The following is a 57,088-nucleotide window of genomic DNA, read 5'->3' on the forward strand; positions in this document are numbered from 1 at the left end:
CTCCCGCCTACCTCGAGTCCAGCAACCCCGACAACATTCCGTATTACCAACGGTTCGGTTTCGAGGTGACCGGGGAGATCACCCTGCCCGAGGGCGGCCCGCCGTTGTGGCCGATGTGGCGCGCATCGCGATGACGTCGCGGGCGGGTTTAACCGCCCCGACGGCCGGGCAGCCCGTTGGCATGACCAATCCAGCCGACTTCGCAGATGACGGTGGCCCCGGCGACACACTGAGCGGCTCGGAGTCGCTCGACTCCGACGAGGTGCGCAACAGCGACGGCGACGAGGTCGTGGACCCGCCTGAAGGCTGGAGTGGGGCAACCAAGTTCGGCATCACAGCGCGCGAGGAACGGGAGGGCGAGTCATTGGACGCCCGGCTCAGCGAAGAAGAGCCCGACGTGATCGCCGATATCGAGCCGGACGACACTGCCCCGGATCGTGCGCACCGCGGCCAGGTCAGCGGCACGCCCGAAGACGGTGACTCGCTGTACCCCGTTGTGGACTGACGATCCCGGCGCCGAGGGCGTGTCGTAACCGCTTCACGTTAAGCCGAATCGACATCTGCGGCGATCTCGACTGAACGTTTGCTGAGTGCCGGAAAATATTGAATTCAAGTTGGTGAAAACTGCGCATCACGTGTCCCCCGTTGTGATAATCGGGCCAGCGGTGCTGCGGACCATGGCGGTCCCCCGGAGGGGAGGGGATCGGCCATGGTCCGTTGACTTTTCCTACTCCGCTGCGCGCAGCACCACCATCGAGCGCGACTCGACTCGCACCGGTGTGGACGCTTTCACCACCGCCGCTTCGTCGACCTCGCCGGCCCCCGCCGACGTGTCGACGACAGGTTGCCAAGCCTTACCAAACTCGGCCGGCGGCAGGACGAATTCGATCGGTTCGTGGTGGGCGTTGAAGCACAGCACGAACGAGTCGTCGGACACCCGCTGCCCGCGGGCATCCAGATCCGGTATGCCGTGGCCGTTGAGGTACACAGCCACCGACTTGCCGAAGCCCGAGTCCCAGTCCTCGTCGTTCATCTCCGAACCGTCCGGGCGGAACCAGGAGATGTCCGGCAGGCCTTCGCTTCCCCGGCGCCGCACCGGTCGGCCGTTGAAGAACCGCCGCCTGCGAAACACCGGATGGGCGGCACGAAGTGCCGACACCGAGGCCGTGAACTCCAGCAGCTCGTCGTCGGCCGAATCCCAGTCGATCCAGGTGATTTCGTTGTCCTGGCAGTAGCCGTTGTTGTTGCCGCCCTGGGTCCGGCCCAGCTCGTCGCCGTGACAGATCATCGGAACGCCCTGGGACAAGATCGTTGTGGCAATCAGGTTGCGCTGCTGTCGATTCCGCAGGTCATTGATCTCCGGATCGTCGGTCGGCCCCTCCGCGCCGCAATTCCACGACTTGTTGTTGCTCTCGCCGTCGTTGTTGTCCTCGCCGTTGGCCTCGTTGTGTTTCTCGTTGTAGGACAACAGGTCTCGCAACGTGAAGCCGTCGTGGGCGGTGACGAAGTTGATCGACGCGACCGGCCTGCGGGCGGTGTGCTCGTAGAGGTCGGCTGAGCCGGTCAGCCGGGAGGCGAATTCACCGAGGCTGGCGTCTTCGCCGCGCCAGAAGTCGCGGACGGTGTCGCGGTACTTGCCGTTCCACTCCGTCCACTGCGGAGGAAAGTTGCCCACCTGGTAGCCGCCGGGCCCGACGTCCCACGGCTCGGCGATCAGCTTCACCTGGCTGACGGTTGGATCTTGTTGCACGAGTTCGAAGAACGCGCTCAGGCGGTCGACGTCGTAGAACTCGCGGGCCAGGGTTGAGGCGAGGTCGAATCGGAAGCCGTCAACGTGCATCTCGGTCACCCAGTACCGCAGCGAGTCCATGATCAGCTGCAGCGAGTGCGGATGCCCGACGTTGAGGCTGTTGCCGGTGCCGGTGTAGTCCATGTAGTAGCGCTTGTCGTCATCGACGAGCCGGTAGTAGGCGGCGTTGTCGATGCCGCGGAAGGACAGCGTCGGCCCCATGTGGTTGCCCTCTGCGGTGTGGTTGTAGACCACGTCGAGGATCACTTCGATGCCGGCTTCGTGCAGCGCCCGAACCATCGCCTTGAATTCCTGCACCTGACCGCCCGGCGTCGAGCTGGCCGAGTACTTGCTGTCCGGGGCGAAGAACCCAATTGTGTTGTAGCCCCAGTAGTTCGACAAGCCTTTGTCGATCAGGGTGGAGTCGTTGGCGAAATGGTGCACCGGCATCAACTCGATGGCCGTGGCGCCGATTCCCTTCAGGTGGTCGATGATCGCCGGGTGCGAGATCGCCGAGTACGTCCCGCGAATGGCGTCCGGGATGTCGGGATGGGTTTGCGTCAGGCCCTTGACGTGCGCCTCGTAGATGACGCTATCGGCATACTCCCGCTGCGGGGGACGGTCGACACCCCAGTCGAAGTACGGGTTGATGACGACCGATTTGGGCATGCTCGCGGCCGAGTCGTCGTCGTTGCGGCTGTCGGGTTCGCCGAAGTTGTAGCCGAATAGCGACTGATTCCACTCGAAATGGCCGTCGATCGCTTTGGCGTACGGGTCCAGCAGCAGCTTGTTGGGATTGCAGCGGTGCCCTTCGGCGGGATCATGCGGGCCGTGCACGCGGTAGCCGTAGCGCTGGCCCGGTTCGATGCCCGGCAAAAACCCATGCCAGACGAATCCGTCGACCTCGGGAAGGGCGACACGTGTCTCGGCACCGTCTTCCTCGAACAGGCACAGCTCCACCCGCTCGGCCACTTCGGAGAACACCGCGAAGTTGGTGCCGTAGCCGTCGTAGGAGGCGCCCAGCGGGTAGGCCTTACCAGGCCATACCTCAGTTGCGGCGTTGGTCACGTGGGACTCCCTAGATAGGCGGGGTGGACTGTGGCGGGTACCCCGGAATGGGTCGCGCCAAATCAGTCAGAACAGGTTTGTGACAGGGGTGACAATTGACGTCACGGAACAGCTTCGTGACCGGGCCGGCCGCTGGTCCGGCGTCGCTCCTTCATCTCGGCTTCGAACACGTGGCGATGCCCGCCCATCAGCTGATCACGCACGCCGCGCTCGCGTTCGCGCAGGACCGACCAGTAGTCGTCGTCGAATTCCTCGACGATCTGGAAGGTCCAGCGGCCGTGGAGCACATTGCGGCCGACCATCTCCTCGGATAGGCGGTCCGCGATGTCGGCGTGACCCGCATCGCGCAGTTTGTCGCAGGCCTCGCCGAGCAGCAGGTCGGCGTGGCCCATCAGCTGGTGAAAGGAGTACAGGTGGCCGCGGGCGCGCTCCACGTACTCCAGCGCCTCGGAAAGCGATCCGACCGCTTCCACCGTGTCGTCGTCCACGCCCTCGGGCCGACGGCTCAGCAATTCGTCGCCGCTCATGTACCGACCTGCCTCTCATGGTCCCGGACGTAACGCAGATAGACGTAGTTCTCGAGCGTCACCGCATGGCCCAGCGTGAGGCGGGCAGGGACCGCGAGCGCCGGAGCGCCCGGCCGGGCGGTGGTGGCACTCGCGACCAGCGTGGGTGAGACCGTCAGGCACATCTCGTCGACGAGGTCTCCCGCGACCAGCTCGTCGAGCAGGGTGGGGCCGCCCTCGCACAAGATCCGGCGCATTCCGCGGGCTTGCAGGGTACGCAGCGCGGACTCCAGGTTGACCGCGCTGTCACCGGCGATCAGCAGGTCGGCGTGCTCGGCCAGCCGCGGGCGTTCGCGGACGGCGACCGCGGTGGTGATCAGGATGGGCCGTTGGGCAGGCTCGGCGAACAGCGATGCCGGGACGCGGCCGGTGTGGGTGACCACGGCGATCGGCGGGATGACGTCGGTGCCCCAGCGCTCTCGGCGTTCGGCGACCTGCGCGGCGGTCAATCGCACCGGGCCGTATCCTTCGGCGCGCACGGTGCCCGCGCCGACGAGCACGACATCGGCGTAACCGCGCAACGCGAGCAGCAGGCCCTGGTCGTTGACGTCCGAGAGCGGACCCGCCACACCGTCGAACGCCGCAGCGCCGTCGAGCGACATGATCATGTTCGCGCGCAGCCCGTCGGGCGGATCGCGGTAGAGCGCTACCAGTTCTTCCGGTGCGGTGGCCCGTTTCGGCTGTTGCACCGCCTGAGTCATGGGCAGTCTCTACCCGGCGGTGGATGGGGCAAAACCCACCTCAGAGCAGGGCCGCGATGGGAGAACTGTCGAGGCTGTCGAGCAACTCTTGGGCGTCGTCGAATATGGCTGCGGCTCCGGCCTTTTCGAGTTCACCTCTGCCGACGCCACCGGACAGCACCGCGATGCACGGCACTCCCGCACGGGCACTGGCCTCGACGTCCCAGACGGTGTCGCCGACGAACACCGCCTGTTGCGCCGGTACCCCGGCCTTGTCCAGCGCGACGTGGACGATGTCCGGGCGGGGCTTGGCCTCCTCGACATCTTCGGACGAGGTGATGGCGGACACGAGGTCGTCGCACCCCAGCGTTTTGCGCAACATGGCCAGCTCGTTCTCCGGCGCAGAGGTCGCCAGCACCACCTGCAGGCCCAGGGCGGCAACCCGCTGCAGCAGTTCGCGCGCCCCGGGCAACGCGGTCAGCAGATCGGCGCAGGCCTCGTAGTGGCGGGTGTGAGAGTCCTTGAGACGCTTCTGCGCGTCGTCGTCGGCGCCGTTGGACAGCTCGTCGACCAAGGTGGACCCGTCCATGCCGATCGAGCGGTGGACATGCCAGGCCTGGACCGGAAGCCCGACCTCATGGAACGCCTGCTGCCAGGCATGGACGTGAAGGTAGTTCGAGTCGACGAGGGTGCCGTCGATGTCGAAGAGCACTGCGGGCTTGACCATGGGCGTGGTGTACCCGGTTTCAGAGCTGGTGCTCAGACCTCGGGCACGTCGTCGGCCTGCGGGTCTTGGTCATCCTCGTCGACGACCTGCGCCGGCTCCCAGGCGTTGACACCGACCGTGATCATCCGCAGCTGCTTGACTGCCGTGCGTTTGATCTCGTCGAGCGCGGCCGCGTCGTGGGCGTCCTCGATGGCCTCGGCGATGATGATCATCGAGTTCACGAACAGACTGGCCAGGATGTTGAGGTCCTCGGTGCTCCACTCGTTGAGCCCGGGGAACCGCGCAAGGTCGGTGGCCAGTTCCGAGGTGATCAGCCGGATCTCGGTGCGGATCGCGTAGCGCAGCACCGTCACACCGCTGGAGCGTTCGCGCCCGATGAACCGCCAGTGCTCGCGCTGTTCGGCCACCCCGGCGATCAGGATGTCCACCGTCGACTCGATGACACGGTTCGGGTCCAGCTTGCCCGCGCGGGCGCTGCGCAACATCTCGCGCAGGGTGCGGAACGACTCGTCGATGAGCACCAGGCCGAGGGCGTCCATCGACTCGAAGTGACGGTAGAACGCGGCAGGCACGATCCCGGCCTCACGGGTGACCTCACGCAGGCTCAGGCCGCTGAAGCTGCGCTCGTCGAGGAGCTTCAGCGCGGCCGCGATGATGGCCCGGCGGGTGGCCTCTTTGCGCTCTTCCCGCGATGGTGTCTCGCGGGAGCGTGACTTCCCTGAACGCTCACGACGTGAGCTGGGCGTACGACTGTTCACTGGTGTGAACCCTACCACAGACTGGTCCGATTCCTTGACGACGTGCGCTTTCACGACCAAGAGTGTACACATGTTCACTCAAACTTTGACCGAGAAGGTGCTTCGCTCGCCGCTGGTCGATCTGCTCACCGGCCCGCATGGTGTGGACCGGTACACCGAGCTGGTGGACCCGACTTGGACTACCGACGCCCGGGCCAGGGTGGTCGACGTACGCCGCTCCACGCCGCGCAGCGTCACCCTGATTCTCGACCCCAACTCGGCTGTCACCGGCTACCGCGCCGGCCAGCACCTGAACCTGGCGGTGGAGATCGACGGCCGTCGCCACACCCGCTGCTACTCACCGGCCGGCGCCGAGGGTTCCCCGCTGATCGAATTGACGATCGGATCCCACGACGGCGGCCTGGTGTCCAACTACCTTTACCGGCATGCCCGCCCCGGCATGGTGGTCGACCTGTCCGACCCCGCCGGCGACTTCGTGCTCCCCGAGGTCAGGCCCCGCCGCATCCTGTTCGTCTCCGGCGGCAGCGGCATCACCCCGGTGATGTCCATGTTGCGGACCCTTCAGGCCGAGGGCTTCGACGGCGAGATCGCCTTCGTCCACTACGCCCGCACGCCGGCTGAGGCCTGCTACCGAGCCGAACTGGCCGCGACCGGTGTCCGGGTTCTGCACGGCTACACCCGCGCGCCGGGCGGCGAGCTCGACGGCCGCTTCGGCCCCGAGCACCTCCGGGCCGCGATGCCCGATGCCGACGCCGTCTACGTGTGCGGGCCGCCCGCACTGGTCGAGGCGGTGCGCGAACACTGCCCGGGCGCGTTGTCGGAAAGCTTCGTCCCGGTGCCCTTCGTCGTGCCCGACGCGCCGACGGGCGGCCGAATCAGCTTCCGGGACAGCGGTATCGACGCCCAAGACGACGGGCGTCCCCTCCTGGACCAGGCCGAGGACGCCGGACTGAACCCGACCAGCGGATGCCGAATGGGCATCTGCCACACCTGCACTCGCCGCAAGCATCGCGGCGCCGTGCGCAACCTGACCACCGGAGCGGTCTCCACCGCCGACGAGGAGGACGTGCAGATCTGCGTGTCGGTGCCTGTCGGTGACGTTGAGATCGCGCTCTGAGCAGAAAGGGACGACCATGAACACCCAACACATCACACTGACCCGCGAGCAGGCCGACGACTTCGGCCGTGAACTCGACGCCATCAGGGAACGGGTGATCGCCGACCTGGGGCAGACCGACGTCGACTACATCCGCCGGGTCATCAAGGCCCAGCGCGCCATGGAGATCGGCGGCCGCGCGCTGCTGTTCGCCGGCATCTTCCCGCCGGCCTGGGTGGCCGGCACCGCGCTGCTCGGGATCTCGAAGATCTTGGACAACATGGAAATCGGCCACAACGTGATGCATGGGCAGTATGAGTGGACCGGCGATCCGGCCCTGCGCGGCCGCACCTTCGAGTGGGATACCGCGTGCCCGGCCGACCAGTGGCGGCACTCGCACAACTACTCCCACCACACCTTCACCAACATCGTCGGCATGGACCGGGACATCGGTTACGGCATCCTGCGGATGAGCCCGGATCAGCGCTGGCGCCCCTACTACCTGGGCAACCCGGTGTACGCCTTCCTGCTGATGGTGCTGTTCCAATACGGCGTCGCGCTGCACGAGCTGGAGACCGAACGCATTCGCAGCGGCGAGATATCCCTTGCCGACAAGCGCGACGTGCTGCGCGAGATCTGGCACAAGACCCGTCGCCAGCTCCTCAAGGACTACGTGGCGTTCCCGCTGCTGGCCGGACCGATGGCACCGTTCGTGTTCACCGGCAACCTCACCGCGAACCTCATCCGCAACGTGTGGTCGTACGCGATCATCTTCTGCGGTCACTTCCCGGACGGCACACAGGAGTTCACGGTTGAAGAGACCCGCAACGAGTCACGCGGACAGTGGTACTTCCGGCAGGTCCTCGGCTCGGCCAACCTGACCGGCGGCAAGCTGTTCCACCTGCTATCGGGCAACCTGTCCCACCAGATCGAGCACCACCTGTTCCCGGATGTGCCTGCGCGCCGGTACGCCGAGATGGCCCCGCACGTCCGCGAGGTGTGCGAGCGCTACGGCATCCCCTACAACGCGGGACCGCTGCCCAAGCAGTTCGCCACGGTGGTGCGCAAGATCGTCAAGCTGGCACTGCCCACCCGTCAGCGCAGCGAGGATGCCACGCTGGTCGAGGCGGCCTGATCACTTGGGCCGGGACAGGTCGTAGACGTCGTCGTCGCCGACCCGGGTGACCGGGAATGTCGCGCTCACCCAGTCGGTGATGCCGGTGTGGTTTCGGTTGATGCCCGGCCACCCGCCGGGCCGGCCGCGCCAGTCCCGCTGGACGATGTAGTAGGCCACCTTCCCCGCAGCCACATCCGCCTTGAACTGGCCCAGACTCGGGGCTGGATCACTGCCGAGGAACCCGCCGATGGCCATCACCGCTGTGCCCGTGGACAATTCGAGTCCTGCAGCGGCCGACGAGCCGGAGATCGCGGCCGACCACTGCGTGGTGGTCGCGCGAAGCAGCGCGTCCAGCTTCGGATTGTCCTGAGTCTGATTGAAGGCGCGTAGGAAGGCAGGCTCGGGACGCGACGGACCGACGGTCGGCCCGCCACCGTGATGCGGTGCGCTGAGCGTGGCGACCGCGTAGGCGGTCGGCCCGGCCAAGACGGCCACCGCACCGACTGTCGCCGCGGCCATCGTGACCCGGCGCCGCCGCGGCGCCGACACGGCGAGTGCGGCGGCGGCCAGCAGGGTGACGAGCAGGACCGTCCACCGCAGGGCGGGCAACCAGTCCTCGTTTCGGCCGAGCACCCACCAGCTCCAGATCCCCGTCACCGCGATCAGTCCAGTCAATCCGGCCCGACCGAACCAGGTCTGTCTGCGGGTCCACATCTGTTGCGCACCAATGGCAGCCGTGCCGGCCACCGCGGGCGCCAGCGACAGGCAGTAGTACGGGTGCACCATGCCTTTCATATAGCTGAGCACCACACCGTCGATCACCAGCCAGCTGCCGAACAAAAGGACGCCGGCCCGCACCGGGTCGGTGCGCGGTGCGCGACCGCGGGCGACCAGCACCAGAACCAGACTGAGCAGCGCTGCCGGGATCAACCAGCCGATCTCGAAGCCGAACTCGCCCGCGAACAGCCGGCCCAGACCTTCCTTCTGATTGCCCATGCCGCCGAAGCCACCCAGGTGTCGGAGCTCGTCGCCGGCCGAATTGCCGAGCGGATCGCCGGGACCGAAATTCATGTGATTGCGGCCGAGCACGCGCGCGAATCCGTTGTAGCCCAGCACCAGATTCATGAAGTTGTCATCGGTCGACCCGGCGATGTACGGCCGCGACGACGACGGCCACACCAGGGTCAGGATCACGAACCAGCCCGCCGACACCACGAAAGCGGCAGCGGCGCCCAGCAGGTGCAGCAGCCGGCTGCGCAGCGGCGTCGGTGCCGCGATCAGGTAGGCCAGCCCCACCGCGGGGGCGATCATCAGGCCTTCGAGCATCTTGGCCAGGAACGCGAACCCGAGCGCGACACCCGCCCACGCCAGCCACTTGCCGTTGCCTCGTTCGAGTGCGCGCACCGTGCAGTACGCCGAGGCCATCATCAGCAGCACCATCGCGGCGTCGGGGTTGTTGAACCGGAACATCAGCGCGGCGACCGGGGTCAGCGCCAACGCGGCGCCGGCCAGCAACCCGGCCTTCGGGCCGCAGATGCGAGCGATCGCGGAGTAGAGCAGCCAGACGGTGGCCACCGCCATCAACGCTTCGGGTATCAGCATGCTGGCACTGCTGAAGCCGAACAGCTGACCGGACAGGCCCATCACCCACTGCGACACCGGGGGCTTGTCGACGGTGATGAAGTTGGCCGAGTCGAGCGATCCGAACAGCAGCGCCTCCCAGTTCTTGGAGCCGGCCTGAGCGGCGCCGGCGTAGAACTGGTTGCCCATTCCGTTGACGGTGATGTTCCACAGGTACATGACCGTGGTCGCGACGAGCAGCACCACCAGCCCGATGCGGTCCCGTCGCGACGGGGTGCTCACCGCTGGGGCGACGTCGGCGGAATCCTCCGGAGCTTTGGCCGGAAACGTCGTTGTCACATGGACTATTGACCCATCTGCGGCTGACCGTTGGCTGATAGGAGGCTGGGAGCGCCGTAGCCGATCCGGCATCTGACTGTTATCGGCCGCTGCTCGCCCCGACCCGACGGCTGTGTCAGCGTCGACGCTGTGACCGCGATAGACGCGAGAAAGACCGATAACCGACTGGCCGCACGGTGTGCGGCGGTGGCGTCGATCGGTGCCGCGGTCATCCACTTCGCCGTCGCGCCCATGCACTGGAAGGACTGGGTGCCCGCCGGGGTGTTCTTCGCGTCGATCGCGTTCTTCCAGTTGGCGTGGGGATTTCTCGCCTGGTCACGACCGACGCGACTGCTGTTGGCGACCGGAATCGCCGCCAATGTCGGCTCCGCCGCCCTGTGGGTGGTATCCAGGACGGCTGGTGCACCATTCGGCCCCAACGCAGGTGCGGCGGAGGCTGTGGAAGCAGCAGGGATCTGTGTTCTTCTCCTGCAGTGCTATGTGGTCATGGGTGCCGCCTGGGTGTTGGTTCGACGATATCGGGCGCATGCGTTTTCGGGTGTCGGGCGGACGCTGGTGCTTGTGGGCGCCAACACCGTGATGGCGCTCGCTGTCACCGCCGGACTGGCTTCCGGTCTCCATGGCCATCAGCGTCACCACGGCACGCCCGTCGACGCCGAGGCCGGACGTGGTGCGGCACACGGGGCACCAGTGGAGCCGGGCAGACCGGTGACGGACATGAAGCTGAATACGGGCGGCGAGCACCCTCCGTCGAGCTCTGACAAGCACCAGCACGATCACCACGACTGACGGCACCTCGCACAGCAGGTGCGGTTGTGCGCCCTGGCGGTCCGGGTTCTTTATCGAATCTTCACAGAACCACTACGCCGCACCCGTCGGAGTCTGGCGAAGCTGGGCGGGGATCGAGCGATCCGACGCGACGAAAGGGATGTGGTGTGAGTAAAGCGAGGACTGTGGTGACCGGGGTGGCAGCGTTGGCTGCGGTTGCCGCCATCGGCGCGTGTAGCAACTCGGGCACCAAGGATGTGGCGGCGTCGTCGGCGCCGTCCACTGTCCAGAGTTCGACCGCGGCGCCGGCAGCCGCGCACAATCAGGCCGACATGATGTTCGCCCGCATGATGATTCCGCATCATCGGCAGGCGATCGAGATGAGCGACATGATCCTCGCCAAGCAGGGCATCGACGCGCGGGTGGTGGACCTGGCCAAGCAGATCAAAGCGGCGCAGGGCCCGGAGATCGACACGATGCAGGGCTGGCTGAATCAGTGGGGAATGCCCGGCACGACCAGCAGCGCGCCCTCAGACCACGGCGGCATGCACGGATCGGATACCGACACGGCGTCACCGACCACCTCGACCATGCCGATGCCGGGTATGCCCGGAATGGATGACATGCCGGGGATGGACGGAATGATGTCACCGGCCGATATGCAGGCACTGCAGAACGCCCAGGGCGTCGCCGCCAGCAAGCTGTACCTGACCCAAATGATCAAGCATCACCAGGGCGCAATCACCATGGCGCAAAACGAGATCAAGAACGGCCAATTCGCCGACGCCATCGCCCTCGCCAAGTCGATCGCCACCAGCCAGCAAAAGGAGATCGACACCATGAACCAGATCCTGAGCTCCCTGTAGTTGCGCCGGACGGTCACGCGTATTCGCGTTGACTGCCGCGCCGGGCTCCGGCCACCGGCAGGCTGGGCACCGTCACCGTGAAGGTGGTGCCTGCCCCGGGGCCGGGGCTGGTCGCGGTGATGGTGCCGCCGTGCGCCTCTGTCAACGCCTTGGCGATGGCGAGGCCGAGGCCGGAGCCGCCCCGGTCGCGATTACGTGCCGAGTCGGCACGGTAGAACCGCTCGAAAACGTGCGGAAGGTGTTCTGCCGCAACACCTTCGCCGTCATCGCTCACCGTAAAGACGACATCGTTGCCTGTGGTCTCCACGGTGAGTCGGACATGGCCGCCGGGCGCAGTGTGACGTAATGCGTTGTCCAGCAGATTGTTCAATACCTGGACCAGGCGTTGACGGTCGGCCCAGAATCGGGTGCCCCCGCTCACCTGAAGGGTCAGCGCGACGCTCTTCGCAGCGAAGCGATCGGCCAGGGCGGCACTGACGGAGCGGGCGACCTCGTCGGCCTCGACCCATCCAGGGGTGATCGTGGCGTGAGCTTCTTCGGCCTGGGCCAGTGCGGCGGCGTCGGCCGAGAAGCGCACCAGGCGGCCGGTCTGCTCCCGCAGCATCGCGATGGTCGGCTGGTCCAGGACTCTCACGCCGTCCTCAACTGCTTCCAGATAGGCCTCCAGCACGGCCACCGGTGTGCGGATCTCGTGAGCGAGATCGCCGAAAAGCTGGCGCCGACTCGATTCCACAGCTTGCAGACGATCCGCCATCTTGTTGAAAGCGGTTGCCATCTCATCGAATTCAAGGCCGAGCCGAGGTGGCGCTACCCGAATGTCGTAGCGACCCTCGGCCACCGCCGACGCGGCTGCCGAAACCTCCGCGACGGAATGCTGCAACCGCCGGCTCAGGTAGGCGGTGGCGATCAGCGCGGTGAGGGCGGCCACCGTGATCGCGACCCCGATGGAGAGCGCGGTGGCGTGCTGGTAGGCCTGCTCGGCGTGGTACTGCTCGTTGGAATCGTGGGCGACGCCGGCCATGTGCAGGTGCTCACGGAACAACGGCGGCCCCACCACAGAGGCGACGACCCACGTGGTCACCCCGCCGGCGAGGAGGACGAGTGTTTGCGCCAGCAGCAGTCGCCGGCGCATGCCGAATCCGCTGAACACGGTCCCCGGCACGCGCGGCGATGCCTGTGAGGAGAGCTTCATGCCTTCATCGTGCCGCGCCGGCGCCGCGGGATCGGGTCTTGAGCGAATCTTCACACAACCAACACCGAATCCGCTGTGGGGGCCCCGCAGTCTGGGAGAGGAACCGTCGAGAAGACAGGATTGGTGATGAATCGAGAGGCGCTCACCCGGCGCGGCTTTCTGGCGGCAGGAGTCCTCGGAGGCGCGGCGTTGGTGGCCTGCGGTCGGTCGACCAATCCCCAGGCCACCGGCGGCTCCCCGTCGCCGGGCGCGATCGCCGCGGCGGAGGCGGCCCGGCCGCACACCGGCAGAACGGTCACCGCGAACCTGACCCCAGGCCCCACCGACATCGACCTCGGCGGCACCGTGGCACGCACGCTGGCGTACAACGGACAGGTCCCGGGCCCGCTGATCAGGGCCAACGTCGGCGACGACATTGCGGTCACCGTCGACAACCGACTCGATCACCCGACCTCGGTGCACTGGCACGGGATCGCCTTGCGCAACGACATGGACGGTGCCAGCCCGGCCAGTCCGAACATCGCACCCGCCAGCGGCTTCACCTATCGCTTCAGCTCCCCTCATCCCGGAACGTACTGGGCGCACCCGCATACCGGGCTGGACACCGACTTCGGCTTGTACATACCCGTCATCGTGGACGATCCGGCGGAGCCGGGACGCTACGACGCCGAGTGGATCGTGATGCTCGACGACTGGACATCCGGCGTCGGAACCAGCCCTGAGCAGATCTTCACGGGGCTGCAGTCAATGGGCATGGGGCAGATGCAGATGCCGGGGATGGGCGGCATGGGACACATGTCGGGCACGGGCGGTATGGGATCGATGCCTGGCGTTCCGGGCGTTGGCGGTGTGGGAACCAGCGACCTGCTCGGCGGTGACGCCGGTGACGTCAGCTACCCCTACTACACCCTCAACGGCCGCATCCCCTCGGCTGCCACGACATTCACCGCGAAACCCGGGAACCGCATTCGCATCCGGATCATCAACGCCGCCGCCGACACCGCGTTCCGGGTCGCCCTGGCCGGGCATCGCATGACCGTCACCCACACCGACGGATTCCCTGTTCGGCCGGAAGATGTCGACGCGCTCCTGGTGGGTATGGGCGAACGGTACGACGTCATCGTGACCGCGGGTGACGGAGTGTTTCCTCTCGTTGCCTCCGCCGAAGGTAAGAACGCTGTCGCACGCGCACTGTTGTCGACCGGTGGCGGGAGCGCTCCAGACGCAGCGTTGCGGCCCCCGCAACTCACCGGTCGGGTCGGAACGGTCGACACCTTCACTGCAGCGCCGGAAGTCCTGCTGCCGGCCGGTAGTGACCACACGTTGCAGGTTCGGCTATCGGGCATGATGATGCGCTACGACTGGATGATCAACGGCCGGCCCTACGACCAGACGGTTCCGCTGACGGTCCGGCAGGGCCAGAACGCGACGCTGACGTTCGTCAACGACTCCATGATGTGGCATCCGATGCACCTGCACGGCCACACCTTTCAGGTACTCAAACCTGATGGCAGCGCGGGACCGCGAAAGGACACCGTGATCGTCAAACCGATGCAGACGGTGGTGGTGCGAATGGTCGCGGACAATCCCGGCGAATGGATGTTGCACTGTCACAACGCGTATCACATGGCAGCCGGGATGATGACGACCTTGAACTACGCCCGGTAAGGGGTGAGGAAGGGGAAATCCGATGATGTTCTGGTATGACCACGACATGAGCGGGTGGGGCTACGCGGGCATGGCGATCGGGATGGTGGTGTTCTGGGTCCTGATCATCGCCGGGATCGTCGCGTTGATCCGGTTCACCAGCAGGGCGCCGCAAGGTCCGGCCCTGCCTCAGTTCCCGCTCTCAAGCGAGTCGCCCGAACGGCTGCTGGCGGCGCGGTTCGCGCGGGGTGAGATCGACGAAGCCGAATACCGCCAGAGATTGGCCGCACTGCGTGCAAGCCCGCATCAGTGAACGTCGCACGGCCACTGATACCAGACCCGATGTCACAGAACACGCTGCTGCGGAAACTATTTGGTGCCGAACAGCCGATCGCCCGCGTCGCCGAGACCCGGCACGATGTAGCCCTGCTCGTCGAGTCCACGGTCCACCGCCGCGGTGTAGATCGGTACCTCCGGATGCGCGTCGTGCAGGACGGCGATCCCTTCGGGGCAGGTGAGCAGGCAGACGAATTTGATGGACCGGGGCCGGAACTCCTTGAGGCGGTCCACCGCTGCCACCGCTGAGTTGCCGGTGGCCAGCATCGGGTCGACCACGACCACTTCGCGCTCGTGCAGGTCGCTGGGCATCTTGAAGTAATACTCAACGGCAACGCGGGTTTTCGGATCGCGGTACAACCCGATGTGTCCGATTCGCGCGCCGGGCACGACGGTCAGCATCCCGTCCAGGATGCCGGTGCCGGCCCGCAGGATGGCGACGAATACCAGCTTCTTGCCGTCGATGACGGTGCCGGTGGTGGTCTCCAGTGGGGTCTCCACCGCGATCTCGTGGGTCGGGGTGTCACGCAGTACCTCGTAGGCCAGCAGCGTGGCCATCTCGTTGGCCAGCCTGCGGAAAGTGTTGGTGGACGTGACCTTGCGCCGCATCAAGGTCAGCTTGTGCTGCACTAGCGGATGGTCGATGACGTGGACGTCGCGCATCAGAACACTGTGCCATCGCTGACGATGGACAGCGGCGGGAGGCCACCGCGCAGCCGCCGGGCCAGTGCCCGGCCCGCCGCCCAGGTACCGCCCTCCAAGACTCGGGCCAGCGGCATCTGGTCGGCGTCGACGCCGAGCCGCCGGCGCACCAGGGGAGCTAGCTCGTCGAGCAGAGTGACGGTCAGCGCGCGCCATTCGACCACCAATTCGTCTGTGACGCTGACACTTCGAGCGGAATCAGCGCGATCGCGCAAGCGGAGAACTCCGGTGTCCAGCAGTAGTCCGCCGTTGCGGTATTCGGGCAGCCCGGTCAGCTCGTCGAGATCGGTGACGGTGATCCCGGCCCAGCCGAACGGCTCCAGCAACGAGTACGTGAGCCACTGCGAGAGTTTGTGAAACGGCATCCAGCCCGCCGTCAGGCCAGGACCGGCCAGCGCGGAGTGGCGCCAGCAATCCCCAAGCGGTTGGTCACCGATCCTGCTGCCGCCCGGCCAGATTGGTGCCAGCGAGTTCAGGACCGTGGACAGCAGCTCGGACGCGCGCGCCGAGCTCCCGCCCACGGCGTCGACCAATCCGCCCGGGCGGCCCTCGGGGCCGAACACCTCCGGGTCCGCGGCGGTGACCGCACCCAGCCGGTGCAGGATCGCCACCCGGCCGTCGAGTCCGACGAGCGGGTTCGTGTCGTCGACCTGGAACGCGTCGGCCAGCTGCTGCTCGGTGAGCTCCGCCAACGCGGCGGCGTCGACCCGCAGCGGGTCGCCTGGGTCGGAGGAGAACAGCCCGGACGCGAAGGCGTGAAAGCTCGCCACCCCCAAGCCTTCCGAGCGGCTCAGCTGCAGCCCCGTCCCCGGTTCGGCATAGGACCAGGACGGGCCGGCGCCGGCGTCGAGCAGCACGCTGACCACGGTGAGGTCGACCAACGCCGTGGCGTCGGCACCGCTGAGTAGCTCGGCCCTGCGATCGACACCGCCGGCCTCGAAATGGCGCCACCGGCTGTGGAAAGGGACCTGCAGATCCGGATAGTGGTGTCGGGTGACGTCGGCGACCAGTTCGGCGGCCGAGTCCAGTGCATCGTCGTGCACGGTGAACCAGCGCGAGCCGTCGGCGCGAGCCCGCTCGGTCAACAATCCGGCCCGCTGACGCACGGCGCGAGTACTGCGCAATGCCGCGGTGGCGCCCGACGGGCTGTCGAGGTCGACCTCGATGGCGGCGGCCATCAGTGCTCCAGCCCGCGACCCTTGGCCTTCTTCAATTCGGCGGCATCGGGGACCGGGCCGGGCGTGAAATAACCCGCGGCCATCTTGGCGTCGATCTCCACCCGGGCGTCGGCCGGGATCAGCTCGTCGGGGATGTTGACCCGCTCGCCGACCTCGATCCCGGAGCCCACGATCGCGTCGTACTTCATGTTGCTCATCGACACCAGGCGGTGGATCTTCTGGATGCCCAGCCAGTGCAGCACATCGGGCATCAACTCCTGGAACCGCATATCTTGAACTCCCGCAACGCATTCGGTGCGGGCAAAGTATGCCTCGGCGGTGTCGCCGCCTTGCTGGCGCTTGCGGGCGTTGTAGACCAGGAACTTGGTCACCTCGCCGAGCGCGCGGCCTTCCTTGCGGGAGTAGGCGACCAGCCCGACGCCGCCGCGCTGTGCGCCGAGGATGCACTCCTCGATCGCGTGCGTCAGATACGGCCGGCAGGTACAGATGTCGGAGCCGAACACATCGGAGCCATTGCATTCGTCGTGGACCCGGGCCGTCAGCTCCACCGACGGGTCGGCGAGATCGTGGGGGTTGCCGAAGATGTAGAGGGTCTGGCCGCCGATGGGGGGAAGGAAGACCTCGAGGTCGCTGCGCGTGACCAGCTCGGGATACATGCCCCCGGTCTCTTCGAACAGGACCCGGCGAAGATGCGCCTCGCTGCACTCGAAACGCTCGGCGACACCGGGCAGATACCAGACCGGCTCGATCGCGGCCTTGGTCACCAGCGCAGCGCCGCCGGGCAGCAAGAATCGGCCGTCGGGGACCAGCCGCCCCTTGTCGATGGCGTCGGCGATCTCCGGAAGTATCACGTGAGCTTTGGTCACCGCGATGGTCGGGCGGATGTCGTGGCCCGCGGCCAGTTCGGCGGCGAACGCATCGGCCACCATCGCCCCCCACGGGTCCAGGCTGACGATCGCCTCGGGACGGCTCCACTGCGGATACGGGCCGATGCTGTCGGTGGGCGCGGTGTTGGTCAGGTCCGCCCGATGCTCACGCGACAGCGCACCGGCCGCCACCGCCAGCGCGCGATACACGCTGTAGGAACCGCTATGGGTACCAACGACGTTGCGGTGTCTGCGGGTGCTGGTGGTGCCGATCAGCGGACCGCGCTCGCCGGGGGTGGCCGCGCCCCACGTGATCGGCAGGGCGTCGTCGGCGCCATGATGCGATGTCAGCCGGATGTGACCGGGCTGGCCCCTCGGCGCGGCCGGCGACGGCGCTTCGGCGGACATGTGCGCTCCTTCCGCAAGACGCCAGCCTAGCCACCATCCCCACTTTCTGCCGAACGTCACGCCGGGCGTCCAGAGGTTGGCGCCGCTCACATCCCGAAACGGGTGCGCCGCACTGCCGCGACGGCGTCCGGCGGTCCGAGGATGTCGACGCGTGCCGCGTCCTGGCGGCCGAACAGGTACAGCAGGAGCTCGCCGGGTGGGCCGCTGAGCTCAACGACGGGGTCGCCCGTCCGGGCGCGGCAGCGTTGCGCACCCCACACCACGTCCACCCCGACGCCGCGCACCCGGCGGCTCAGATACCGGTTGCCGCGCTCGACATTTCGCCACAGCGCTGCCTGCAGGTCGACGGGCAGGTCCTCGCGAGCACCCAGGCCGTTGGCGCGCCGGACGTCCTCGTGGTGGACGAAGAACTCGTTGAGGCTGGGGAAGTCGCGCACCCAACCCAGCCGGAAGAAGCCGAAGGGTGGACCGGACCGCAGCCGGTCCACCAGCCAGCCGAACTCCCGGCGCTCGGACATTGCCGCGGTGCGCCGCTCGGCGAACCGTGCCGGCGGCCCGGGAAGAACCAGGCAGGGTGCGGCAATCGGATCGCGCTCGCGCAGCAGCAGGTGGGCGGCGAGGTGCCTGGACGTGAACCCGTCGAGCAAGGTGGGCGCGTCCGGCCCGAGGCGTTCGAAGAGGTCGCACAGCGCCACCCGCTCGCGCGCGTCGAACGGCGGGTCAGCGCTCGGCATGACCCATCACACCGAACGTCACACCAGAGTCGCCTTCGACGCCAGGCGTGACGCTGGGGTGACGATCGGCACGTGCGGCGTCGCTCACGGTTGTACGAGCACCCTGATCGGATTGCCTTCGGCCTGGTCGAGGATGCGGATGCCGTCGGCGATGTCCTCGAGCGGGATGATCTGGCTGATCGAGCGCGACAGATCCAGCCGGCCACGGGACACCAGCTGAGCCAGCGTCTCGATGTCCTTGTTGTGGTAGCCGAGATGCCCGAGCGCCTGGCGTCGGGTCAGACCGAACATCGACGTCGGCCCGACGGTGGGGGATTCGGCGCTCATGCCGACCCCCACCAGCCGGCCACCGCCGGTCAGCGAGTTCAACGCCTGCTCGAAAGTCACCTTCAGCCCGACGGCGTCGAACGCGACATCGAGTCCGCGTCCGCCGGTCGCTTGCGCCAACTTGTCGGCGAAATCCGGGTCACGCGAATCGAATGCGTAATCAGCGCCGAGTTCCAGCGCGCGGTCGCGAACCGCAGGGTTGAGGTCGACCGCGACGATCGGAACCGCTCCGACCAGCCGCGCCAGTTGGACGATGTGCGTGCCGACACCGCCGACACCCCACACGCCGACCGATTCGCCGATGACGACCTTGCCGGTGTTGACCACCGCGCCGAACGGGGTGGACACCGCGTCTGCGAGGATCGCGGCCTGCTCCAGCGGCACGTTGTCCGGAACGCGGGTCAGCCCCGCTGCTTGCGCGACGGTGTATTCGGCCCAGGCGCCGTCATAGGCGAACGCCATGAGTTGCATCCGTAGACAGGTGGCCATGTCCCCGCGCCGGCAGTTGACGCACTGTCCGCAGGGCCGGCCCGCGGCGACGACCACCCGGTCACCCTCGGACCACCCGGTGACGCCGCGCCCGACCTTGGCGATGGTCCCGGATGCCTCGTGTCCCTGAATCACCACCGGCCGCTGGGCGGGGAAGGTGCCGTTGATCAGGCTGAGGTCGGAATGGCAGATGCCGCAGAACGCCACTTTGACCAGAACTTCACCCTCACCTGGATCGGGGATCGGGACATCCTCCAGCACAACGGTTTTGGTGTCGGCGTAGAAGCGCTCCGCGCGCATGGTGCCCATGGTGTCCTCCTGAGGTCGAAAGACAAACGTACGCCCGGTGTCGCCCGGATCAGGCCTAGAGTGGGGAATATGTCGCCCAAGATCGCCACCGCCGACTCCGTGGACCTCGACGCGCTGCTCGAGTTCGTCCGACCCCGTCACCGCATGGTGCTGACCACCTTCCGCGCCGATTGTTCGCTGCAGAGTTCCCCGGTGACCGGCGGCGTGGACGAGCAGGGCCGCCTGGTGATCGCCAGCTATCCGCGTCGCGCCAAGTCGGTGAACATCCGCCGCACCGGGCGCGCCAGTGTGGTGGTGCTCTCCGACGAGTTCAACGACGCCTACGTGCAGATCGACGGGCCCGCCGAGGTGATCGACCTGCCCGACGCCGTGGAGCCGCTGGTCGACTACTTCCGCGCGGTCGCGGGGGAGCACCCGGATTGGGACGAGTATCGGGAAGCGATGGTCAAGCAGGGCAAGTGCCTGATCCGGGTCACTCCGCAGCGCTGGGGTCCGGTGGCGACGGGTGGGTTCCCGCCGTCGTGAGCGAGGCCAGTGTGTAGAGCCGCACCCGGCCCGGCACGGTGGCGTGGCATTGCGACAGCAGTGGCTCCGAGAGCTCCTCGTTGAGCACCACCTCGACCGGGGCGGGGTCGGCGTCGAGCACCACCCGGATGGTGCCGTCACCCGGCTCGACACTCAACGGCGGGAAGGCGGCGATGCGGTCGTCGCCGAACTCCTCGCGGGCGAAATGCTGTGCGGCCTGGACAGCGTGGGGAAGCGACGTGCGTCCGCGCAGGTACCGGTTGTCCAGCCGACCGTCCAGGTAACGGCTCACCAGCTCGGCCGCGTCGGCCTGGTCCACCCGCCCGTAACACAGCCCCGTGGGCAGCACCAGCATGGTCGCCGCGAACCGATCACCGCCCAGATGGGAGCACTCCCAGGCTAATTCGGGATACGCAGCCGAGATCGCCGAAGCAGCCGACCGGCCGCGCACCGCGCAGCACATGTCGTGGCGGCCGTGGGCGCAGACCGCGACGAGCGGGTCGGTCGCGGCGGTGCCGTCGGATCCATCCAGTGCGATGTCGAGGTACTCGCGCGGATCGGTGACCTCGCCGCCGTGCAACACTTCGCCTCCGACGGCGCACTGCGCGATGAACCAGCGCCACCGTGGCGTGGCCTTCCGGCGGCCGTGCTTGCGGATCGCCGCGATCCGCATGCCCGCTGCCTCTGCGCGCCGCACGACGGCCAGCCCCAGCTGCGGGTCGATACAGGCAGGCGAGTCCAGGAACGCCGAACGTCCCCAGCCACCTGCCAATTCGAGCAGCAGCCACGATGTACCCGCCGACGCCGTCCCGTACATCGGGTCGTTGCGGGCCAGCGACTGGTCGCTGCAGCCCTGCCCGGCTCTGCTCATCGGGAAGGTGACGGGACGACGACTGCTTCCCTGAGCAGGCGCCGGATCAGAACCGCACCGTCAGCGGGATCGAGCCCCGGTAGGGCGGCGGCCCGCACCACCCCGCCGCGGTGCAGTGCGCGCAGCGCCTCGGCGCAGGATATGGGGAACGTAATGGTCCGGTCGGGAAGCTGCAGCGCAACCCGGCCGCCTTCGGAACTGTTCAGGCGGGCCGTCAAGCCGCGGCGCCAGCACACGTCGACCTCGGCGTCGGCGGCGGCGGACAGCGTGGCCAACGGCCGGACCGCGACGGGTCGGGTCAGTCCGGCGTGCCGGTCGGACAGTCGCGCGGCCGCGCCGGTGCTCAGGGCTGCCGCGTTGTCCCGTAGTGCCGCTACCACCTCGGCCATCACCTTGGTGACCGTGGCGACCGTCTCGTCGTGATCGGCGGCCGCGATACCCATCGGCAGGGATCGGCGGAACGCCTCGACGGTGGACAGTTCGTCGAGCACCGCGCGAGCCACGTCGAGACAGGTGGTGGCCGAGACACCGATGGTCAGGTGAATCGATGTGGTGTCGAGCGCCTGCGCCGCGTGCAGCCAGCCTCTGGGCAGGTACAGGGCGTCTCCGGCGTTCAGCACCGTGTCGATCACCGGCTCGCCGCGGACCCGTTCGCCGATTGCCGCCCGGTGCTGAGTCCACGGCTGGGACGGCAGCGGATGGGCGTGCACCGGTTCGTGCACCACCCAGCGCTTCTGTCCGGATACCTGCAGTACGAAGACGTCGTGCACGTCGTAATGCGGGTCGAAACCACGGTTGCCCGGCGGCGTGATGTAGGCATTCGCTTGCGCGGGATGTCCGAGATCGTCGACGGCGTCGCGGACAAAGTCGATCAGCGGCGGCCACAGCCGGTGCAGACCTTGGAGAACAATCGTTGCGCCTGAGGCGATTTCGGCGAGAACCTTCGCCGAGTCGACCTGATCGGCGATCTCTGCGCCGAACCCGGCCGAGCCGAGGTAGCAGTCCTTGGCGAGGATCTCGCCATCGCGAGCCAACCTGATGAACGGCGCTCTTATGCCGCGCTCGGCAATCAACTCGTCGACCGCCCCGGGAGACAGCAGGTCGCTGAAATCCCGGGGCAGGTCGACGGCTGTGCTGAGAAGCGGCCTGCGGCCCCAGTACTGTTCGGCGAACGTCCGCGCGTCGACCGCACTGCAGCGGCTCAGCATGGAATCGCCGGTCAGGCTGAGCCGTCGGCGCCGCCGTCGTGGCCCTCTGGGTTCGAGCCACCGTCGGCGGGACCCTCACCACCACCGCCGGCTGTTCCGTCGGCACCACCGTCGTGGCCTTCGGGATTGGACCCACCGTCGGCGGTGCCTTCGCCGCCCGGGGTGGAGGTCGTGATGTCGTCGTCGTCGAGCGCCATGAAAGATCCTTTCTCGAACCGCAAAAGCGCGGCGCAGTGTGATGCAGGGCTAGGTGCGAACGGAGTTGCCGCACCGACACTGAATGAAACCGGCGGAAGCGAGTGGATGTGTCCGAGTGGCCGCGGCATTTGGGTTTTGCCCGGCCGTCCGCGCTCGTCACTCCGCGCTGTGTTTGAGGACGTACCGAACGGGCATGCGGGCACCTGACCCCAAGTGGAGGAGGATTCCATGCGCGCAGTGACCTGGCACGGCCGCCGCAACGTCTCGGTCGACACCGTCCCCGATCCGCAGATCAAGGAGCCGACCGACGCGATCATCCGCGTCACCAGCACCAACATCTGCGGCTCCGACCTGCATCTGTATGAGGTGCTCGGCGCTTTCATGTCGCCGGGGGACATCCTCGGCCACGAGGCCATGGGTGTGGTCGAAGAGGTCGGCGACCAGGTCTCCGAAATCAAAGTCGGTGACCGCGTGGTGATTCCGTTCAACATCTCGTGTGGTCACTGCTTCATGTGCGGGCAGGGCCTGCAAAGCCAGTGTGAGACAACGCAAAACCGGGATCAGGGTACCGGTGCGGCGTTGTTCGGCTACTCCAAACTGTACGGCGAAGTGGCCGGCGGCCAGGCTGAGTATCTTCGGGTACCGCAAGCCAATTACACCCACATCAAGGTCCCGGTCGGCGGCTCCGACGACCGCTACGTGTATCTGTCCGACGTCTTGCCCACCGCCTGGCAAGGTTTGGAGTACGCGGACGTGCCGGACGGCGGCGCCCTGGTGGTACTCGGACTGGGACCGATCGGGTCGATGGCGTGCCGGATGGCCGCCCACCGCAACCGGCACCGGGTGATCGGCATCGACCTGGTGTCCGATCGGCTGGAGCGGGCCCGCCCCTACTGCGAGGAGGTCATCGACCTTCGCGAGGGTGATGTGGTGGAACGCGTGCTGGATCTGACCGACGGCCGCGGCGCCGACTCCGTCATCGACGCCGTCGGGATGGAGGCACACGGGTCGCCTGTGGCCGAGTTCGCGCAGACCGCAGCGGGATACCTGCCATCACCGTTGGGGCGGGCGGTCATGCGTAGCGCCGGAATGGATCGGCTGGCGGCGCTGCACACCGCGATCGCGGTGGTTCGCCGAGGCGGGACGGTGTCGCTGTCGGGTGTCTACGGCGGTGCCGCGGATCCGATGAACCTGATGGTGATGTTCGACAAGCAGATTCAGCTCCGGATGGGCCAGGCCAACGTCAAGCGCTGGATCCCCGACATCATGCCACTGCTCACCGATGACGATCCGCTGGGCGTGGACACCTTCGCCACCCATCGGCTTGCGCTGTCGGACGCTCCGAAGGCTTACGAGACCTTCCAGAAGAAGGCCGACGGTATGTTCAAAGTGGTTCTCAAACCGTAGGTTTGGGGCCCAGTAGCGCCAGGGACACGGCCAGCGCGGGCTCAATGATGTCGCCGGCCGGGTCGCCGTCCTCCATGGTTTGCGCGGTGAGTTCGCGCAGGCCGCCCACCAGGATGACCGCCATCGCATGGGAGATCGGCGGCAGGCCGGCGGTCCGGAATCCGTCGTTGCCGGAAAGGTCGACGATCATCGTGGCGAGCCGGGCGAACCCCCGGCGCAGGGTGGGGCGGGCGTATTCACCCAGCGCGGGAAGTTCCCGGATCCAGCTCAGCGTGATGGCCCGCCGCTCGTCGATGTGCTCGACGTAGGTGACGACAGCCTGGCGGATCTGCTCGTGCCAGGGCGCGTGCGGATCGACGGCAGCGCTGATGGTCTCGACGAGCTCGTCGTTGTTGGCGGTCAGCAGCTCGGCGAAACAGTCTTCCTTGGTGGCGAACTCGCTGTAGAAGGTGCGCTTGGAGGTGCGGGCGTACCGGACGATGTCGGCGACTGTGGAGTCGCGGTAGCCGCGTTCTTCGATGGACGCGGCCAGGCCGTCGAGCAACCGCCGGCGGAAGTCGTCGTTGCGGCCGACGGCAGGAGCTTCGGGAACTGTTGTCGTGGTCACCCGGACCTCCTTTCCCACGCCACTCTTGTCACGGCTGGTACCGAAGGGTACCGTACCCCACAAGTCAGTGGTACAACGCAGTACCACGCTATATCTGGAGGGCCTCACCCATGAGCCAAGCGCCAACCGTCGTCGCGCCGATCCGTGCCGAACCGAAGTTGCCGCCTTCGCAAGGAGTGCCGAATACGCTGTTCAGCCTTGCGTTCATGGTGGCCCGCCGACCCACGACCGACTGGCTGACCCGACGCTACGGTCGCTGTGTCACGGTCCGGATCCCGGTCTTCGGCAACACCGTCGTGGTTTCGGATCCCGCGCTGACCAAGCAGATCTTCACCAGCAGTCCGGACGTCCTCTACAACATCCAGCCAAACCTGAGTCGGCTGCTGGGCCCGGGCTCGGTCTTCGCTCTCGACGGGGCCGAGCACCGCGCGCGGCGCAAGCTGCTCACCCCGCCGTTTCACGGCAAGAGCATCCGGGCCTACGAGCAGATCGTGGTGGAGGAGACCCTGCGCGAGATCGAATCCTGGCCGCAGGGAACCGAATTCGCCACGCTCGAGCCGATGATGCACATCACTCTGAACATCATCCTGCGCGCGATCTTCGGCGCCGACGGCCTCGAACTGCAGCGCCTGCGTGCGCTCATCCCGAAGTGGGTGACGCTGGGCTCGCGGCTGGCCGTGCTGCCCTCGCCGAAACGCGAAATGCCGTGGACGCCATGGGGAAGGCTGGTCCAATACCGCCGGGAGTACGAGGGCCTGGTGGACACCCTGATCAGCCGGGCGCAGAGCGACCCCAATCTCGAGGACCGCACCGACGTGCTGTCGCTGTTCCTGCGGAGCACCTACGACGACGGCTCGCCGATGACACGCGGTGAGATCGGCGACGAACTGCTGACTCTGCTGGCCGCCGGCCACGAGACCACCGCGTCCACGCTGGCGTGGGCGTTCGAGCGGATCTCCCGCCACCCCGAGGTGTTGAGCCGGTTGGTCGCCGAGGCCGACACCGAGGACAACTCCTACCGGCAGGCCACGATCCTGGAAGTCCAGCGCAATCGGACGGTGATCGACTTCTCCGGCCGGCATGTCCAGGTGCCGAGCTACGAACTCGGTGAATGGATGGTGCCGCAAGGCTATTCAGTGATGGTCAGCCTGTGCCAGCTGCACGAGAACCCGGAGATGTTCGAAGATCCGGAGCGCTTCGACCCGCTGCGGTTCCTCGACACCAGGCCGAACACGTTCGCCTGGGTCCCGTTCGGCGGCGGTACCAGACGCTGCATCGGCGCGGCCTTCGCCAACATGGAGATGGACGTCGTCCTACGTACGGTATTGCGGCACTTCACGATTGCGACCACCACCGCGCCGGGGGAGAAGTGGCACTCCCGGGGCGTGGCATTCACCCCGAAAAAGGGTGGGCGCGTCATCGTGCACCGACGGGCCTAGCATCGCGACGAGTGTGCGTCCTGATACGCGAACGCCGGTGCGTCGCGTACGAATCCGCACACTGGGCGCGAGGGCTCGAGAGCGAAGGCTAGACCTGGGCTCGCTTCGGTAGCTTCCACCCAGCCCGCGGGAAGTGGCAGGTGTAGCCGTTCGGGTAGTGCAGCAGGTAGTCCTGATGCTCCGGCTCGGCATCCCAGAAGTCACTGGCCGGCGTCACCTCGGTGACCACCTTGCCCGGCCATAGCCCGGAGGCGTCGACGTCGGCGATGGTGTCCAGCGCGACCTGCTTCTGCTCGTCGTCGAGGTAGAAGATCGCCGACCGGTAGCTGGTCCCGACGTCATTACCCTGCCGGTTCTTCGTGCTCGGATCGTGGATCTGGAAGAAGAATTCCAGCAGCGCGCGGAAATCGGTCTGCGCCGGGTCGTACTCGATCTCGATCGCCTCGGCGTGGCCGGGATGGTTGCGATAGGTGGGGTGATCGTTCTGGCCGCCGGTGTAGCCCACCCGGGTGGACACCACGCCGGGCTGCTTGCGGATCAGATCCTGCATGCCCCAGAAGCAACCGCCTGCCAGGATCGCCCTCTTGGTCTGACTCATGCGTCCTCCTTGGAAGTCTCGAACAAATGCCTGTACTCGCCGTAGCCCTGCGCCTCGAGGTCGTCGAGGTGAATGAATCTCAGCGAAGCGGAGTTGATGCAGTAGCGCAACCCTCCCCGCGCGCGAGGGCCGTCTTTGAAGACGTGCCCCAGATGGCTGTCGCCCGCCGCCGAGCGCACCTCGGTGCGGACCATCAGATGGCTGAAATCCCGTTTGGTGACGACGTTTGCTTTTCCGGGGGACGTCTGGATCGGCTTGGTGAAACTGGGCCAGCCGGATCCGCTGTCGAACTTGTCGATCGAGGCGAACAATGGTTCGCCCGAGACGACGTCGACGTAGATGCCCGGCTCGTGGTTGTCCCAATACTCGCCGGTGAAGGGCCGCTCGGTCCCGTTCTCCTGTGTGACCCGGTATTGCTCCGGGGACAGCGCGGAAAGGGCAGCGGGATTGCGGTGATAATCGCGCGACATGCTCCTATCAACCTCACCGGTTGTTCGGATAGTTCCCATGTCAGAGATCCGTCAGAACCGACGCGGACTGCGGCGCGCGCGCCTCGGTGTCACAATTTGGCAGCCGGCACCGGGGCCGGTTCGAGCAGGAAAGTTTGACGCGATGCGGTTTCGCCAGATCTGCACTCCCACGCGCATGAGCGGGACCTCGTGTATCGGGTGAAGACGCTCGCGCTCTCCGGCAGCGAGTTCCACGGTGCCCAGCAGATCCGGTTGCTGCGCATCTATCTGAGCCTCACGACATTCCTCTACATCTACGGCGTGGTGTTCACCATCTGGCCGCTGCATCCGGAATTGATCTACGCGAATCCGCTCGGCGGCGTGCTGGCTATCGTGCTCGGCATCGCGGCGCTGGCCTGGCTGGCCGTCCGGCCTGACAAGCCGGCGCCGGCCACCCTGGCCGCCATCATCGCCACCCCGTTGGTGATGGCGTTCCACATCGCGATCGCCGCGGAAATCGTCTGCCTGGTCGCGCCGATGTTTCTGGCGATGTACCTGCGGGCGTTCTATCCACCCCGGCGGGCGGCGGTGCTGATCGGCTTGCTCACGGTGGCGGCCGTGGTGGCCCTGGCCATCTCGCCGGCGCCCAAGCTGGGGATCGACTACCTGATCTGGGTCATCGCGATCGTCGGCGCCGGGGAGTCGTTCGGTCTGGTGATGCGCGCGTTGGTCACGAGTGCGTGCACGGATCCGCTGACTGGTCTGCTGAACCGCGCCGGCTGGGAGATCGCCACCCGAGAGCTCCTGGCGCGCGGGCGATCAGCAAAGTCGACCATCACAGTCGTCGTCATGGACCTTGACGGCTTCAAGCAGCTCAACGACACTCGCGGGCATCTGGCGGGCGATGAGCACCTGGCCGCTCACGCGCGCCGGTGGCGCGACCTGATGCCGCGCGATGCCGTGTTGGCGCGGCTCGGCGGTGACGAGTTCGCCGCATGCATAGCCGACCGTGAGGCGTCGTCGGCGCAGCGGTTCGTCGCCGACGTCGGGCTGCACACTCCCGACACCAGCGTCGGGGTGGCGTCGCAGCCCGGCGACACCGCCGACATCGCGGTGCTCTATGCCGCCGCAGACGCCGAGTTGTATGCCGCCAAGGGCCGCAACCGCCGCAAGACCGACCGCTGAGCTGCAATCGGGACGGTTTGCCACATGCCTACTAGAACATGTTCTAGTTTGACTCTGTGGCGCGATTCTCTCGTGAAGAACTGACGGAAGCTTTTGCGACGTTCGAGCAGACGGTCGCCGACGCGGCCCGCTCGCACGACTGGGATGCCTGGGTGAGTCACTACACCCCCGACGTCGACTACATCGAGCACGCGATGGGCACGATGAAAGGCCGCGACGAAGTCCGGGCCTGGATCACCAAGACCATGGGCAGCTTCCCCGGCGGCTACATGACCGAGTTCCCGTCGCTGTGGGCCGTATTCGACGAGGAGACCGGGCGGGTGATCTGCGAGCTGGACAATCCGATGCGCGACCCCGGTGACGGCACGATCATCAGCGCTACCAACATCTCGATCGTCACCTACGCCGGCGACGGCCTCTGGTCGCGCCAGGAGGACATCTACAACCCGCTGAAGTTCCTGCAGGCCAGCATGAGGTGGTGCCAAAAGGCCGAGAAGCTCGGCACCCTCGACGAGGAGGCGGCCGCCTGGATGCGCGCGAACGGCGGATTCAAGTGAGCGCCCCCAAGCTCGTCATCGGGGCCAACGGGTTCCTCGGCTCGCACGTCACCCGGCAGCTGGTCGCCGACGGGCATCAGGTGCGAGTCATGGTGCGTCCGAACGCGTCCACCATCTCCATCGACGACCTCGACGTGCAGCGCTTCGTCGGCGACATCTGGGACAACGACGTGCTGCGCGAGGCGATGGCCGGCGTCGACGACGTCTACTACTGCGTGGTCGACGCTCGAGGCTGGCTCAGCGATCCGGCACCGCTGTTCCACACCAACGTCGAGGGCACGCGAAATGTCCTGGATGTGGCCAGAACCGCTGGCCTGCACCGCTTCATCTTCACCAGCAGCTACGTGACCGTCGGGCGCCGTCGCGGCCGTACGGTCACCGAAGCCGACATCATCACCGACCGCGGACTCACCCCGTACGTCCGGTCCCGGGTGCAGGCCGAAGAACTGGTGCTGCGGTACGCCCGCGAACACGGCCTGCCCGCGATCGCCATGTGCGTATCCACGACCTACGGCGGCGGCGACTGGGGGCGAACCCCGCACGGCGCCATCATCGCCGGGGCAGCCTTCGGCAAGCTGCCGTTCGTGATGGGCGGTATCGAACTCGAGGCCGTCGGCGTCGACGACGCTGCCCGCGCGATGATCCTGGCCGCCGAGCGCGGCCGGGTCGGGGAGCGCTATCTGATCTCGGAGAAGATGATCAGCAACGCCGAAGTGGCCCGCATCGCGGCCCTGGAGGCGAACATGCCGCCGCCGACGAAGACGATCCCGCTGCCGCTCGCCTATGCGCTGGCCGCGCTGGGCACCGCCAAAGCCCGGCTGCAGAAGACCGACGAGAAATTGTCGCTGGGCTCGCTGCGGTTGATGCGCGCGGAGGGACCGCTGGATTGCAGCAAGGCCGTCCAGGAATTGGGCTGGCAGCCGCGGCCCGTCGAGGAATCCATCCGCGAAGCCGCGCGCTTCTGGGTCGGGTTGCGCGAGGCAAAACGGCAGGCGAAGGCAAGCCGGTCGGAGTGATCGGGCTCGGAATGATCGGGCACTGAACCCGCCCGCGGGCGAATACGTGTCCCGCGTATGACGCCACGCATCTTCGCCTTGTCCGTCGCCATCGCATTCGCTGCTGTTCTCCTGGTGGCGGCGTGCTCGGCGGGAACCACAGCCTCACCGTCGTCCGCTCCGCCCGCGGCCGGCCCGACGATCAGCATCGCCGACATGAAATTCAGCTCGCCCGGCCCGGTTTCGCCCGGCGCCACCGTCACGGTCACCAATGCCGACGGCGTAGAGCACACCGTCACCGCCGACTCCGGCTCCGGCTTCAACGTCGAGGTCGGCGAGAAGGGGACGGCCACCTTCACCGCGCCCAGCACGCCGGGAACCTACCCCTACCACTGCACCTATCACCCGGCGATGCACGGACAACTCGTCGTTCAGTGAGGGCGGTCAACGGTCATGGCGTGCCGCTAGATTCTTGCCATGGCCACAATCAACGGCGCCGTGTCGCACTGGTTCACCGAGCTTCCCCCGCCGCGTCCCGCCCTACCCGGTGACCGCGACGCCGACGTCTGCATCGTCGGTGCGGGCTACACGGGGCTGTGGACCGCCTACTACCTGAAGAAAGCCGACCCCTCGCTGCGGATCGTGGTGTTGGAGGCCCGGTTCGCCGGGTTCGGCGCCTCCGGGCGCAACGGCGGCTGGCTGTCCGGCCTGGCACCCGGCCACCGCGGGCTGCTGGCCAAGAAGTACGGCCGCTCCAACGTCGTCGCCTGGCAGCAGACCCTCAATGCCGCCGTCGACGAGGTGATCGAGGTGGCATCCCTCGAAGGCATCGAGGCCGACATCGTCAAGGGCGGCAATCTCGAGGTGGCCCGAAACCCCTCGCAGGCCCGCCGACTGCGCGCCGCGGCCGACGAGGACCGCGAGTGGGGCACCGACGGCATCGAACTGCTGACCGCCGCCGAAGCAGCCGAGCGGATCAGGGTGGACGGCCTGGTGCTCGGGATGTTCAACCCGCACTGCGCCCGTATCCAGCCGGCCAAGCTGGCCCGCGGCCTCGCCGACGTCGTGGAGCGCCTCGGTGTCACGATCCATGAACAGACCCCGGTGAGCGCGATCAGCCCGGGCCGCGCGGAAACCCCGCGCGGCGTGGTGCGCGCGCCGATCGTGCTGCGGGCCACCGAGGGCTTCACCGCCCGGATGCGCGGATTGCGGCGGCGCTGGCTGCCGATGAACAGCGCGATGATCGCGACCGAGCCGATGTCCGACGACCTCTGGGCGACTATCGGCTGGGCGGGCCGGGAAACGCTGGGCGATCTGGCGCACGGGTTCTTCTACGCTCAGCGCACCGCCGACAATCGGATCGCGATCGGCGGCCGGGCGGTGCCGTATCGCTACGCCTCCCGTATCGACAACGACGGTGCGGTCGGCGCGGTCACCATCGCCTACCTCACCGGGGTGCTCAACACCGCGCTGTCGCAGACCCGCGGGGTGCCGATCGCCCACGGCTGGTGCGGCGTGCTGGGCGTCCCCCGGGACTGGTCAGCCGGAGTCAGCCTCGATCCGGCCACCGGGCTCGGCGAGGCGGGCGGCTACGTCGGCCACGGTGTGACGGCGACCAACCTGGCCGGCCGGACGCTGACCGACCTGGTGCTCAAACGGTCCACTCCGTTGACCGCGCTGCCCTGGGTCGGTCACCACTCGGCCACCTGGGAGCCCGAGCCGTTTCGCTGGCTCGGGGTACGTGGCATGTACACCGCCTACAAGCTGGCCGACCGGCACGAAGACGGCGGGCGGCCGTCGACCTCGCCGATCGCCGTGATCGCGGATGCGATCGCCCGGCGGCCCTGACGCCACGCGATCTAACGTGGGAATCGTGAGTGCACGGCGGTGTTGCACCAACTACGCCGACTCCGGAGGAGACACCGATGAGCACACGTGAGATCAAGCAGCCGACCGCCGATCACCCGATCACGATCAGCCCGACCGCCGGCCGGGTGCAGGTCCGGGTCAACGGCGAACTCGTCGCCGACACCCGCGCCGCGCTCGGTCTGGCCGAATCCACCTATCCCGTGGTGCAGTACATCCCGCTCGGCGATGTCGACCCGGCGGTACTGGCCTGCACCGACACTCGCACCTACTGCCCGTATAAGGGCGAGGCCAGCTACTACAGCGTCACCGCGGGGGACGTGACGGTCGAGGACGCGATCTGGACCTACAAGGAGCCCTACCCGGCGGTCGCCGCGATCGCGGGACACATCGCGTTCTACCCGAACAAGGCCGACATCAGCGTCGCGCCGGACTGACAGGTGCCCCCGGACTCGGTGCGGGAGCGCATCCTGACTTTCCCCGGGCCGGCCAGCCCGGGTTTGACGCTGGCGCCGCAACGCCGCGGGCCCGGTGATCCGTGCTACCAGCTCGACGCCGAGCGAGCGATCTGGCGCACGAGCCTGCAAGCCAGCGGGCCGGTGACAGCCCGGATCTATCGCACCGCTCCCGACACGGTCGGGTGCCGGGCGTGGGGTGACGGCGCCGACGAGTTCATCGAGGCGCTGCCCGCTCTGCTGGGCGTCGACGACGACCCTGGCGGCTACCGCCCGCGGCACCCGGTCATCCAGGCCGCCGTCAAGCGGGTGCCCCATCTGCGCCTCGGCCGCACCGCACGGGTGCTCGAGGCGTTGATCCCCGCGGTGATCGAGCAACGCGTGCCGGGCGCCGACGCATTTCGGGCCTGGCGGCTGCTGGTCACCAAGTTCGGCAGCCCCGCGCCGGGCCCCGCGCCTGCACGGATGCGGGTGCCGCCGGCCGCTGACGTCTGGCGGCGCATCCCGTCGTGGGAGTTCCACCGCGCCAACGTCGATCCAGGCCGCGCCCGCACCATCATCGGATGCGCACAGCGCGCGGACGCGCTGGAACGGTTGTCGGGCCGGCCCACGACCGCGGCCCGCGACGCGCTCACCACGCTGCCGGGCGTTGGGGTCTGGACGGCGGCCGAAACCGCGCAACGCGCTTTCGGTGACACCGATGCGCTGTCGATCGGGGACTACCACATTTCGAAGATGGTCGGCTGGACGCTGATCGGCACCCCCGTCGACGACGCAGGCATGGTGGAGTTGCTGGAGCCGGAACGTCCGCAGCGGTACCGCGCGATCCGGTTGCTCGAAGCCAGCCGGCTTGCGTACAAGCCGCGGTTCGGCGCACGGCTGCCGGTGCAGCACATCAGTAATTTGTGACGCAGCTCTTACATCCGGTTACCACCACGGCAACCCGGGTATGTGGCGGACGAGAAGCCAGCGCGCGAAAGGAGCCAGTGATGCGTGCCAAGTTCACCGTCCCCGGAATGACCGAAGCCAAGGCTCGTAAGGTGACCGATCTCCTGCAGAAGCAGTTGAGCACCTACAACGACCTACACCTCACGCTGAAGCATGTGCACTGGAATGTGGTCGGCCCCAACTTCATCGGCGTGCACGAGATGATCGACCCGCAGGTCGATCTGGTGCGTGGCTATGCCGACGAAGTCGCCGAACGGATCGCGACTCTGGGCGCGTCGCCGCAGGGCACCCCGGGTGCGATCCTCAAGGACCGCACATGGGACGACTACAGCGTCGGGCGCGACACCGTGCAGGCCCACCTGGCCGCAGTCGATCTGGTGTACGACGGCGTCATCGAGGACCTGCGCAACAACATCGAGGCAACCGAGGAACTCGACCCGGTTACCCAAGACATCCTCATCGGCCACGCCGCCGAACTGGAGAAATTCCAGTGGTTCGTGCGAGCCCACCTCGAAAATGCCGGGGGCACTTTGTCCCACGAGGGCAAGTCGACGGAGAAGGGCGCGGCCAAGGCTGCGAAGGCGAAAAGCTAGGCCTTCGACTCCAGCGCGTCGTCGCGGACCGGACGGTCCGCAAGCTCCTCGGCGCGGCCGAACAGCAGCGGGTAGAGCGCACCCGCCAGGGCCGCGCCGGCGAGCGGCGCCAGCCAGAACACCCAGAGCTGGGCAGGTGCGCCGTTGCCGTTGAAGAACGCGACACCCATCGAGCGGGCCGGGTTCACCGACGTGTTCGAGATCGGGATCGAGATCAGGTGGATGAGCGTCAGCATCAAGCCGATTGCCAAACCCGCGAAGCCTTTTGGTGCCCGGTCGTCGGTGGCGCCCAGGATCACCAGCAGGAACAGGAAGGTCAGAAGCGCCTCGGCGATCACTACCGCGGCCAGCGAGTAGTGGAACGGTGAATGCTCACCGAATCCGTTGGCGGCCATGTGGCCGGTCGGCGTGAAACCGGCTCTGCCCTTGGCGATCCAGTAGATCACCGCGCCGGCGGCCAGGCCACCGACAACCTGCACCGCCCAGTACGCCGGTAGCGCCTTCCACTCGACGCGCCGTGCCAGGGCCGCGCCGAACGTGACTGCCGGGTTGAAGTGGCCACCCGAAATCGTTCCGAACGCATAGACGCCCACCAGCACGGTGAGGCCGAAAGCCAGCGAAACGCCGAGGAATCCGATGCCGACGGAATTGTCTTCAGCGGGGTCCGCGGCGAATACCGCTGCTCCGCAACCTCCGAAAACCAACACGAATGTGCCGATGAATTCTGCGGCCAGCCGGTGCGCCATCGTTGGAGCTCTCACTGGTTAACCCTTCTTGTCGGTCGGGTCCATCTCCTTGATGATCGCAGGGCGCAGCCCACGAAAGCATCGAACTTTGCTGAATCGTGTTGAGACGGTGACCTGCTAGCCGGTGAAGTCGTCGCGCGGCCGAGGCACCTCGTGCGCCGAATCGGCCACCCGCTGGGCGCCGGCGCTGTCTCGATTGAGTCGCTGTGCCTTGTAGATCGATACCGGCGTGCGTGAGATGAGGAGGTAAGCGATCCCGACCGCGACGAGGGCGCACGGTATGACCGAGAAGGAACCGGTCATTTCCGCGACCATGATCATCACGGCAAGTGGTGCGTGAGCGACGCTTCCGAAGCACGCCATCATGCCGACCACCACAAAGAGACCGGGGCTGGCGGGTAGGCCCGGCAGCCCGATGTCGTGCCCGAGCCGCCAGATCGCGGCGCCGACGAATGCGCCGATCACGACACCGGGGCCGAAGATGCCTCCGGAACCGCCGGTGCCGATCGACAACGACGTTGCGATGATCTTGGCGAGCGGAAGCAACAGCACGATCCACAGCGGGATGGACAGCAGAGTGCTTGTGTCGGAGGCTTTTTGCGCCCATCCGTATCCGCTTGCAAGTACCTGCGGGATGGCGAGTGCGAGGAGCCCGACGAGGAGTCCGCCGACCGCCGGCTTTATGACCTTGTTGCCCGGTAGCTTGGCGGTCACCGAGACGGTGCCGTAGAAGATTCGTGCGTAGAGGTATCCGAACGCCGCGGCGACGATGCCCAGTACGACGAACCAGATGAGGATCGCCGGTTGATGGAATCGGAAGTCGGAGGCCACGTAGCCGAACAGCGGCTCGAATCCGAGGATCGATCCGAACACGGAGAATGCAGTGGCCGAGGTGATGAATCCCGGGACCAGAACCTTGTAGTCGAAGTCCTCGCGATAGACGATCGAGGCTGCGAGTACGGCGCCTCCGAGTGGCGCCCCGAAGATCGCGCCGATCCCCGATCCGATGCCGAGCGATACGGCGATCCGTCCGTCGTCATCGCTGAGGTTGAGCCAACGCGTCATCAGCGAGCCGAAGCCGGCCGAGATTTGTGCGGCGGGTCCTTCCCGCCCGCCGGAACCTCCAGAACCGATCGTCAACGCGCTGGCGATCGTCTTCACCACGATCGTCCGGCCCCTGATCGTCCGAGGGTCGGTGTGGACCGCCTCGATTGCAGAATCTGTTCCGTGGCCCTCGGCTTCAGGGGCGAATCTGGCCACGATCCACGCCGAAACCAGCGCGCCGCCGAAGGTCACCAGCGGTATGGCCCAAGGACGGACGAAGCCGGGTGATCCCGGCTGGCCGCCGTCGCCGACCGGCTTGGGGATCTGATAGCCGCCGACATAACCGAGCAGAAATTGGCCGGTGTAGTCGAGCGCGAGATAGAAGGTGACGGCTCCCAGTCCGGCGATGACGCCGATAGAGATGCCGAGGATCAACCATTTCCGTAGATAGCCGGACCGGCGAATGAAAGCGCCCAACGGTCCGCCCGGTTCGACGTCACGATTCTGACGCGGCCGCGGCATGGTGTGAGGCTAGCAGGCTTAGTGGACCGCTGACGCGAATCCAGCCGCGATCTCACGAATCACATTGCAGATCAATGGATATCGATCGCACCACGTCCTTGTCGGGGAGCCATTTGCGATTGACCGGCCCGTTCAGGCCGAGCGTCGCGGCGACAGCTCGATTAGGAAGCAGTGTGCAACTATTCCATACTGCATGAGTGCCTGATGGACTCGGAATGCCGCGAAGAATCCCGATGGCTAGTCGCAACGTGGTGGTCGGCTGGCTGCGCGACAGTCCGTCGGCGCTGGTGGCCCTTGCGGTAGCCGTCGGCGCGGTAACGGGTCTGGGTGCGGTTGGGTTCAGGTACCTGATCACCTTTTTCACCAGGATGTTCACCGGTTACGACGACTATTCCGGACTGGGGCGGATACCGAGTGCGCATTGGCCGGGTCTGGGTATCTGGTTCCTGCTCCTGACCCCCGTGATCGCGGGGGCGATCTATGGCCCCATCGTGCACAAGTTTGCACCGGAGGCGCGTGGGCACGGGGTGCCCGAAGTGATGTATGCCGTCAGCCACAAGGGTGGCCGCATTGCGCCGCAGGTCAGCCTGGTCAAGGCGCTGGCCTCGGCGTTGTGCATCGGCGGCGGTGGGTCGGTCGGTCGGGAAGGGCCGATCGTGCAGATCGGCTCGGCGGCCGGCTCCACGATCGCCCAGATCCTTCGGCTCGACACCCCACGGGTCCGGCTTCTGGTCGCTTGCGGGGCCGCGGCCGGAATCTCGGCAACCTTCAACGCGCCGCTGGCCGGTCCGTTCTTCGCCATGGAACTCATCCTTCGGGACTTCGCCGCCCAGTCGTTCGGCGCGGTCGTGCTGTCGAGTGTCACCGCTGATGTCGTGGGTCGGGCCATGCTGGGCAACCAGCCGTTTCTCTCGCTGCCGTCGTTCGCCGTGCACAGCGTGTCCGAATACTTCCTTTATGCGGCGCTCGGCGTAGCGGTCGGCGTGGTCGGAGTGGCGTTCTCGAAGATCCTCTACCGCGTGGAAGACCTGTGCGACTGGTTGTGGCGTGGGCCGGAATGGGCCAGACCCGCGGTCGGTGGGCTGCTCCTCGGCGGCGTTCTGCTGGCTCTGCCTCAGATGTATGGCGTCGGCTATCCAGTCCTGGAGAACGCGGTCGAAGGCCGGTATGTCATCGGTATGTTGCTGCTCCTCATGGTGGGCAAGATGTTCGCGACCAGCCTCACCATCGGGATCGGCGGCTCCGGCGGAGTTTTCGCGCCGACCCTCTTCGTCGGCGCCATGGCGGGCACAGCGTTCGGCACAGTGGCCCATAGCCTTTTTCCAACGCTCACCGAAAGCGCGGGGGCATACGGCTTGATCGGGATGGGCGCAGCCCTGGCCGGCGCGACACGAGCGCCGATCACCGCTGTCGTGATCCTGTTCGAACTCACCGGCGAGTACTCGATCATCCTGCCGCTGATGGCAGCGGTGGTAATGGCTGCCGGCACAGCACATCTGCTGTCGAAGGACACCATCTACACGGCCAAGCTGTGGCGTCGGGGCGTCGATCTCGACAAGCCGCCGGCCGAACTGCCCGACCTGCGTGCGGCGGATCTCGCTGTTCCCGCGCCCGAGCCGCTGGCGGTGGACAGTTCGATGACCGCCGCCGCCAAGGCGCTGTCGCAGACGACGTTCGGCATGTTGCCCGTGGTGACCAACGACGGGCAGTACGCCGGATGTGTCACCGCCCAGGACGTGGCCGAGGCGCTTGATGAGGCGGATGCCCCCACCACGGTGTCGGACTTGGTCAAGCCGGTGGCCGCCATAGCTTCTGACGCCGATGTCCGCCGTATCCTCGATGCGCTCAAGGGTCGAGGAGGCAGTGGTCTGCCCGTGCTGGACCCGGACCGAACCTGCCTTGTCGGATGGGTCACCTATGAGGCGGTGCTCGCCCGGCTGCACCCGTAAACCGGGTCAGGCCCGCCCGGGGCCGTGCGCAGCGCTGCTGCTGATCGACTTCTACTCACCTGATGAATCCGAGCCTGCCCGCGGTGTGACGTAGCGCTCTTGCATATACCGGTAGGGGTATATACCGTGGATAGCGGGATACCCCCCCTGGTATAACTTCGGAAGGGCCGGTGAATGCGATGGTGGCGTTGACGGTGGCACTGGCGGTTGCGGTCGGCATCTCTCTGGGGCTGCTCGGAGGCGGCGGTTCGATCCTCACGGTGCCGCTACTGGCCTACGTGGCCGGCATGGACGCCAAGCACGCCATCGCGACGTCACTGCTGGTGGTCGGCGTGACCAGTGCCGTGGGAGCGATCTCACATGCCCGCGCCGGGCGGGTGCAGTGGCGAACCGCCCTGCTGTTCGGCTCGACGTCCATGGTGGGTGCCTACAGCGGGGGGCAACTGACCCGGTTCATCTCCGGTGACGCGCTGCTTGTGGCGTTCGCGGTGATCATGGTGGTCACCGCGATCGCGATGCTGCGCGGTCGCAGAACGCCGACCGCCACTGCGCATACCGGCGCTGCACTGCTCGCCAAGACCGCCGCCCTGGGCCTCGGTCTGGGTCTGGTCACAGGAACCGTCGGTGCCGGGGGCGGATTCCTGGTGGTTCCGGCGCTGGTGCTGCTCGGCGGGCTGGCGATGCCTGCCGCCGTGGGAACGTCGCTCGCGGTCATCGCGATGAACTCATTCGCCGGTCTGGCCGGCTACCTGTCGGTCGTGCAGATCGACTGGGCCACGGCACTCATGGTGACCGCCGCCGCCGTCGTCGGCGCACTGATCGGTTCGAGGTTCGCCGCGAAGGTCAACCCCGAGGTACTGCGCAAGGCATTCGGCTGGTTCGTCCTGATCATGGCCTCGGTCATCCTTGGCCAACAGCTCGATCCGATCGTCGGCTACGTCGGCGTCGCGCTCACCGGTGTTGTACCCGCATTCATGTTCGCGTGCAACCACATTGCCGCGTGCCCCCTGCACGGCCTGCTGGCCCGAACCACGGCTGCGGCCGGCTCAAGCTGATCGTCCCGGAGAAAGGAACCGCAATGAAATTCATTCAGTACTACCTGGACTGCCTGTCGCATGCGTCTTACCTGATCGGTGACGAATCCACGGGCCGTGCCGTCGTCGTCGATCCACAGCGCGATGTGTCCGAGTATCTCTCCGACGCCGAAGAACTCGGCATGCGAATCGAACTCGTCATCGAGACGCACTTCCATGCCGACTTCCTGTCCGGCCACCTGGAATTGGCCAAGGCCACCGGTGCCAAGATCGTCTACTCCTCGGTCGCGGAAGCGGAATTCGACTTCATGGGCGTCGCTGACGGCGAGCGCTACTCCCTGGGCGAGGTGCAGTTGGAGTTTCGGCACACCCCGGGGCATACCCCCGAGTCGTTGAGCATCGTGGTCTACGAGCATTCCGGCGACACCGAGCCCTACGGCGTGCTGACCGGCGACACCTTGTTCATCGGCGATGTGGGTCGTCCCGACCTGCTGGCGTCCATCGGATTCAGCCGTGAGGAACTTGCCGACAAGCTGTACGACTCGCTGCACGACAAGTTGATGACGCTGCCAGATTCCACCCGGGTCTATCCGGCGCACGGGGCGGGATCGGCATGCGGTAAGAATCTTTCGACCGATCTCTGGTCGACCATGGGTGAGCAGCGGATGACGAACTACGCGCTGCGAGCGCCCGACAAGGCGACCTTCATGGACCTCGTCACCGCGAACCAACCACCAGCGCCGGGCTACTTCGTCTACGACGCCATCCTCAACCGCAAGGATCGCGACCTGCTGGACGAGACAAAGCCACCGCGCTCGATGACGTATGCCGAGGTGCGTGCGGCAGTGGCGGGCGGAGCGGTTCTGGTCGACGGACGTGCGCCCGAGGAGTTCGCGCTGGGTCACCTGCGCGGCGCCGTCAACATCGGATTGGACGGCCGCTACGCCGAATTCGCCGGCTCGGTGGTCAAACCCGACAACGACATCGTGTTGATGACGGAGCCGGGTCAGGAGCTGGAAGGGAAAAACCGCTTGGCCCGAATCGGTTTCGACCGGGTCATCGGCTACCTCGCCGCGCCGTACGAGGTGATGTTCACCCATCGCGACGACGTCGAGGTGGCGTCCCGGCTGACTGCCAGTGGACTCGGGGATCGCATCGCCGAGGTGCCGGAGCTGCAACTGGTCGACGTCCGCAATCCGGGCGAAGCGGCCGCCGGCATGGTGAGTGGCGCGGTCAACATCCCGGTGGGCCAGCTGCCCGACCGGGTGGGCGAGCTCAACCCCCACAAGCCCACCGTCGTGTATTGCGCCGGCGGCTATCGGTCCTCGGTCGCGGCCAGCCTGCTCCGCAACCGCGGATTCGATGACGTCAGTGATCTGCTCGGCGGCTACACCGCGTGGGACGACGTCGTACAGAAAGCATGACGTTCAGAAAGCCTGATGTTCAGAAAGCCTGACGTTCAGAACGTCTGAAGCGAAAGGGAATTCGACATCCGTCACGGCTAAGCATCAGGTCGGCATGAAAGGCCCTGTCTGACCGCAGCCGGATCAGGCGTCGAGGTCTTGCTGCACCAGCTCGGCGATCGCCTTGCAGGCGGCTTCGTCCTCGGAGGCGACGGTCACCTGTGCGCCGTTGCCTGCGCCCAGGGTCATGATCATCAGTGCCGAACCGGCGTCCACCGGCTCGCCGCCGTCCACCGCCAACGTCACCGGAACTCCGGCGTTGACAGCGGCTTCCGAGATGATCGCTGCGGGGCGGGCGTGCAATCCGATCGCCGAGCCGACGATGACGGTCTTGGTGTGCATGAGACTCCTTTGTTTCGTTTGTCGTACTTCGTTGACTAGGCGATCGCCGGAGCGGCGGTCGCCTTACGGATGAACTGCTTGGCGGCGACGACGGCGACCCCGCCGACAGCGGTGCCCGCGGCCAGCGCGACCAGGAACCACACCAGGTTGCCGATCGCGAAGAACACGAAGATACCGCCGTGAGGTGCCTTCAGGGTCACATCGAAGGCCATGACCAGCGCGCCGGTGACGGCGCCGCCGGCCATCATCGACGGGATGACCCGCAGCGGATCGGCTGCGGCGAACGGGATGGCGCCCTCGGAGATGAACGAGGCGCCCAACAGCCAAGCGGCACGGCCATTCTCGCGCTCGGGCTCGCTGAACAGACCCGGCCGGATTGTGGTGGCCAGCGCCATCGCCAGCGGCGGCACCATACCGGCGGCCATCACCGCGGCCATGATGCGCAGCGACGCCGGATCGGCGACGTTGAGCCCGGCGGTGGCGAAGGCGTACGCCGCCTTGTTGACCGGGCCGCCGAGATCGAAGCACATCATCAGGCCGAGGATCACCCCGAGCAGAATCACCGAGGCCCCGGTGAGGCCATTGAGCCAGTTGGTCAGCCCCGAGGTGATCGCGGCCAGCGGGCGGCCCAACAGCAGGAACATCAGCAGGCCGACCACCAGCGATGCGCCCAGCGGAATGATCACTACCGGCATCAGACCGCGTGCCCACTGCGGCACGTTCACCTTGCTGATCCACAGTGCCGCGAAGCCGGCGATCAGGCCGCCGACGATGCCGCCGATGAAGCCGCCGCCGACGAACACCGCGACCGCGCCCGCGGTGAATCCGGGTGCGAGACCAGGCCGGTCGGCGATGGCGAACGAGATATACCCGGCCAGGGCGGGGACCAGGAAGCTGAACGCCAGACCGCCCAGGGTGAACAACACCGCACCGAGGTACTGGGTGAAGCCCCCGCTGGGCAGGTTGGTCAGCGAGTTGGTGGTGGCGATCAGGTTGCCCAGCGACTTGGTGGCGCCGTGCGGGGTGTTGGCGATGTCGTAGCCGGCGAACAGGAATCCCAGCGCGATCAGCAGACCGCCGGCGGCGACGAACGGGATCATGTAGCTGACGCCGGTCAGCAGGATCTGCCGGATCCGGGTGCCCCAGCCGACCCCGCCGGCGGGTGCATCGCCGCTCGCGGCGGCTGCGCTGCCCTCGACTCGTGCGGCCTTCGGGTTATCCGCGGCGGCAACAGCTTCCGCGATCATCGTGTCGGGTTCGTTGATGGCCCGCTTGACGCCGGAGGCGATCACCGGCTTGCCGGCGAACCGCTGCCGGTCCTTGACGCCGACGTCGGTGGCGAAGATGACGGCGTCGGCGGCGCTGATGGTCTGCGCACTCACCGGGGTGCTGCCCGAGGAGCCCTGGGTCTCCACGGTGAGGTTCACCCCCGCGCGTTCGGCGGCAAGCTTGAGGGCGTCGGCGGCCATGTAGGTGTGGGCGATTCCGGTCGGGCATGCGGTGATGGCGATGATCGACTTCGACTGCGCGGCAGGGGCTGTAGCGGCCGGCGCGGGCGCCGGCTTGGCGTTGTCGGGGTTGACCACCCCGTCGACCAGTCCCACCACGTCGTCGGCAGACTTCGCGTCCCGCAGCGACTGCACGAAGTCGGGGCGAACCAGCGCACGTGCCAGGCTGGACAGCAGCTTCATGTGCTCGGCGCCGGCACCGTCCGGCGCGGCGATCAGGAACACCAGATCCGCGGGACCGTCGGGCGCACCGAAGTCGACTTTCGGCGCCAGCCTGGCGAACCCGATCGACGGTGAGGTCACCGCGGCGGACCGGCAGTGCGGGATCGCGATACCGCCGGGAAGGCCGGTGGCCGATTGCGCCTCGCGCGCCATCGCCGCTGCCTGCAGCGCCGCGCCGTCGTTGACACGGCCGGTATCGGCAAGCCGGTTCGCGAGCCGGCCGATCACCGACTCCTTGTCCGGGCCGGCGTCGACGTCGAGCAGCACCAACTCGGTGCTGATGATCGTGGAGTTCGTCATGGTGGCCTTTCGGTGTCTAGGAGCGCGTGGAGTAGGGCGATATCGAGGTGACCGCCACCTCGTCGAGGTCGATCTGGGCCGGCGACGGCAGTGCCGAACCGGGAAGTGCCGCAGCGGCACTGCCGTAGGCAACTGCCATCTGCAGCCGGCCCGGCGCCTCGGCACCGCCGACGTCGGCGCGGACGTAACCGGCGAGGGAGGAGTCACCGGCGCCGACGGTGCTCCTGGGTGTGATCGGCGGTGGGCTGGCCAGCCAGCTGCCGGTGTCGTTCACCAGCAGCGCACCTGCGGCGCCCAGCGTGGCGAGCACGGTCTTGGCGCCGCGGTCGATCAACTGCTGGGCAGCGGCCACGACCGGGTCCGGATCACCCTGGGCCAGAGCATCTTCCAGGGTCTGGGCATCGACACCAGTCAGGCTGGCCAGCTCTTCGGAGTTCGGCTTGATCACGTCGGGGGCGGCGGTACCGAAGGCGGCGGCCAGCGCAGCCAGCGGCGCGTCGGAGGTGTCCACCGCGACTTTGCAGTCGTAGGGCTGCAATTGGGCGACCACGTCGGCGTACCAGTCGTCGGGTACACCGGGCGGCAGCGATCCCGACAGCACCACCCACCGCGCGCGGGCGGCGTGATCCAGGATCGCCTGAGTCAGCGCTGCGAGCGTGATCTCGTCGATCACCGCGCCCGGCTCGTTGATTTTGGTTGTGGTGCCGTCTGATTCGGTGATCGCGAGGTTGGTGCGGACCGCACCGTCGATGGGCACTGCGTGGAACGGCACAGCGCACGACAGCAGCGCTGTGACGAGGGGGTCGTGCCGGGCGGCGGGCAGCACGGCGAGGGTGTCGAGCCCGGCCAGTGTCAGTGCCCGCGCGACATTGACGCCCTTGCCGCCGGGTTCCGTGGTCACCGATTGCACGCGGTGCACGGCGCCGCGGACGAGGGTCGTCGGCAGCGTCACCGTCCGGTCGATACTCGGGTTGGGCGTGACGGTGACGATCATGATTCCCCTCCTGCCAGGACGACTTCGACGCCCTGCTCGGTCAGTGCGGCACGATCGGCGGCGCTGATCTCCGGATCGGTGATGAGCGCGTCGACGTGGTCGATCGAGGCAAAGCTGACGAACTCCTCCCGGCCGATCTTCGACGAATCGGCCAGCACCACGACGTAGTTGGCGCAGCGCACCATTGCGCGTTTGACCGCGGCTTCCTCGCTGTCGGGGGTGGATAGGCCGTGACGCACGGTGACCCCGTTCGCGCCGATGAATGCGATGTCCACCCGCAGGGTGTCGAGGGCGCGCAGAACCGGTTCCCCGACGGCAGCCTGGGTCAGACCCCGGACCCGCCCGCCCAGCAGCTGCAGGTTCACCGACGGCATGCCGGCCAGCCGCGCGGCGATCGGTACGGAATTGGTCACCACCACCAGCTCTCGATCGGGCGGCAGCATCGCAGCGACCCGGGCGGTGGTGGTGCCTGCGTCGAACAGCACGGTGGCGCCCGACAGCGGAAGGAAATCGGCGGCGGCCCTGGCGATGGCTTCCTTGTGGTCGGCGCGGGTGGTCTCCCGCTCGTCGACCCCGGGCTCCACCACGTGCAGTGCCCGCACCGGGACCGCGCCGCCGTGCACGCGTCGCAGCACACCGGCCCTGTCGAGCGCGGCCAGATCCCGCCGGACGGTCTCGGTGGTGACGTCGTAGGCCTGCGCGAGCTCCGCGACCGACACCCGTCCCTGGGACAGCACTCGGTCCGCGATCGCCTGCTGACGTTCCTCCGGGTACACGATTCTCCGTTTGTGTGGGCTAAGCGCCGTATTGAATGTTGATATGTGTTGTTTTACTCCCGATCGTGTTGACTTGTCAATGAATTGTTGTAACGTAGTTCACATGACCGTCTCCTCCACGCCCACCTCACTCGGTGCCGGACAGGTGCTGCGCGGCGTTCCGGTTGTCCCCGGTGTTCGCTATGCACCGGTCATCCGGCCCGGCCGGCCGCCTGCCATCGAGGAACTCGACTCCGGCGAACAGATCGGTGAAGAACAGCGAGACTCCGAGGCCTCCCGGTTCACCGCCGCCGCGTCCGCCGTTGCCGACCGATTGCGCGGACGCGCCGCTCTGGCGACAGGCGCCGCCTCGGAGGTGCTGGCCGCCACCGCCATGCTCGCGCAAGACCGAGCCTGGCTGGGTGCGGCGGAAAAACGCATCAAGGAGGGCACGCCTGCGGTGCGCGCCACCGCCGAGGCCGTGGCCCAGTTCGTCGACCTGTTCACCAAGATGGGCGGCCTGATGGCCGAGCGCGTCACCGACCTACGCGACATCCGCGATCGGGTGATCGCCGAACTGAGCGGCCTGCCCGAACCCGGTGTGCCGGTGCCGGACCACCCCGCCATCCTCTGCGCGGAAGACCTCGCCCCCGCCGACACCGCGGGACTGGATCCCGCGCTGGTCGTCGGCCTGGCCACCACGCTGGGCGGCCCGACCAGCCACACCGCGATCATCGCCCGCCAGCTCGGCATCCCGTGTGTGGTTGCGGTGCACGGCCTCGACGAGCTGGCCGCGGGCACCCACGTCCTCATCGACGGCACCAGCGGCACCATCGCCGTCACACCCGACCCGGCAGAGGCGGCGGCCGCCGTCGAAGCTGCCGAGGCCGCGAACGCCGCGATGGCCGGCTGGACCGGTCCCGGTGCCACCGCCGACGGCCATCCGGTGGCGATCCTGGCCAACGTGCAGGACGGTTCGGCTGCGCGCGCCGCTCGCGAGACCCCGGCGGAGGGCATCGGCCTGTTCCGCACCGAGCTGTGTTTTCTCAACCGCGACACCGAGCCGACCGTCGAGGAGCAGGCCGCCATCTACGGCGAAGTGCTCGACGCGTTCGCAGGACACAAGGTCGTCATCCGCACCCTGGATGCAGGATCGGACAAGCCGCTGAAGTTCGTCGGCCATCCCGATGAGGCCAACCCCGCGCTGGGTGTTCGGGGCATCCGGATCGAGGCCATCCAGCCCGACATCCTCGAGCGCCAACTCGACGCGATAGCGCTGGCCGCCGAGCAGACCGGTAATGCGCCGTGGGTGATGGCGCCGATGATCGCGACCCCGGAGGAGGCCAAGCGGTTCGCCGCCCGGGCCCGCCGGCGGGGCCTCGTGCCCGGCGTGATGATCGAGGTGCCGGCCGCCGCGCTGCTGGCCGAGCGCATCCTGGACCACGTCGAGTTCTTGTCGATCGGCACCAATGACCTCGCCCAGTACACGATGGCGGCCGACCGGATGTCGGCCGAATTGGCCACCCTGACCGATCCGTGGCAGCCCGGGGTGCTGGCACTGGTCGCCCAGACCGCCCGTGCCGGGGCCAGCCGCGGCAAGCCGGTGGGGGTCTGCGGTGAAGCCGCCGCCGATCCGCTGCTGGCGTGCGTATTGGCCGGGCTCGGCATCACGTCGCTGTCCGCGGCGGCCGCGGCGGTGACCGGTGTCGGCGCCAAGCTCGCCTCGGTCACGCTGCAGCAATGTCGCGACGCCGCCGCCGCGGTGTTGACCACGGCGAGTGCGGCCGACGCGCGCGCGGCGGCCCTCGACGTCCTATGAGGAATTAATCGGACTGCGGTCCGGTTATGTCGATCATGCCAGCAGTCACCGCAGACACGTTGTCGCTACCGCGCCTGGGCGCGGCCGCTCCGTCCGACACCGAACGACCCGTCCGGTCCATCACCACCGGGCCGCGCGGGTACGAAGGCGAGGGCTTTCCCGTCGTGCGAGCGTTCGCCGGCGTCAGCGCTGCCGACCTCGACCCGTTCATTCACATGGACCAGATGGGTGAGGTCGAATACTCACCCGGCGAGCCCAAAGGCACCGACTGGCACCCGCACCGCGGCTTCGAAACGGTCACCTACATGATCGACGGCCGCTTCGCCCATCAGGACTCACACGGCGGCGGTGGTCTGATCGCCGACGGCGCCACCCAGTGGATGACCGCGGGTGCGGGCATTCTGCACATCGAAACGCCGCCGGCCGAGCTGGTCGAGAGTGGCGGGCTGTTCCACGGGGTCCAGCTGTGGGTCAACCTGCCCCGCGCCGACAAGTTCGCCGAGCCGCGCTACCAGTCGATCGAGGGTCAGGCCGTTCGCCTGCTGTCGTCCGACGACGGCGGGGCGCTGGTGCGTGTCATCGCCGGGGAGGTCGACGGCTGGGCCGGGCCGGGGATGACGCACACGCCGATCACGTTGGCCCACACCACTATCGAAGCCGGCGCGCAGCTGAATCTGCCCTGGCCGCGTAACTACAACGCGCTTGTCTACGTGCTCTCCGGTCGCGGTACCGTCGGCCCGATCGGCCACCCCGTCGAGCAGGGGCAGCTCGCGGTGCTCGGCCCGGGCGATCGCATCACGATCGCTGCCGCAGTGGCCCAGGACTCCAACCGGCCGGCCATGGAGGTGCTCTTGTTGGGTGGCAAGCCGATTCGCGAGCCGGTGTTCCACTACGGGCCGTTCGTGATGAACTCCAAGTCGGAGGTCATCCAGGCGCTCGAGGACTTCAACGCAGGCCGATTCGGCACCGTGCCGCCCGGCGCGCTGATGCCGCACCGGGCCCGGTAGGCCGGCTTCGCCGTCGAGTCCAGAACTGAGAGCGAGAATTTTGTCCAGGAATCGCTCTCACGTCTGACTCGATGTGCGGCTGCGGGAGCTCAGCCGCGTATCGGTCCGGCAGCCACCTCCGGCGGATAGGTCAGCTCCAGCTCGCCGAGGTTGGCCGCGACGGTCACCAGCGGCAGGGCCGCTGACACGGCCAGCCCGTCGCTGCCGGCCTCGGCGCGCAACGCGGGCACCAGGTCATCACTGATCGGTGCGGTCAAACCGGTGCCGCCGCTGCCGTCGAAGCGCGAGCAGATCGCCGCGGCGTGCGCCTCGAGCACCGCCCGTGCCCGCGGATAGACCGCCAGCGGGGGCGGCACGATATCGGCGATCAGGTCGGCGGCCGCGCGCAACCGAACTGCGCGGCTGGACGCCCGCACGACCGGGGCCCGGGAATCCGTCGGACCACCGTTCTCCGAAAGATATTGGCGCACGGCATCATCCAGTGTCCGGGACACTGTCAGCGCCTCGTGACTCAGTGCGTTCACCTGGTTCTCGGCCTGTTCGAAGGCGCCGCGGGTGACCCGCAGGACTGCTGCCCGCAGATAGCGGGACCCCACCGCGCGGGCCGCGTCGATGGCCTGCTGGACAGCGGTCTTGATCCCGCGCGGCCACAGCAGCAGCGACACCACGACCCCCACCGACGCCCCGACGACGACGTCCTCGATCCGGATCAGGCCCACAGCCCAGCCGCTCGGCACGATCAGGTTGAACACGATCAGCACCATCATCGTGAACGCGGCCTGAGTAGCGGTGAACGAGCCGATCTCGGGCACATAGGCCGACCCGAAGGCGACCATCGGCAACAGCACCCACAGCACGATCGGGTCCACGCCGAGCAGTTCGATGACGACGGCTCCGATGAGGAACCCGATCACCGTCCCGATCACCGCACGCACGACGGTGGTGCCGGTGGTCAGCGCGCTACTGCGCAACACCGACAACGCACCGAGCACCACCCAGAAACCGTGCTGGACCGGGAACACGAACGTGACGAGCACAGCCAGCGCCAGCCCGAGCCCGGTGCGCAGGCTGTTGCGGGCGGTCACCGACCGGGTGGCCAGGTGCCCGCCGGTCAGGGCCGTGACGGCCTCGGTTTCGGAGTACACCCGGTCGGCGATCCCGGTCTCAGGCAGCTGACGGCCCAAGACGCGCGCCCACACCGGTCGCGCGTCGGCGGCCGCAGCGCTGGCGATGAGCCGCCCGGTCACGCCGGTGGCCGCCCCCACGGTTCGCCGGTTGAGCAGGGTGCGACCCAGCGCGATGGCAGCCTCGTCATCGGGTTCGGCGAGGATGTCGACGATGTCCTGGCGGTACGTCCCGACCGCGATGGTCCGCAGGTCGATCAACGCGGCGGCCAGCAGCGCGCGTTCGTCGGCCCGCGCCGCCGCGCGGGTGATCAGCAGAACCTGCGCGCAGTCGCGCAGCACTCGCACCACCGGCTCGCCGATCGGCCCGAGCAGCGCACCGGTATCGCCGGTGACGCGGTCGCACAGCCACTGCAGGTCGTCGACCACCCGGACCAACGCCCGGCTGCCCGCGGTCAGGGCCACCGGCCGGTAGGCGGCGCCGAGGAAGTTGGCCCGCAACGCGTCCATCGCGGTGGTGACATCGGCGGCCGACGCGGTGCCCTCGATGCGGTCGGCCAGCACCGCGCAGACCGCAGCGGCGTGGCGGCGCAGTTCGCCGTGATGGCGCGGCGGGAACAGGAACAGCGCCGCCGGGACGCAGATCGCCAGGGCAATCAGCCAGCCGAGTAGCCGCTCACCGAGCGGACCGACCGGCGTGCACACCGGCAGCACGAAGGTCAGCAGGGTGGCCCGCTGGCCGGCCGCGACGATCTCGCTGAGCACCCCGGAGAACGTCACGGCCACCCCGATGAGGAACGTCAGCAGGATCGCCAGCCATGGGATCGGCGCCGCCAGCGTGCCCAGGCTTATCAGCACCGCGCCATTGAAGCCCAACCCGCCGTAGGCCAGCGCCCGGGAGTTCATGTTGCCCGGGAAGTCGACCACGATCATCAGCGCGATCGACCCGAAGATGGTGAACAGCGGCGTCTGTGACCCGCCGCCGACCGCGAAGCTGACCGCGGCGGCGATCGGGATGACGATGGCGGCCCGCGCCGCGCGTCGTGCACCGTCGTTCTCGGGGTCGCGCGTCCGGATCCGGTCGACCGCCCGACGCCACAGGACAGCCGGCGTCAACACCCTGTCACTGGGGAGCGCTGGGTCACCGGGGCACGCTGGCGAAACTGCCCGAATCCAGCGCGTCGAGCATGTAGCGGGCGATCCAGCCGAATGTCCCCGGCTCGCGAGGCAGGATCGCCTGTTCGTAACCGATGAAGACGTAGACGGCCCAGGACGCGTACACCTCGGCCTGACGCACATCGTTGACGATTTCGATCGCCGAGTCGTAGAGGATCTTGTACCGCGCCCGGTCGACCTCGCTCTGGACGGCCAACACATGGGGGTCGACGGAACTCCATGACCGGATCGCAGCCTCCGCACGGTGCGGCAGGGACAACCCGACCTGGATGATCGCCTCGATGCGGCTGCGCGGGTCGGAAACCTCGCGGATGGCGTCGATCAGCCGGACGGTCCGGTCCTGCACCCAGTAGGACACCAGGTCGCGGGTGAAGGCCGGCCAGCTGGCGAAATAGTGATAGAACGAGCCGGTGGTGACGCCGAGCCGGTTGCACACCTCGGCCAGTTTGAGTCCGCCGTAACCGACGTCGGCGAGTACTTCGAGACCGGTCTCGAAGTACGCCTCTCGGTTGGCGACGGTTGCCATGGGTCAAACGATAATGCGCTGGCCCCGACAAGACAGAGCTGACGGGCGGGATCGTGACCAAGTTGCGCAGGCGGCTTGTGACCGCGGGTAGATATTGGGGCAAGCTGGACTCACGCGATCGAATCGAGGAGTTGGCATGACCGTTCAGATCACAAGTGACCACGCGACCGAAGGCGCCGCCGCGGGCGTGCTGGCTGACGTGCGCCGGGTATTCACCAGCGGCCGCACCCGCTCCTTGTCGTGGCGCTCCGAGCAGTTGCTCGCGGTGGAGCGGATGTGCGACGAACGGGAGCCGGAGATCGCCGAGGCTCTGGCCAGCGACCTGGGCCGATCCTCGTTCGAAGCCTGGCTCGCCGATATCGGCTCGACCAAGGCGGAAGCCGCGTTCGCCCGCAAGCAGCTGAAGAAGTGGGTGAAGCCGCAGAAGTCCAGGCTGCCCCTGGCCCAGCTGCCCGGCCGGGCGTGGGTGCAGTACGACCCGCTCGGGGTGATCCTGGTGATCGGGCCGTGGAACTACCCCTTCTATCTGTGCATGGCGCCGCTGGTCGCCGCGGTCGCCGCCGGTAACGGCGTGGTGATCAAGCCGTCGGAGCTGGCGCCGGCCACCTCAGCGCTCATCGCGCGGCTGGTGCCGGAGTACCTCGACTCCGACGCCATCCGCGTGGTGGAGGGCGATGCGGCGGTCACCCAGGATCTGCTGGCGCAGGGCTTCGACCATGCACTGTTCACCGGTGGCACCGAGATCGGTCGCAAGATCATGGCGGCCGCCGCGCCGACCCTGACGCCGGTGACCCTCGAACTGGGCGGCAAGAGCCCGGTGGTGGTGCTCCCCGACGCCGACCTGGACGTGGCCGCCCGCCGGATCGCCTGGATCAAGCTGATGAATTCGGGCCAGACCTGCATCGCCCCGGACTACGTGCTGGCCGACCGCACGATCGTCGGGAAGCTGACCGACAAGATCGTGGCGACGATCGCTGAGTTCCGTGCCGAGGAGCAGGACCCGTCGCTGCGCATCGTCAACGAGCGGCAGTTCGACCGTCTGGCGTCGCTCATCAGCGCGACCGGCGGCACCGTCGCCACCGGTGGCAGGTCCGACCGCGCGGCCCTGCGGATCGAGCCGACAGTGATCGTCGACCCGCCCGCCGACGACCCGGTGATGTCGGACGAGATCTTCGGCCCGATCCTGCCGATCCTCTCGGTGGATTCGGCGGATGCCGCCGTCGCTTTCGTCAACGCCCGGCCCAAGCCGCTGGCGCTGTACGTCTTCACCGAGTCGCAGTCGGCTGCGCGGGACCTCGTCGACCGGATGCCGTCCGGCGGTGCGGTGATCAACCACGTGGCGGTGCACTGCCTGGTTCCGCAATTGCCGTTCGGCGGGGTGGGCGCCAGCGGTATGGGTGCGTACCACGGCAAGTGGGGCTTCGAGACACTGAGCCACCGACGCGCCGTGCTCGCCAAACCGACGAAATTTGACCTCAAGCTGATGTATCCGCCCTATACTGATCGTGCGATCAGGCTAATGCGCAGGGTTCTCTGATGCCCTGAAAACGGCCACAGCAAAGTCCGCACAAAAGCTCAGCAATCATTCGACGGCGAACTTTCGCGCGGTTGTACGGATTGAGCGAATATTCGTGCGAATTGCTTGGTAGCGAATTATGACGCATCTGTCATTGTCCGATAACCGAACCGGAACCCGCATGTCAGGCGCGGATCGCAAGTCGAACGGCTGCTGTGGCAACGGATTCCGAAGGTGAAGCAAAACATGAACATATTTCTAATGTTGTTGACCTGAGCAAATGTCGTTCGCCGTCAAAAATATGCGCAAAGTTGTGGCACAATTTTTACTGTGCCGCATACAGCCAGTCGGGGCCCGGGTCGCCCCCCAGCAGCTAAGGCAGCGGAAACGCGCGAGCGCATCATGCGCGCTGCCCGTGAGGTGTTCAGCGAATTGGGGTATGACGCTGCCACCTTCCAGGCAATCGCCATCCGGGCCGACTTGACCCGACCTGCGATTAATCATTACTTCGCCAGCAAACGGCTGCTCTATCAAGAGGTCGTCGATCAGACGAACGCCTCGGTGATCGAGTCCGCCGTGCACCAGTCGCAACGGGAGAGCACCCTCGCGGGGCGGATCCGCGTCTTCATCGAGGCGGCCGTTCACGCTCAGGGTCAGGACCGCTCAGTGGCGGCCTTCCTGGTTACGTCGGTGTTGGAGTCCGAGCGACATCCGGAGTTGGCGGAGTCCAACCACGATTCGCGGGAGTTCACCCGCGGGTACGTGAAGGCGGCCATCAAGGATGCCGTCGAATCGGGCGAGGTTCGTGCGGACATCGACATCGAGGCGGCTGCCGAGATGCTGATGGCCGTGATGTGGGGACTGGGCTTCTATGCCGGGTTCGTCGGCGATCAGGATCGTCTGACCGCGATCACCGACCAGTTCCTGCAGCTCCTCGACGGTCAGGCCTGGCGCACCGTCTCCTGAGCCGGTGACGTCCGCCACAGTCGCATAGTCTGGCTAAGTTTCTCGGTACCCTTGTCGTATCAATCTTGCTGACCTGGGTTGATATCCGGCCCTGAACGGGGCTTCACCCAGTGTTCAGCCGTCAAGCGACACCGAATGGGATACCGCCGCCGATGAGCACTACGCGTACTGATGACGACACCTGGGACATCGCGACAAGCGTGGGGTCGACCGCTGTTCTGGTGGCCGCCGCGCGGGCCCGCGAGACCGAGCAGCCCGATCCTCTGATCCGGGATCCGTATGCGCGAATCCTGGTCGAGGGCGCCGGGACGGGGATGTGGGAGCACTTCCTCGACGACTCGTTGGCCGGCAAGCTGGCCGACGCCGAGCCCGAGGCGGCCGCGATGTTCGGCCACATGCTGAACTATCAGGCGGTCCGGACCCACTTCTTCGATGCCTTCTTCGCCGAGGCGGTTGCCGCCGGCGTCCGCCAGATCGTGATCCTGGCGTCGGGCCTGGATTCCCGGGCCTACCGCCTGGACTGGCCGGCTGGCACCCGGGTCTACGAAATCGACCAGCCGCTGGTTCTCGAATACAAAGCCGACAAGCTGGCCGCCCACGATGTGCAGCCCGTCGTCGAGCGCCGCGAGGTCCCCGTTGACCTGCGCCAGGACTGGCCGGCCGCGCTGAAGGCGCAGGGCTTCGATCCGGCGCAGTCCACCGCCTGGCTGGCCGAGGGACTCCTGATGTATCTGCCCGCCGACGCCCAGGACCGGCTGTTCGAACTGGTCACCGAGTTGAGCGCGCCCGGAAGCCGGGTGTCCGCCGAAGCGGTAGGACACCACTCCGAGGAGCGACGCGAAGAGATGCGGGAACGCTTCGAGAAGTTCGCCGACCAGCTGGGCATCGAGCGCACCATCGACATGCAGAACCTGACCTACAACGACCCGGACCGCGCCGACCTCACCGAATGGCTGAACGCGCACGGCTGGCAGGCCACCGGACAGCGCGCTGTCGACGAGATGCGCAGGCTCGGTCGCTGGATCGACGTCCCGATGGCCGACGATCCGGACGCGTTCGCGACCTTCGTCGTCGCACAGAAGGCCTGACGCCAACCCGGGTGCCTTCAGCTCCGGCGGCCCACGTATACAAGAGTTACGTTCCGTCAGTCGCAGGAGAGGAAGGCCCATGCCCGGAGTTGTTGATCGAGTCATCGTCGTCACCGGAGCCGGTGGCGGTCTGGGTCGCGAGTACGCGCTGACACTGGCCCGCGAGGGTGCCAGCGTCGTGGTGAACGACCTCGGCGGCGCGCGTGACGGAACCGGCGCCGGCCACAACATGGCCGACCAGGTGGTCCAGGAGATCAAGGACGCCGGCGGCCGCGCGGTCGCCAACTACGACTCCGTCGCCGAGCCCGAGGGTGGCGAGAACATCGTCAAGACCGCGATCGAGGAGTTCGGCAAGATCGACGGCATCGTCAGCAACGCGGGCATCCTGCGCGACGGCACCTTCCACAAGATGCCGTTCGAGAACTGGGATTCGGTGCTCAAGGTCCACCTGTACGGCGGCTACAACGTGATCCGCGCCGCCTGGCCGCACTTCCGCGAGCAGAGCTACGGCCGCATCGTCGTCGCCACCTCCACCAGCGGCCTGTTCGGCAACTTCGGTCAGGCCAACTACAGCGCCGCCAAGCTCGGATTGGTCGGCCTGATCAACACGCTGGCCCAGGAAGGCGCCAAGTACAACATCAAGGCCAACGCGCTGGCGCCCATCGCCGCGACCCGCATGACCGAGGACATCCTGCCGCCCGAGGTGTTCAAGAAGCTCACCCCGGAGTATGTCGCGCCGGTGGTCGGCTACCTGTGCACCGAAGAGGTTCCGGACTCCGCCTCGGTGTTCATCGTCGGCGGTGGCAAGGTGCAGCGCGCAGCGCTGTTCCAGAACGAGGGCGTCACCTTCGACCATGTGCCGACCGTCGACGACGTTGCCGCACAGTGGTCGACGATCGACGACCTCTCGGCCGCCGAGCACGCCTCCTTCAAACTCGGCTGACTGTGATCGCGTCGTCGGCCGGCAAGCAGGTGCATCCATGATCCGCGTGCTGGCCTTCGACGTGTTCGGCACAGTCGTCGACTGGCGTGCGAGCATCATCGCCGAACTCGAACAGTTCGGGAATCAGCAGGGCGCAGAACGGGATTGGGCCAAGTTCGCCGACCGCTGGCGGGCCGGCTACGTTCCCGCGATGGATCTGGTGCGTCGCGGTGAGCTGCCGTGGACGCGCCTTGACGATCTGCACCGCAGGATCCTCGACGAGCTGCTCCGCGACGCCGACATCCAGGCCGACCAGGACGACGTCGACCATCTCAACCGGGCCTGGCATCGGTTGGCCCCCTGGCCGGACGCCGTGGACGGCCTGCATCGGCTCAAGGAACGATTCACCATCACCACGCTGTCGAACGGCAACGTCTCACTGCTGACCGACATGGCCAAACGTGCGGGCCTGCCATGGGATTGCGTGCTCTCAGCCGAGATCTTCGGTCACTACAAGCCCGATCGCGAGGCCTACCTGGGCTGCGCGCAGATTTTGGATGTGGCACCCGAGGAGGCCATGCTGGTGGCGGCCCATCCCAGTGACCTGCGTGCCGCCCGCGATGCCGGACTGCGCACCGGCTACGTCGACCGGCCGCTGGAATGGGGACAACCGGGGCGCTATCGGGTTCCGTTCGAACCCGACGAATTCGATGTCACCGCAACGGACCTCGTGGAGCTGGCAGGCAAGCTCTAGGTTCGACGCCCGGAACTACAGCGCGCGGTCTTACAGGGCGGCATTGATGTCGTCGACCCGGTCGCGCGCATCGCCGAACAGCATCTGGGTGTTCTCCCGGAAGAACAGTGGATTCTGCACGCCGGCGTACCCGGAGGCCATGGACCGCTTGAACACGATGACGTGCTCGGCATTCCAGACCGTCAGCACCGGCATACCGGCGATCGGGCTGCTCGGATCTTCCGACGCCGCCGGGTTCACGGTGTCGTTGGCGCCGATCACCAACACCACCGAGGTGCCCTCGAAATCGTCGTTGATCTCGTCCATTTCGAGCACGATGTCGTAGGGCACCTTGGCCTCTGCCAGCAGCACGTTCATGTGTCCGGGCAGACGGCCCGCGACGGGGTGGATACCGAATCGCACAGTGACACCACGCTCGCGCAGCTTGCGAGTCAGTTCGGCCACACCGTACTGGGCCTGGGCCACCGCCATCCCGTAGCCCGGGGTGATGATCACCGAACTGGCCGACGACAAGAGTTCGGCGGCTCCCTCGGCGGTGATCTCGCGGTGTTCGCCGTAGTCCTTGTCCTCGGCCGGCCCTGCCTCTATACCGAAGCCGCCGGCGATGACCGAGATGAACGAGCGGTTCATGGCTTTGCACATGATGTAGGACAGGTAGGCACCCGAAGACCCGACCAGGGCGCCGGTGACGATCAACAGGTCGTTGGACAGCAGGAAGCCCGAAGCTGCCGCAGCCCAACCGGAATAGCTGTTGAGCATCGACACCACGACGGGCATGTCGCCGCCGCCGATCGAGGCGACCAGGTGCCAGCCCAGCAGCAGCGCCAACACCGTGACGACGACGAGCAGCCACAGCTGGGGTTCGATGACGAACCAGACGGTGAACGCAACGAACAGCACCAGGGCACCGACATTGAGAAAGTTCTTGCCGGGCAACATCAGCGGCGCTGATTTGATTCGCGCCGACAGTTTCAGGTTGGCGACGATCGATCCGGTGAAGGTCACGGCGCCGATGAACACACCGATGAACACCTCGGCGGAGTGGATGCCGAGCATGCCCTGGCTGTCGAGCAGGGCCGCTTCGCCGCCGGCCAGATCGTGTTCGACGTGCAGGTAGCCGTTCCAGCCGACCAACACCGCTGCCAGGCCGACGAAGCTGTGCAGCAGGGCGATCAGCTCGGGCATACCGGTCATCTCAACGACGCGGGCGCGCCACAACCCGATCGCGGCACCGATGGCCATGGCTGCGATCAGCAGGCCCAGTCCCAGCGGCTCGATATGGCGGGCCAGGGCCAGCGCGATGGTGGCGACCAGCGCGACAACCATGCCGGCCATGCCGAATGTGTTTCCGGCCCGGGATGTTTCGTGCTTGGACAGCCCGGCAAGCGCCAGGATGAACAGCAGGGCAGCGACGATGTAGGCCGCGGTGGCGGCCGTTTCCAATGTGAACAACTCTAGCTCCTCGAGAACATCGCGAGCATGCGACGCGTCACCGCGAAGCCACCGAAGATGTTGATACTGGCAAGCAGGATGGCGACGGCGGCCGACGTGGTGACGATGACGTCACCGTGGCCGATCTGGAGCAATGCGCCGACGACGATGATGCCCGAGATGGCATTTGTCACCGACATCAACGGGGTGTGCAGGGCGTGGTGCACGTGGCCGATGACGTAGTAGCCGATCACGATCGCCAGTGCGAACACCGTGAGGTGAACCTGTAGTGCGGCCGGGGACAACGCGATCAGCAGGAACAGCACGGCGGCGGCGCCGAAGGTGATGCCGAGCCGGCGGCCCATCGTCATCGGTTCTTTGGTCTGGTGCGTTGTCGGGGCGGACGTCGCGGCCTGAGCCGGGGCAGCAGATACCT

General features: G+C 67.2%; 56 protein-coding genes and 1 pseudogene (2 of these 57 running past the window's edge). 29 read left to right on the top strand and 28 right to left on the bottom strand.

The genetic code is table 11. From position 1 onward, the window contains the following. A protein-coding gene (locus Y900_RS13570) for a GNAT family N-acetyltransferase (protein WP_036346676.1) crosses the window boundary here: on the top strand, positions 1-134 show its 3' end. It extends 472 nt beyond the left edge of the window; the window shows 134 of its 606 coding nt (coding positions 473-606); the start codon falls outside the window, past its left edge; the stop codon is at positions 132-134. A 47-nt stretch (positions 135-181) separates the two neighbouring features. Next, on the top strand, positions 182-505 hold the full coding sequence (locus Y900_RS13575) for a hypothetical protein (RefSeq protein WP_036342483.1): 324 nt from the start codon (positions 182-184) through the stop codon (positions 503-505). Positions 506-727: 222 nt separating this feature from the next. On the opposite strand, the gene glgX is transcribed toward Y900_RS13575, so the two are convergent. The 5 genes from glgX to Y900_RS13600 form a co-directional block, all read right to left on the bottom strand. Next, positions 728-2,857: a glycogen debranching protein GlgX gene (gene glgX / locus Y900_RS13580; protein WP_036342484.1), complete on the bottom strand. Its 2,130-nt coding sequence runs from the start codon at positions 2,855-2,857 to the stop codon at positions 728-730. A gap of 101 nt (positions 2,858-2,958) precedes the next feature. After that, positions 2,959-3,384 (bottom strand): hypothetical protein, encoded by a 426-nt coding sequence (locus tag Y900_RS13585; RefSeq protein ID WP_036342485.1) that lies wholly within the window; start codon positions 3,382-3,384, stop codon positions 2,959-2,961. Beyond that, positions 3,381-4,124 carry a pyrimidine reductase family protein gene (locus Y900_RS13590; RefSeq protein WP_036342486.1) on the bottom strand — a complete coding sequence of 248 codons (744 nt, stop codon included), beginning with the start codon at positions 4,122-4,124 and terminating at the stop codon, positions 3,381-3,383. The genes Y900_RS13585 and Y900_RS13590 overlap by 4 nt, the downstream gene beginning before the upstream one ends. Positions 4,125-4,164: 40 nt before the next feature. Then, positions 4,165-4,830 (bottom strand): HAD family hydrolase, encoded by a 666-nt coding sequence (locus Y900_RS13595; protein WP_036342488.1) that lies wholly within the window; start codon positions 4,828-4,830, stop codon positions 4,165-4,167. Positions 4,831-4,862: 32 nt separating this feature from the next. Next, the gene (locus Y900_RS13600) at positions 4,863-5,588 is read right to left on the bottom strand and encodes a TetR family transcriptional regulator (RefSeq protein ID WP_051660054.1); all 726 of its coding nucleotides are present in this window, start codon (positions 5,586-5,588) and stop codon (positions 4,863-4,865) included. Positions 5,589-5,658: 70 nt separating this feature from the next. Here Y900_RS13600 and Y900_RS13605 point away from each other — a divergent pair, with 70 nt between their 5' ends. Beyond that, entirely contained in the window at positions 5,659-6,705 is a 1,047-nt protein-coding gene (locus tag Y900_RS13605) for a ferredoxin reductase (RefSeq protein WP_036342489.1), read from the top strand. Between the two features lie 16 nt (positions 6,706-6,721). Next, positions 6,722-7,819 carry a fatty acid desaturase family protein gene (locus tag Y900_RS13610; protein WP_036342490.1) on the top strand — a complete coding sequence of 366 codons (1,098 nt, stop codon included), beginning with the start codon at positions 6,722-6,724 and terminating at the stop codon, positions 7,817-7,819. Here the strand turns inward: Y900_RS13610 and Y900_RS13615 are convergent, their stop codons facing one another. Beyond that, a complete protein-coding gene (locus Y900_RS13615; protein WP_051660385.1) occupies positions 7,820-9,730 on the bottom strand; it encodes an ArnT family glycosyltransferase in 1,911 nt (636 codons plus the stop codon). It lies immediately after the preceding gene. A gap of 120 nt (positions 9,731-9,850) precedes the next feature. Here Y900_RS13615 and Y900_RS13620 point away from each other — a divergent pair, with 120 nt between their 5' ends. Both Y900_RS13620 and Y900_RS13625 read left to right on the top strand, forming a co-directional pair. Further along, on the top strand, positions 9,851-10,510 hold the full coding sequence (locus Y900_RS13620) for a hypothetical protein (protein WP_192827511.1): 660 nt from the start codon (positions 9,851-9,853) through the stop codon (positions 10,508-10,510). A gap of 146 nt (positions 10,511-10,656) precedes the next feature. Continuing rightward, on the top strand, positions 10,657-11,355 hold the full coding sequence (locus tag Y900_RS13625; RefSeq protein ID WP_036342493.1) for a DUF305 domain-containing protein: 699 nt from the start codon (positions 10,657-10,659) through the stop codon (positions 11,353-11,355). A gap of 13 nt (positions 11,356-11,368) precedes the next feature. On the opposite strand, the gene Y900_RS13630 is transcribed toward Y900_RS13625, so the two are convergent. After that, the gene (locus Y900_RS13630) at positions 11,369-12,547 is read right to left on the bottom strand and encodes a sensor histidine kinase (protein WP_051660055.1); all 1,179 of its coding nucleotides are present in this window, start codon (positions 12,545-12,547) and stop codon (positions 11,369-11,371) included. Between the two features lie 126 nt (positions 12,548-12,673). Between Y900_RS13630 and Y900_RS13635 the strand changes: the two genes are divergently transcribed. Continuing rightward, positions 12,674-14,215: a multicopper oxidase family protein gene (locus Y900_RS13635; protein WP_051660056.1), complete on the top strand. Its 1,542-nt coding sequence runs from the start codon at positions 12,674-12,676 to the stop codon at positions 14,213-14,215. A gap of 22 nt (positions 14,216-14,237) precedes the next feature. After that, positions 14,238-14,507 (top strand): SHOCT domain-containing protein, encoded by a 270-nt coding sequence (locus tag Y900_RS13640; RefSeq protein ID WP_036342494.1) that lies wholly within the window; start codon positions 14,238-14,240, stop codon positions 14,505-14,507. Between the two features lie 56 nt (positions 14,508-14,563). Here the strand turns inward: Y900_RS13640 and upp are convergent, their stop codons facing one another. The 5 genes from upp to Y900_RS13665 all read right to left on the bottom strand — a co-directional run bounded on the left by upp (position 14,564) and on the right by Y900_RS13665 (position 19,543). Continuing rightward, entirely contained in the window at positions 14,564-15,193 is a 630-nt protein-coding gene (upp, locus tag Y900_RS13645; RefSeq protein ID WP_036342495.1) for a uracil phosphoribosyltransferase, read from the bottom strand. After that, positions 15,193-16,410, bottom strand: coding sequence for a URC4/urg3 family protein (locus tag Y900_RS13650; RefSeq protein ID WP_036342496.1), 1,218 nt, complete (start codon positions 16,408-16,410; stop codon positions 15,193-15,195). Before Y900_RS13650 ends, upp begins: the two co-directional genes overlap by 1 nt. Beyond that, positions 16,410-17,684 (bottom strand): GTP cyclohydrolase II, encoded by a 1,275-nt coding sequence (locus Y900_RS13655; protein WP_036342497.1) that lies wholly within the window; start codon positions 17,682-17,684, stop codon positions 16,410-16,412. Before Y900_RS13655 ends, Y900_RS13650 begins: the two co-directional genes overlap by 1 nt. An 86-nt stretch (positions 17,685-17,770) precedes the next feature. Further along, complete coding sequence (locus Y900_RS13660) at positions 17,771-18,418, bottom strand: TIGR03085 family metal-binding protein (protein ID WP_036342499.1); 648 nt, start codon at positions 18,416-18,418, stop codon at positions 17,771-17,773. 84 nt (positions 18,419-18,502) lie between these two features. Next, entirely contained in the window at positions 18,503-19,543 is a 1,041-nt protein-coding gene (locus Y900_RS13665) for a zinc-binding dehydrogenase (RefSeq protein WP_036342500.1), read from the bottom strand. 69 nt (positions 19,544-19,612) lie between these two features. On the opposite strand from Y900_RS13665, the gene Y900_RS13670 reads away from it, so the two are divergent. After that, a complete protein-coding gene (locus Y900_RS13670; protein WP_036342502.1) occupies positions 19,613-20,068 on the top strand; it encodes a PPOX class F420-dependent oxidoreductase in 456 nt (151 codons plus the stop codon). Here Y900_RS13670 and Y900_RS13675 read toward each other — a convergent pair. The 3 genes and pseudogenes from Y900_RS13675 to Y900_RS13685 all read right to left on the bottom strand — a co-directional run. Continuing rightward, a complete protein-coding gene (locus tag Y900_RS13675; protein WP_036342503.1) occupies positions 20,016-20,939 on the bottom strand; it encodes a ferredoxin family protein in 924 nt (307 codons plus the stop codon). The two genes, Y900_RS13670 and Y900_RS13675, sit on opposite strands and share 53 nt — an antisense overlap. Continuing rightward, the gene (locus tag Y900_RS13680; protein WP_036342504.1) at positions 20,936-22,147 is read right to left on the bottom strand and encodes a cupin domain-containing protein; all 1,212 of its coding nucleotides are present in this window, start codon (positions 22,145-22,147) and stop codon (positions 20,936-20,938) included. Before Y900_RS13680 ends, Y900_RS13675 begins: the two co-directional genes overlap by 4 nt. A gap of 14 nt (positions 22,148-22,161) precedes the next feature. Beyond that, a pseudogene (locus Y900_RS13685) lies at positions 22,162-22,344 on the bottom strand (BatC protein); the annotation flags it as partial. 229 nt (positions 22,345-22,573) lie between these two features. Between Y900_RS13685 and Y900_RS13690 the strand changes: the two are divergent. Then, entirely contained in the window at positions 22,574-23,752 is a 1,179-nt protein-coding gene (locus Y900_RS13690; protein WP_036346698.1) for a zinc-dependent alcohol dehydrogenase, read from the top strand. Here Y900_RS13690 and Y900_RS13695 read toward each other — a convergent pair. Next, complete coding sequence (locus Y900_RS13695; RefSeq protein WP_036346701.1) at positions 23,742-24,359, bottom strand: TetR/AcrR family transcriptional regulator; 618 nt, start codon at positions 24,357-24,359, stop codon at positions 23,742-23,744. The genes Y900_RS13690 and Y900_RS13695 overlap by 11 nt on opposite strands. Before the next feature lie 110 nt (positions 24,360-24,469). Between Y900_RS13695 and Y900_RS13700 the strand changes: the two genes are divergently transcribed. Beyond that, a complete protein-coding gene (locus tag Y900_RS13700) occupies positions 24,470-25,798 on the top strand; it encodes a cytochrome P450 (protein ID WP_036342509.1) in 1,329 nt (442 codons plus the stop codon). Between the two features lie 88 nt (positions 25,799-25,886). Here Y900_RS13700 and msrA read toward each other — a convergent pair whose 3' ends face one another. Together msrA and msrB are read right to left on the bottom strand one after the other, a co-directional pair. Further along, a complete protein-coding gene (gene msrA, locus Y900_RS13705) occupies positions 25,887-26,396 on the bottom strand; it encodes a peptide-methionine (S)-S-oxide reductase MsrA (RefSeq protein ID WP_036342510.1) in 510 nt (169 codons plus the stop codon). After that, positions 26,393-26,866 (bottom strand): peptide-methionine (R)-S-oxide reductase MsrB, encoded by a 474-nt coding sequence (gene msrB, locus Y900_RS13710; protein ID WP_036342512.1) that lies wholly within the window; start codon positions 26,864-26,866, stop codon positions 26,393-26,395. Before msrB ends, msrA begins: the two co-directional genes overlap by 4 nt. A 198-nt stretch (positions 26,867-27,064) precedes the next feature. Here msrB and Y900_RS13715 point away from each other — a divergent pair, with 198 nt between their 5' ends. The 8 genes from Y900_RS13715 (at position 27,065) to Y900_RS13750 (ending at position 33,444) form a co-directional block, all read left to right on the top strand. Beyond that, positions 27,065-28,030 (top strand): GGDEF domain-containing protein, encoded by a 966-nt coding sequence (locus tag Y900_RS13715; protein WP_036346704.1) that lies wholly within the window; start codon positions 27,065-27,067, stop codon positions 28,028-28,030. A 56-nt stretch (positions 28,031-28,086) separates the two neighbouring features. Then, a complete protein-coding gene (locus Y900_RS13720; RefSeq protein WP_036342515.1) occupies positions 28,087-28,587 on the top strand; it encodes a nuclear transport factor 2 family protein in 501 nt (166 codons plus the stop codon). Continuing rightward, positions 28,584-29,603: an NAD-dependent epimerase/dehydratase family protein gene (locus Y900_RS13725; RefSeq protein ID WP_036342518.1), complete on the top strand. Its 1,020-nt coding sequence runs from the start codon at positions 28,584-28,586 to the stop codon at positions 29,601-29,603. Before Y900_RS13720 ends, Y900_RS13725 begins: the two co-directional genes overlap by 4 nt. Before the next feature lie 57 nt (positions 29,604-29,660). Then, positions 29,661-30,020: a cupredoxin domain-containing protein gene (locus Y900_RS30910; RefSeq protein ID WP_036342521.1), complete on the top strand. Its 360-nt coding sequence runs from the start codon at positions 29,661-29,663 to the stop codon at positions 30,018-30,020. A 39-nt stretch (positions 30,021-30,059) separates the two neighbouring features. Further along, positions 30,060-31,430 carry an NAD(P)/FAD-dependent oxidoreductase gene (locus Y900_RS13735; protein ID WP_036342522.1) on the top strand — a complete coding sequence of 457 codons (1,371 nt, stop codon included), beginning with the start codon at positions 30,060-30,062 and terminating at the stop codon, positions 31,428-31,430. 77 nt (positions 31,431-31,507) lie between these two features. Then, positions 31,508-31,885 carry a DUF427 domain-containing protein gene (locus Y900_RS13740; protein WP_036342524.1) on the top strand — a complete coding sequence of 126 codons (378 nt, stop codon included), beginning with the start codon at positions 31,508-31,510 and terminating at the stop codon, positions 31,883-31,885. Between the two features lie 3 nt (positions 31,886-31,888). Beyond that, positions 31,889-32,812, top strand: a complete 924-nt coding sequence (locus Y900_RS13745) for a DNA-3-methyladenine glycosylase family protein (protein WP_237752553.1) — start codon at positions 31,889-31,891, stop codon at positions 32,810-32,812. 80 nt (positions 32,813-32,892) lie between these two features. Next, positions 32,893-33,444, top strand: a complete 552-nt coding sequence (locus tag Y900_RS13750) for a Dps family protein (RefSeq protein ID WP_036342526.1) — start codon at positions 32,893-32,895, stop codon at positions 33,442-33,444. Here Y900_RS13750 and aqpZ read toward each other — a convergent pair. Beyond that, on the bottom strand, positions 33,441-34,205 hold the full coding sequence (aqpZ, locus tag Y900_RS13755) for an aquaporin Z (protein WP_036342528.1): 765 nt from the start codon (positions 34,203-34,205) through the stop codon (positions 33,441-33,443). The two genes, Y900_RS13750 and aqpZ, sit on opposite strands and share 4 nt — an antisense overlap. A gap of 102 nt (positions 34,206-34,307) precedes the next feature. Beyond that, on the bottom strand, positions 34,308-35,756 hold the full coding sequence (locus tag Y900_RS13760; protein ID WP_036342531.1) for a chloride channel protein: 1,449 nt from the start codon (positions 35,754-35,756) through the stop codon (positions 34,308-34,310). Positions 35,757-35,989: 233 nt separating this feature from the next. Here Y900_RS13760 and Y900_RS13765 point away from each other — a divergent pair, with 233 nt between their 5' ends. The 3 genes from Y900_RS13765 (at position 35,990) to Y900_RS13775 (ending at position 40,163) form a co-directional block, all read left to right on the top strand. Further along, the gene (locus Y900_RS13765) at positions 35,990-37,705 is read left to right on the top strand and encodes a chloride channel protein (RefSeq protein ID WP_237752554.1); all 1,716 of its coding nucleotides are present in this window, start codon (positions 35,990-35,992) and stop codon (positions 37,703-37,705) included. Positions 37,706-37,884: 179 nt separating this feature from the next. Continuing rightward, positions 37,885-38,760, top strand: a complete 876-nt coding sequence (locus Y900_RS13770; protein WP_036342535.1) for a sulfite exporter TauE/SafE family protein — start codon at positions 37,885-37,887, stop codon at positions 38,758-38,760. Between the two features lie 23 nt (positions 38,761-38,783). Then, positions 38,784-40,163 carry an MBL fold metallo-hydrolase gene (locus Y900_RS13775; protein ID WP_036342537.1) on the top strand — a complete coding sequence of 460 codons (1,380 nt, stop codon included), beginning with the start codon at positions 38,784-38,786 and terminating at the stop codon, positions 40,161-40,163. Positions 40,164-40,286: 123 nt separating this feature from the next. Here the strand turns inward: Y900_RS13775 and Y900_RS13780 are convergent, their stop codons facing one another. Genes Y900_RS13780 through Y900_RS13795 form a run of 4 tightly spaced genes read right to left on the bottom strand, consistent with a single transcriptional unit; the run spans position 40,287 to position 44,344 of the window. Further along, on the bottom strand, positions 40,287-40,544 hold the full coding sequence (locus Y900_RS13780; RefSeq protein ID WP_036342539.1) for an HPr family phosphocarrier protein: 258 nt from the start codon (positions 40,542-40,544) through the stop codon (positions 40,287-40,289). Positions 40,545-40,579: 35 nt separating this feature from the next. Then, positions 40,580-42,574 (bottom strand): PTS fructose transporter subunit IIABC, encoded by a 1,995-nt coding sequence (locus tag Y900_RS13785; protein ID WP_036342541.1) that lies wholly within the window; start codon positions 42,572-42,574, stop codon positions 40,580-40,582. A gap of 16 nt (positions 42,575-42,590) precedes the next feature. Beyond that, entirely contained in the window at positions 42,591-43,568 is a 978-nt protein-coding gene (pfkB, locus tag Y900_RS13790) for a 1-phosphofructokinase (protein ID WP_036342543.1), read from the bottom strand. Continuing rightward, positions 43,565-44,344 (bottom strand): DeoR/GlpR family DNA-binding transcription regulator, encoded by a 780-nt coding sequence (locus Y900_RS13795; RefSeq protein WP_036342544.1) that lies wholly within the window; start codon positions 44,342-44,344, stop codon positions 43,565-43,567. The genes pfkB and Y900_RS13795 overlap by 4 nt, the downstream gene beginning before the upstream one ends. Positions 44,345-44,447: 103 nt before the next feature. On the opposite strand from Y900_RS13795, the gene ptsP reads away from it, so the two are divergent. Then, a complete protein-coding gene (gene ptsP / locus Y900_RS13800; RefSeq protein ID WP_237752555.1) occupies positions 44,448-46,142 on the top strand; it encodes a phosphoenolpyruvate--protein phosphotransferase in 1,695 nt (564 codons plus the stop codon). A gap of 35 nt (positions 46,143-46,177) precedes the next feature. Beyond that, positions 46,178-47,149 carry a pirin family protein gene (locus tag Y900_RS13805; RefSeq protein WP_036346711.1) on the top strand — a complete coding sequence of 324 codons (972 nt, stop codon included), beginning with the start codon at positions 46,178-46,180 and terminating at the stop codon, positions 47,147-47,149. Between the two features lie 89 nt (positions 47,150-47,238). Here Y900_RS13805 and Y900_RS13810 read toward each other — a convergent pair whose 3' ends face one another. Further along, on the bottom strand, positions 47,239-49,392 hold the full coding sequence (locus tag Y900_RS13810; RefSeq protein ID WP_036342548.1) for an FUSC family protein: 2,154 nt from the start codon (positions 49,390-49,392) through the stop codon (positions 47,239-47,241). Positions 49,393-49,414: 22 nt separating this feature from the next. Then, positions 49,415-49,975: a TetR/AcrR family transcriptional regulator gene (locus Y900_RS13815; protein ID WP_036342550.1), complete on the bottom strand. Its 561-nt coding sequence runs from the start codon at positions 49,973-49,975 to the stop codon at positions 49,415-49,417. A gap of 136 nt (positions 49,976-50,111) precedes the next feature. On the opposite strand from Y900_RS13815, the gene Y900_RS13820 reads away from it, so the two are divergent. The 5 genes from Y900_RS13820 (at position 50,112) to Y900_RS13840 (ending at position 55,221) form a co-directional block, all read left to right on the top strand. Beyond that, positions 50,112-51,512 (top strand): aldehyde dehydrogenase family protein, encoded by a 1,401-nt coding sequence (locus tag Y900_RS13820; protein ID WP_036342552.1) that lies wholly within the window; start codon positions 50,112-50,114, stop codon positions 51,510-51,512. A 309-nt stretch (positions 51,513-51,821) separates the two neighbouring features. Beyond that, positions 51,822-52,457 (top strand): TetR/AcrR family transcriptional regulator, encoded by a 636-nt coding sequence (locus Y900_RS13825; protein ID WP_036342553.1) that lies wholly within the window; start codon positions 51,822-51,824, stop codon positions 52,455-52,457. Between the two features lie 152 nt (positions 52,458-52,609). Then, positions 52,610-53,545, top strand: a complete 936-nt coding sequence (locus tag Y900_RS13830; protein ID WP_036342555.1) for a class I SAM-dependent methyltransferase — start codon at positions 52,610-52,612, stop codon at positions 53,543-53,545. Positions 53,546-53,624: 79 nt separating this feature from the next. Then, positions 53,625-54,488: an SDR family oxidoreductase gene (locus Y900_RS13835; RefSeq protein WP_036342556.1), complete on the top strand. Its 864-nt coding sequence runs from the start codon at positions 53,625-53,627 to the stop codon at positions 54,486-54,488. Between the two features lie 37 nt (positions 54,489-54,525). After that, positions 54,526-55,221, top strand: coding sequence for a haloacid dehalogenase type II (locus Y900_RS13840; protein WP_036342559.1), 696 nt, complete (start codon positions 54,526-54,528; stop codon positions 55,219-55,221). 30 nt (positions 55,222-55,251) lie between these two features. Here Y900_RS13840 and pntB read toward each other — a convergent pair whose 3' ends face one another. Further along, positions 55,252-56,673, bottom strand: coding sequence for a Re/Si-specific NAD(P)(+) transhydrogenase subunit beta (pntB, locus tag Y900_RS13845; RefSeq protein WP_036342560.1), 1,422 nt, complete (start codon positions 56,671-56,673; stop codon positions 55,252-55,254). Positions 56,674-56,675: 2 nt separating this feature from the next. Beyond that, a protein-coding gene (locus Y900_RS13850; RefSeq protein WP_036342563.1) for a Re/Si-specific NAD(P)(+) transhydrogenase subunit alpha crosses the window boundary here: on the bottom strand, positions 56,676-57,088 show its final stretch. It continues 1,120 nt past the right edge of the window; the window shows 413 of its 1,533 coding nt (coding positions 1,121-1,533); the start codon falls outside the window, past its right edge; it ends in the stop codon at positions 56,676-56,678.

This window comes from Mycolicibacterium aromaticivorans JS19b1 = JCM 16368, assembly GCF_000559085.1.
Classification (GTDB): Bacteria; Actinomycetota; Actinomycetes; order Mycobacteriales; family Mycobacteriaceae; genus Mycobacterium; species Mycobacterium aromaticivorans.

Coding starts and splice junctions, on each gene's coding strand:
- Y900_RS13735 (WP_036342522.1), top strand. CDS start 30,060: ATGGCCACAATCAACGGCGCCGTGTCGCACTGGTTCACCGAGCTTCCC.
- Y900_RS13675 (WP_036342503.1), bottom strand. CDS start 20,939: ATGAGCAGAGCCGGGCAGGGCTGCAGCGACCAGTCGCTGGCCCGCAAC.
- Y900_RS13590 (WP_036342486.1), bottom strand. CDS start 4,124: ATGACTCAGGCGGTGCAACAGCCGAAACGGGCCACCGCACCGGAAGAA.
- Y900_RS13610 (WP_036342490.1), top strand. CDS start 6,722: ATGAACACCCAACACATCACACTGACCCGCGAGCAGGCCGACGACTTC.
- Y900_RS13640 (WP_036342494.1), top strand. CDS start 14,238: ATGATGTTCTGGTATGACCACGACATGAGCGGGTGGGGCTACGCGGGC.
- Y900_RS13750 (WP_036342526.1), top strand. CDS start 32,893: ATGCGTGCCAAGTTCACCGTCCCCGGAATGACCGAAGCCAAGGCTCGT.
- Y900_RS13595 (WP_036342488.1), bottom strand. CDS start 4,830: ATGGTCAAGCCCGCAGTGCTCTTCGACATCGACGGCACCCTCGTCGAC.
- Y900_RS13605 (WP_036342489.1), top strand. CDS start 5,659: ATGTTCACTCAAACTTTGACCGAGAAGGTGCTTCGCTCGCCGCTGGTC.
- Y900_RS13770 (WP_036342535.1), top strand. CDS start 37,885: ATGGTGGCGTTGACGGTGGCACTGGCGGTTGCGGTCGGCATCTCTCTG.
- Y900_RS13835 (WP_036342556.1), top strand. CDS start 53,625: ATGCCCGGAGTTGTTGATCGAGTCATCGTCGTCACCGGAGCCGGTGGC.
- Y900_RS13765 (WP_237752554.1), top strand. CDS start 35,990: ATGGCTAGTCGCAACGTGGTGGTCGGCTGGCTGCGCGACAGTCCGTCG.
- Y900_RS13830 (WP_036342555.1), top strand. CDS start 52,610: ATGAGCACTACGCGTACTGATGACGACACCTGGGACATCGCGACAAGC.
- pfkB (WP_036342543.1), bottom strand. CDS start 43,568: ATGATCGTCACCGTCACGCCCAACCCGAGTATCGACCGGACGGTGACG.
- Y900_RS13815 (WP_036342550.1), bottom strand. CDS start 49,975: ATGGCAACCGTCGCCAACCGAGAGGCGTACTTCGAGACCGGTCTCGAA.
- Y900_RS13655 (WP_036342497.1), bottom strand. CDS start 17,684: ATGTCCGCCGAAGCGCCGTCGCCGGCCGCGCCGAGGGGCCAGCCCGGT.
- Y900_RS13630 (WP_051660055.1), bottom strand. CDS start 12,547: ATGAAGCTCTCCTCACAGGCATCGCCGCGCGTGCCGGGGACCGTGTTC.
- Y900_RS13680 (WP_036342504.1), bottom strand. CDS start 22,147: ATGCTGAGCCGCTGCAGTGCGGTCGACGCGCGGACGTTCGCCGAACAG.
- Y900_RS13635 (WP_051660056.1), top strand. CDS start 12,674: ATGAATCGAGAGGCGCTCACCCGGCGCGGCTTTCTGGCGGCAGGAGTC.
- Y900_RS13820 (WP_036342552.1), top strand. CDS start 50,112: ATGACCGTTCAGATCACAAGTGACCACGCGACCGAAGGCGCCGCCGCG.
- Y900_RS13780 (WP_036342539.1), bottom strand. CDS start 40,544: ATGCACACCAAGACCGTCATCGTCGGCTCGGCGATCGGATTGCACGCC.
- Y900_RS13650 (WP_036342496.1), bottom strand. CDS start 16,410: ATGGCCGCCGCCATCGAGGTCGACCTCGACAGCCCGTCGGGCGCCACC.
- Y900_RS13670 (WP_036342502.1), top strand. CDS start 19,613: ATGTCGCCCAAGATCGCCACCGCCGACTCCGTGGACCTCGACGCGCTG.
- upp (WP_036342495.1), bottom strand. CDS start 15,193: ATGCGCGACGTCCACGTCATCGACCATCCGCTAGTGCAGCACAAGCTG.
- ptsP (WP_237752555.1), top strand. CDS start 44,448: ATGACCGTCTCCTCCACGCCCACCTCACTCGGTGCCGGACAGGTGCTG.
- Y900_RS13575 (WP_036342483.1), top strand. CDS start 182: ATGACCAATCCAGCCGACTTCGCAGATGACGGTGGCCCCGGCGACACA.
- Y900_RS13740 (WP_036342524.1), top strand. CDS start 31,508: ATGAGCACACGTGAGATCAAGCAGCCGACCGCCGATCACCCGATCACG.
- Y900_RS13585 (WP_036342485.1), bottom strand. CDS start 3,384: ATGAGCGGCGACGAATTGCTGAGCCGTCGGCCCGAGGGCGTGGACGAC.
- Y900_RS30910 (WP_036342521.1), top strand. CDS start 29,661: ATGACGCCACGCATCTTCGCCTTGTCCGTCGCCATCGCATTCGCTGCT.
- Y900_RS13760 (WP_036342531.1), bottom strand. CDS start 35,756: ATGCCGCGGCCGCGTCAGAATCGTGACGTCGAACCGGGCGGACCGTTG.
- Y900_RS13805 (WP_036346711.1), top strand. CDS start 46,178: ATGCCAGCAGTCACCGCAGACACGTTGTCGCTACCGCGCCTGGGCGCG.
- Y900_RS13785 (WP_036342541.1), bottom strand. CDS start 42,574: ATGACGAACTCCACGATCATCAGCACCGAGTTGGTGCTGCTCGACGTC.
- msrA (WP_036342510.1), bottom strand. CDS start 26,396: ATGAGTCAGACCAAGAGGGCGATCCTGGCAGGCGGTTGCTTCTGGGGC.
- Y900_RS13660 (WP_036342499.1), bottom strand. CDS start 18,418: ATGCCGAGCGCTGACCCGCCGTTCGACGCGCGCGAGCGGGTGGCGCTG.
- Y900_RS13690 (WP_036346698.1), top strand. CDS start 22,574: ATGCGCGCAGTGACCTGGCACGGCCGCCGCAACGTCTCGGTCGACACC.
- Y900_RS13700 (WP_036342509.1), top strand. CDS start 24,470: ATGAGCCAAGCGCCAACCGTCGTCGCGCCGATCCGTGCCGAACCGAAG.
- Y900_RS13840 (WP_036342559.1), top strand. CDS start 54,526: ATGATCCGCGTGCTGGCCTTCGACGTGTTCGGCACAGTCGTCGACTGG.
- Y900_RS13775 (WP_036342537.1), top strand. CDS start 38,784: ATGAAATTCATTCAGTACTACCTGGACTGCCTGTCGCATGCGTCTTAC.
- msrB (WP_036342512.1), bottom strand. CDS start 26,866: ATGTCGCGCGATTATCACCGCAATCCCGCTGCCCTTTCCGCGCTGTCC.
- Y900_RS13665 (WP_036342500.1), bottom strand. CDS start 19,543: ATGGGCACCATGCGCGCGGAGCGCTTCTACGCCGACACCAAAACCGTT.